General features: G+C 65.9%; 44 protein-coding genes and 1 pseudogene (2 of these 45 cut by a window edge). 20 read left to right on the forward strand and 25 right to left on the reverse strand.

Going from position 1 to position 57,671, the window contains the following annotated elements; genetic code table 11:
• The 11 genes in view from E5554_RS21205 to E5554_RS21255 are tightly spaced (at most 28 nt apart) and all read left to right on the forward strand, a layout consistent with a single transcriptional unit that may run on beyond the window.
• Positions 1-42, forward strand: the final stretch of a protein-coding gene (locus E5554_RS21205) for a phage baseplate assembly protein V (RefSeq protein ID WP_136187987.1). It extends 594 nt beyond the left edge of the window; the window shows 42 of its 636 coding nt (coding positions 595-636); the start codon falls outside the window, past its left edge; its stop codon occupies positions 40-42.
• A gap of 16 nt (positions 43-58) precedes the next feature.
• Positions 59-358, forward strand: a complete 300-nt coding sequence (locus E5554_RS21210) for a PAAR domain-containing protein (RefSeq protein WP_017498951.1) — start codon at positions 59-61, stop codon at positions 356-358.
• Positions 359-360: 2 nt separating this feature from the next.
• Positions 361-777, forward strand: a complete 417-nt coding sequence (locus tag E5554_RS21215; RefSeq protein WP_136187988.1) for a GPW/gp25 family protein — start codon at positions 361-363, stop codon at positions 775-777.
• On the forward strand, positions 774-5,732 hold the full coding sequence (locus E5554_RS21220; protein ID WP_136187989.1) for a baseplate J/gp47 family protein: 4,959 nt from the start codon (positions 774-776) through the stop codon (positions 5,730-5,732). The genes E5554_RS21215 and E5554_RS21220 overlap by 4 nt, the downstream gene beginning before the upstream one ends.
• Positions 5,729-7,570: a hypothetical protein gene (locus E5554_RS21225; RefSeq protein ID WP_136187990.1), complete on the forward strand. Its 1,842-nt coding sequence runs from the start codon at positions 5,729-5,731 to the stop codon at positions 7,568-7,570. The genes E5554_RS21220 and E5554_RS21225 overlap by 4 nt, the downstream gene beginning before the upstream one ends.
• Complete coding sequence (locus E5554_RS21230; RefSeq protein ID WP_136187991.1) at positions 7,567-9,549, forward strand: phage tail protein; 1,983 nt, start codon at positions 7,567-7,569, stop codon at positions 9,547-9,549. Before E5554_RS21225 ends, E5554_RS21230 begins: the two co-directional genes overlap by 4 nt.
• 19 nt (positions 9,550-9,568) lie before the next feature.
• Complete coding sequence (locus E5554_RS21235) at positions 9,569-11,155, forward strand: hypothetical protein (protein ID WP_136187992.1); 1,587 nt, start codon at positions 9,569-9,571, stop codon at positions 11,153-11,155.
• A 1-nt stretch (position 11,156) separates the two neighbouring features.
• Positions 11,157-11,978 carry a hypothetical protein gene (locus tag E5554_RS21240; protein ID WP_136187993.1) on the forward strand — a complete coding sequence of 274 codons (822 nt, stop codon included), beginning with the start codon at positions 11,157-11,159 and terminating at the stop codon, positions 11,976-11,978.
• Between the two features lie 28 nt (positions 11,979-12,006).
• Positions 12,007-15,861: a hypothetical protein gene (locus E5554_RS21245; RefSeq protein WP_136187994.1), complete on the forward strand. Its 3,855-nt coding sequence runs from the start codon at positions 12,007-12,009 to the stop codon at positions 15,859-15,861.
• Complete coding sequence (locus E5554_RS21250) at positions 15,858-16,442, forward strand: hypothetical protein (RefSeq protein ID WP_017498943.1); 585 nt, start codon at positions 15,858-15,860, stop codon at positions 16,440-16,442. The genes E5554_RS21245 and E5554_RS21250 overlap by 4 nt, the downstream gene beginning before the upstream one ends.
• A 25-nt stretch (positions 16,443-16,467) precedes the next feature.
• On the forward strand, positions 16,468-17,007 hold the full coding sequence (locus E5554_RS21255; protein ID WP_136187996.1) for a hypothetical protein: 540 nt from the start codon (positions 16,468-16,470) through the stop codon (positions 17,005-17,007).
• A 23-nt stretch (positions 17,008-17,030) separates the two neighbouring features.
• Here E5554_RS21255 and E5554_RS21260 read toward each other — a convergent pair whose 3' ends face one another.
• From E5554_RS21260 to E5554_RS21325, 14 genes and pseudogenes are all read right to left on the reverse strand, one after another.
• Complete coding sequence (locus E5554_RS21260) at positions 17,031-17,699, reverse strand: response regulator transcription factor (RefSeq protein ID WP_017498941.1); 669 nt, start codon at positions 17,697-17,699, stop codon at positions 17,031-17,033.
• Between the two features lie 889 nt (positions 17,700-18,588).
• On the reverse strand, positions 18,589-19,830 hold the full coding sequence (locus E5554_RS21265) for a TolC family protein (protein WP_136187997.1): 1,242 nt from the start codon (positions 19,828-19,830) through the stop codon (positions 18,589-18,591).
• Positions 19,827-20,126 (reverse strand): DUF3240 family protein, encoded by a 300-nt coding sequence (locus tag E5554_RS21270; RefSeq protein WP_136187998.1) that lies wholly within the window; start codon positions 20,124-20,126, stop codon positions 19,827-19,829. The genes E5554_RS21265 and E5554_RS21270 overlap by 4 nt, the downstream gene beginning before the upstream one ends.
• Entirely contained in the window at positions 20,123-23,194 is a 3,072-nt protein-coding gene (locus E5554_RS21275) for a CusA/CzcA family heavy metal efflux RND transporter (protein WP_136187999.1), read from the reverse strand. Before E5554_RS21275 ends, E5554_RS21270 begins: the two co-directional genes overlap by 4 nt.
• A 6-nt stretch (positions 23,195-23,200) precedes the next feature.
• On the reverse strand, positions 23,201-24,301 hold the full coding sequence (locus tag E5554_RS21280) for an efflux RND transporter periplasmic adaptor subunit (protein ID WP_136188000.1): 1,101 nt from the start codon (positions 24,299-24,301) through the stop codon (positions 23,201-23,203).
• Positions 24,302-24,357: 56 nt separating this feature from the next.
• Positions 24,358-25,377, reverse strand: coding sequence for a HAMP domain-containing sensor histidine kinase (locus tag E5554_RS21285; RefSeq protein WP_136188001.1), 1,020 nt, complete (start codon positions 25,375-25,377; stop codon positions 24,358-24,360).
• Positions 25,374-26,051 carry a response regulator transcription factor gene (locus E5554_RS21290; RefSeq protein WP_026108710.1) on the reverse strand — a complete coding sequence of 226 codons (678 nt, stop codon included), beginning with the start codon at positions 26,049-26,051 and terminating at the stop codon, positions 25,374-25,376. The genes E5554_RS21285 and E5554_RS21290 overlap by 4 nt, the downstream gene beginning before the upstream one ends.
• Before the next feature lie 75 nt (positions 26,052-26,126).
• Positions 26,127-26,452: pseudogene (locus tag E5554_RS21295) on the reverse strand (ArdC-like ssDNA-binding domain-containing protein); the annotation flags it as partial.
• Positions 26,453-26,996: 544 nt separating this feature from the next.
• Positions 26,997-28,490 carry an alpha-N-arabinofuranosidase gene (locus tag E5554_RS21300; protein WP_247594457.1) on the reverse strand — a complete coding sequence of 498 codons (1,494 nt, stop codon included), beginning with the start codon at positions 28,488-28,490 and terminating at the stop codon, positions 26,997-26,999.
• 112 nt (positions 28,491-28,602) lie between these two features.
• Positions 28,603-29,469: an NAD(P)-dependent oxidoreductase gene (locus E5554_RS21305; protein WP_247594324.1), complete on the reverse strand. Its 867-nt coding sequence runs from the start codon at positions 29,467-29,469 to the stop codon at positions 28,603-28,605.
• On the reverse strand, positions 29,466-30,644 hold the full coding sequence (locus E5554_RS21310; RefSeq protein ID WP_136188003.1) for an L-rhamnonate dehydratase: 1,179 nt from the start codon (positions 30,642-30,644) through the stop codon (positions 29,466-29,468). The genes E5554_RS21305 and E5554_RS21310 overlap by 4 nt, the downstream gene beginning before the upstream one ends.
• Entirely contained in the window at positions 30,641-31,909 is a 1,269-nt protein-coding gene (locus E5554_RS21315; protein ID WP_247594325.1) for an MFS transporter, read from the reverse strand. The genes E5554_RS21310 and E5554_RS21315 overlap by 4 nt, the downstream gene beginning before the upstream one ends.
• Position 31,910: 1 nt before the next feature.
• Positions 31,911-33,593 (reverse strand): beta-xylosidase, encoded by a 1,683-nt coding sequence (locus E5554_RS21320; protein ID WP_136188005.1) that lies wholly within the window; start codon positions 33,591-33,593, stop codon positions 31,911-31,913.
• A 26-nt stretch (positions 33,594-33,619) separates the two neighbouring features.
• Positions 33,620-36,292: a TonB-dependent receptor gene (locus E5554_RS21325; RefSeq protein ID WP_136188006.1), complete on the reverse strand. Its 2,673-nt coding sequence runs from the start codon at positions 36,290-36,292 to the stop codon at positions 33,620-33,622.
• Between the two features lie 195 nt (positions 36,293-36,487).
• Here E5554_RS21325 and E5554_RS21330 point away from each other — a divergent pair, with 195 nt between their 5' ends.
• Complete coding sequence (locus E5554_RS21330) at positions 36,488-37,216, forward strand: FadR/GntR family transcriptional regulator (protein WP_017498927.1); 729 nt, start codon at positions 36,488-36,490, stop codon at positions 37,214-37,216.
• Between the two features lie 72 nt (positions 37,217-37,288).
• Here E5554_RS21330 and E5554_RS21335 read toward each other — a convergent pair whose 3' ends face one another.
• The 8 genes from E5554_RS21335 to ectA all read right to left on the reverse strand — a co-directional run bounded on the left by E5554_RS21335 (position 37,289) and on the right by ectA (position 45,910).
• Positions 37,289-38,593 (reverse strand): mechanosensitive ion channel family protein, encoded by a 1,305-nt coding sequence (locus E5554_RS21335; RefSeq protein WP_136188007.1) that lies wholly within the window; start codon positions 38,591-38,593, stop codon positions 37,289-37,291.
• A complete protein-coding gene (locus tag E5554_RS21340; protein ID WP_136188008.1) occupies positions 38,590-39,924 on the reverse strand; it encodes an MFS transporter in 1,335 nt (444 codons plus the stop codon). Before E5554_RS21340 ends, E5554_RS21335 begins: the two co-directional genes overlap by 4 nt.
• Complete coding sequence (locus E5554_RS21345; protein WP_136188009.1) at positions 39,921-41,156, reverse strand: MFS transporter; 1,236 nt, start codon at positions 41,154-41,156, stop codon at positions 39,921-39,923. Before E5554_RS21345 ends, E5554_RS21340 begins: the two co-directional genes overlap by 4 nt.
• A gap of 20 nt (positions 41,157-41,176) precedes the next feature.
• Positions 41,177-42,619: an aspartate kinase gene (locus E5554_RS21350; RefSeq protein WP_136188010.1), complete on the reverse strand. Its 1,443-nt coding sequence runs from the start codon at positions 42,617-42,619 to the stop codon at positions 41,177-41,179.
• Positions 42,616-43,536, reverse strand: coding sequence for an ectoine hydroxylase (gene thpD / locus E5554_RS21355; protein WP_136188011.1), 921 nt, complete (start codon positions 43,534-43,536; stop codon positions 42,616-42,618). Before thpD ends, E5554_RS21350 begins: the two co-directional genes overlap by 4 nt.
• A 176-nt stretch (positions 43,537-43,712) precedes the next feature.
• Positions 43,713-44,126, reverse strand: a complete 414-nt coding sequence (locus E5554_RS21360; protein ID WP_069337340.1) for an ectoine synthase — start codon at positions 44,124-44,126, stop codon at positions 43,713-43,715.
• A 15-nt stretch (positions 44,127-44,141) separates the two neighbouring features.
• Positions 44,142-45,452 (reverse strand): diaminobutyrate--2-oxoglutarate transaminase, encoded by a 1,311-nt coding sequence (ectB, locus tag E5554_RS21365; protein ID WP_136188012.1) that lies wholly within the window; start codon positions 45,450-45,452, stop codon positions 44,142-44,144.
• A gap of 14 nt (positions 45,453-45,466) precedes the next feature.
• Complete coding sequence (gene ectA / locus E5554_RS21370) at positions 45,467-45,910, reverse strand: diaminobutyrate acetyltransferase (RefSeq protein ID WP_247594326.1); 444 nt, start codon at positions 45,908-45,910, stop codon at positions 45,467-45,469.
• A gap of 189 nt (positions 45,911-46,099) precedes the next feature.
• Here ectA and E5554_RS21375 point away from each other — a divergent pair, with 189 nt between their 5' ends.
• The 6 genes from E5554_RS21375 to E5554_RS21400 all read left to right on the forward strand — a co-directional run bounded on the left by E5554_RS21375 (position 46,100) and on the right by E5554_RS21400 (position 51,335).
• Positions 46,100-46,711, forward strand: a complete 612-nt coding sequence (locus E5554_RS21375; protein ID WP_136188438.1) for a MarR family transcriptional regulator — start codon at positions 46,100-46,102, stop codon at positions 46,709-46,711.
• A gap of 153 nt (positions 46,712-46,864) precedes the next feature.
• Positions 46,865-47,137, forward strand: a complete 273-nt coding sequence (locus E5554_RS21380) for a hypothetical protein (RefSeq protein WP_017498919.1) — start codon at positions 46,865-46,867, stop codon at positions 47,135-47,137.
• Positions 47,138-47,270: 133 nt separating this feature from the next.
• A complete protein-coding gene (locus E5554_RS21385) occupies positions 47,271-47,768 on the forward strand; it encodes a spore coat U domain-containing protein (RefSeq protein WP_004208307.1) in 498 nt (165 codons plus the stop codon).
• Positions 47,769-47,789: 21 nt separating this feature from the next.
• A complete protein-coding gene (locus E5554_RS21390; RefSeq protein ID WP_136188013.1) occupies positions 47,790-48,533 on the forward strand; it encodes a fimbria/pilus periplasmic chaperone in 744 nt (247 codons plus the stop codon).
• Positions 48,534-48,645: 112 nt separating this feature from the next.
• Entirely contained in the window at positions 48,646-50,829 is a 2,184-nt protein-coding gene (locus tag E5554_RS21395; protein WP_136188014.1) for a fimbria/pilus outer membrane usher protein, read from the forward strand.
• An 11-nt stretch (positions 50,830-50,840) separates the two neighbouring features.
• Positions 50,841-51,335 (forward strand): spore coat U domain-containing protein, encoded by a 495-nt coding sequence (locus E5554_RS21400; protein WP_136188015.1) that lies wholly within the window; start codon positions 50,841-50,843, stop codon positions 51,333-51,335.
• Between the two features lie 21 nt (positions 51,336-51,356).
• Here the strand turns inward: E5554_RS21400 and E5554_RS21405 are convergent, their stop codons facing one another.
• Genes E5554_RS21405 through E5554_RS21415 form a run of 3 tightly spaced genes read right to left on the reverse strand, consistent with a single transcriptional unit; the run spans position 51,357 to position 55,458 of the window.
• Complete coding sequence (locus E5554_RS21405) at positions 51,357-52,301, reverse strand: diguanylate cyclase (protein ID WP_004208311.1); 945 nt, start codon at positions 52,299-52,301, stop codon at positions 51,357-51,359.
• A complete protein-coding gene (locus E5554_RS21410; protein ID WP_136188016.1) occupies positions 52,298-55,141 on the reverse strand; it encodes a response regulator in 2,844 nt (947 codons plus the stop codon). Before E5554_RS21410 ends, E5554_RS21405 begins: the two co-directional genes overlap by 4 nt.
• The gene (locus E5554_RS21415) at positions 55,138-55,458 is read right to left on the reverse strand and encodes a hypothetical protein (protein ID WP_010338507.1); all 321 of its coding nucleotides are present in this window, start codon (positions 55,456-55,458) and stop codon (positions 55,138-55,140) included. The genes E5554_RS21410 and E5554_RS21415 overlap by 4 nt, the downstream gene beginning before the upstream one ends.
• 513 nt (positions 55,459-55,971) lie before the next feature.
• On the opposite strand from E5554_RS21415, the gene E5554_RS21420 reads away from it, so the two are divergent.
• Complete coding sequence (locus E5554_RS21420; RefSeq protein WP_037507621.1) at positions 55,972-57,501, forward strand: Wadjet anti-phage system protein JetA family protein; 1,530 nt, start codon at positions 55,972-55,974, stop codon at positions 57,499-57,501.
• Positions 57,491-57,671, forward strand: the 5' portion of a protein-coding gene (locus E5554_RS21425; RefSeq protein WP_136188017.1) for a DUF4194 domain-containing protein. It continues 488 nt past the right edge of the window; only the first 181 of its 669 coding nucleotides appear in the window; its start codon is at positions 57,491-57,493; the stop codon falls past the right edge of the window. The genes E5554_RS21420 and E5554_RS21425 overlap by 11 nt, the downstream gene beginning before the upstream one ends.

The following is a 57,671-nucleotide window of genomic DNA, read 5'->3' on the forward strand; positions in this document are numbered from 1 at the left end:
TCGAGCCTCAGCGCGTCCGCCGGCGTGGTGAGGATAAACTGATGGCGAGGATCAACTGATGGGCCAGCCCGCAGCCCGCGTCGGCGACACCACCGGCCATGGCACGCCGCTCGGCCCCGGCCCCGGCGCGCCCACGGTGCTGATCGCCGGCATGCCCGCCTGGCGCGCGGCGGCGGATGTGCATGTCTGCCCGCTGGTCGACGGGGTGAAGCCGCATGTCGGCGGCGTGGTGGCGAAGGGGAGCGCGACCGTACTGATCGCCGGGCTGCCGGCGGCGCGGCAGGGCGACATGATCGTGGAGGCTGGCGCGCCCAATCCCATCGCCATGGGCGCCCCAACCGTGCTGATCGGAGGATGAGGATGGACCGGCAGGGACAGCGCGACTTCCTCGGCGTCGGCTGGCGCTTCCCGGTGGCGACCGCCCCCGCCACGGGCGACATCGCGCTGTCCGCTTATGCGCGCGACATCAAGGAGGCGATCCGCATCATCCTCCTGACCGCGCCCGGCGAGCGCGTCATGCGGCCCCGCTTCGGCTGCGGGATACATGATCTGGTGTTCGAGGAGATGAGCTCCACCGTGCTGTTCGCGGTGGAGGCGGCCGTGCGCGACGCGCTCACTGTCTATGAACCGCGCATCGACCTCATCAGCGTCGCGGTGGACCCGATCGGCGCGCTCGACGGCGTGCTGCTGATCGTCCTCGACTATCGCGTCCGGCGCACCAACCAGACCGACAATCTCGTCTACCCCTTCTATTTCAAGGAGAGCGGAGCGCCATGACGCCGAAGCTCGACGGACGCTCGCAGGCGGACATCGCGCAGCGGCTGCTGCGCGACGCCGCCGCGCTTCTTGGCCACAATGGCGAGCCGGTGGAGCCGGGCCGCATCGGCGGCGCGATCATCGCCAGCGCCGCGCGCCTGTTCGAGGAGGTGACGCGCCGCCTCGACCGCGCGCCGGACAAGCAGGCGGACAATTTCTACACCGCCATGGGCCTCGGCCGCGACCCTGCGCAGCCGGCCGGCGTCCCCGTCGCCATCGCGCTTTCGGACAATGCGCCGGACGGTCTGGTCGCGGAGGCCGGCACGAAGCTGACCGCCGATGTCGGCGGCGATCCGGCGATCTTCGAGACGCAGGCCGGGATCGCCCTCGCGCGCGGCAAGGTGACGGCGCTGACCGCCGCCGATCTGACCGGGGACCGCATCTTCCTCGCGGCCGGCGCGGTCGTCACGCCCGTCCTGCCCCGCCCCGTCGCCGTCTCCCGCTTCGTGCGCAGCGCCGCCGGCGCGGGCGCGACGATGCTCCAGATCGACCCGGCGCAGGGTCTCGCTCCCGGCATGACCCTGCGTTTCGGTTCCGATCCGGCCTCGCCCGAATATGACGTCACAAAGGTCGAGAACGACGTCGTCACCATCACCCCCGCGCTGGAGGCTGCGGTGGCCGAACGCGCGCCCGTCACCGAAGTCGCCAGCTTCGCGCCCTTCGCGCCCGGCGCCCGCGATCGCCAGTCGCACAGCCTCTATCTCAGCCACCCGACCCTGCTCGACGTCCCCGCCGCGCTCACCATCAGCGTCGGCGGCGTCGCCAGCACGCAGACGATCGACTGGCGCTGGTTCGGCCGCAAGGCCACCGACCCCGAAGGATCCGCGCCCGACTGGCAGGATTTCGACAAATCCGAATTTGTGGCCGGCGCGTGGCGCCTCACCAAGGCGAAGGGCAAGCCGGAGAAGACCGACGTCAACGCGCGCAATGGCCTCTGGCTGCGCGGCCGCCTCACCTCCCTTCCCGCCCGGACCGAAAGCGTCGGCCAGATCACCCTGGCGGTCGCGAGCGAGGTCTGCAAAGTCGATCATCACGACCGCTGCGAGGCAGCGAAGGTCGACGCGATCGACTATGAGGCGGTCGCCGTCACCACGCCGGTCGTGCCCAACAAGCCTTATTATCCCTTCGGCCGCGAACCCCGGCTGTTCGACGCCTTCTACATCGGCTGCGCGGAGGCGTTCGGCAAGGCGGGGGCGGAGGCGCGCCTGTGCTTCACCATCGGCGGCGCCTCGCTCGGCGCGCTCACCGCGGTGTTCGCCGGCCGCAGCGCGCTCGTCTTCGGGGTGGGCACCGACCGCCAGCTCTACCTCGCCCGCTTCACGCCCTATCGTCCCAGCTTCGCACCGATGCCCGGGCCGAAGCTCGCCGGCCAACCCGTCTTCCTCGCCTCGCAGGCCCCGCTCTCCGCCAGCGCGACCTTCGACGGCATGGTCCGCCTCGCAGTCGCGGGCGACGGCGCGATCCATGTCGCCGAATTTCCCTTCGCCGGCCCCTTCACCGACGGCCTCATCCCATGGCGCAGCCTCGCGCTGGAGGAGGCCGACGCCGCCAAGCCGGTCCGCGCCCTGTTCGTCAGCACGGACGACGCGGGCAGCGTCCACGCCCTGGTCGGCGACCGCATCCTCATCTGGACGCGTGGGCCACGGGGCGAACTGACCGCGCGGCCGCCGATCCCGAACGCCGTCGACCTCCTCCCGCTTCAGGGACCGGGAGCAGACGCCGCCCTCCTCATCAGCGCGGCGAAGGACGGCTCCTTGACCGTGGAGGCCAAGATCGCCTCCGTCACGGCGCTCCACCCGCTCGGCTCGCTCGAAGCCAATGCGCTCCCCAGCCTCCAGCGCGCCGCCTGGGCCTCGCAGAGCGACCTGACGCGGGCGGAGATCGTCGTCGCCGGCTATGAGAAGCGCACCGACGCCAGCACGCATCTCGCCGTCCGCCGCATCGACGCCGAAGCGCCCGCATCGCGGCCGACCGTGGACGACAGCGACGCCCCGCCGCTGCCGATCTCCTTCGAGGCCGGCATAGGGACGCTGCCCACCATCCTCATCGCCGATGCGGAGCCGATCCGCTTCCTCGCGCGCGGAAGCCGATACACCCGCGCCGGCGGCGTCACCGGCATCGGCGCCAGCGCGAACGGCCAGCGCCGTTTTCTCGACGCGGGCTGGACGGTCGTGCAGGACGCCGATCAGGGCCTTCTCTACCGCAGTAGCCCGGCCGGCGGCCTGCTCGCCGTCGATCGCTTCCACGGGGTCAAGCGCACCGCCGTCGCCGCCGCGGACATCCCGACCGGCGCGACATGGTTCATCGCGGCCAATGGCGCCAATGGCGAAGGCTTCGTCCTCGCCGTCAGCGCCGGCGGAAACGCCCTGCTCCTGCCCCTCATCGGCGACATCAGCCCCCCCACTTCGCAGGGCCGCCTGCGCGGCCGCTTCCTTGCGCCCACGAACGTCACCGGCTCGATCAGGCAAGTCGCCGGAACCATCAGCCTCGCCGTCATGACGGGCCAGGCCTCCGATGTCGAACGGTCCGTCATCCTCGCGCTGGCGAACGCCAACCGCCAGCCGCTCGGCCTGTGGGCGCTCGATTACACCGCCGCCAATGGCTGGACGCTTCCGCCCGGCTCGCCCGCCCTGCCCGCCGCAGCCACGGCCTTCACCCTTCTGCGCTACGCCCCGGACGGCAGCCTCGCGACCATCCCCGCGCTCGACTATTTCGCGCCCGACAGCGCTGACCTTCTGCGTCTCGACGCCCGCCTCGCCGCCGGCCCGCTCAGCACCTATTATGGCGACCGGCCCGTCACCGCGATCGAACTGTTCAACGGCGTCTCCGCCATCGCCATCGACCATGACGAGGTCGCCGGCGCGCTCATCACCCTCGCCTTGCCGCAGACCGCCTGGTCCACGCTCGGCCCCGACGAGCCGGCCAATCCCGCCTTGTCGTGGGAATATTGGAACGGCTCCTCCTGGTGGGCGCTCGACAGCGCGGCGTCGAATTTTCTCGACCGCACCGGCAATCTGCTGGTCGACGGCGGCGTCTATTTCCGTGTCCCCGCCGACCTTCAGGAAACGGAGGTGGGCGGGCGCAAGAACCGCTGGATCCGCGCCCGGCTGGTCGGCGGCGATTATGGCGAGGCGCGCGTCAGCGTCCACACGGTCGGCCCGCCCGACGACCAGACGCAGACCATCATCCGCGATCTCAGCGTCATCCGCGCGCCTTATGTGGTCCGCCTGCGCATCGGCTATTGCGCCGGCACGCCCACCCCGCCGGACATCGTGCTGACCGCCGACAATCTGGATGCGCTGGACCAGAGCGAAGCGAACAAGCAGGGCCTTTCCGTCCGCATTTTCCAGACCGTGGCGGATGCGCTCGCCCCCGCGCCGCAACCGGTCGAAACGGATGCGGACATCGCGGACTGCTGCCGCCCGGCGCCCCCGCCCCCTCCCCCGCCGGAACCCGATCCCGAACCGCCCTGCTCCTGCGAGGCCGAAGGCGCAGCGGCCGCGCCCGCCGCCGCCCGCACCATCCTGATCGGCTTCGACCAGCCCGTTCGCGGCTCGCCCTTGTCGCTCTATGTCGACGCGGTCCCGGTCAGCGGCGACTGGACGGTGACGGCGGAGGTCTATCGCAAAGGCCGCTTCACCCCCGCGCGCGTCATTTCGGACAGCAGCAGCGGCCTCGGCGAAAGCGGCGTGATCGCCATCGAGATGCTGGAGCCGCCCGACCGCGCGCAGTTGCTCGGGGCCAGCGCCTGCTGGCTGCGCCTCTCGCCGGTCGCCGATGCGGAAAACTGGTCGCCCCGGCTGCGCGGCGTCTATCTGAACGGCGTCATGGCCGCCTCGGTCGAAACCCGGTCGATGGAGACGATCGGCACGTCGGACGGCTCGCCCGACCAGAGCTTCCGCCTGTTCGCCGATCCGGTGGACGGCGCCAGCCTCGACCTCTGGCTGTCCGAACAGGTCGGCGAAGACGAAGGCGCCGCCCTCGCCGCGGAAGCGGCCATTTCCGGCATGCCCGGCCCATGGGTTCGGTGGACGCAGGTCCGCGAATTTCCGTCCGAGGATCAGGATGCGCCCGCGCGCCTCTATGCCGTGGACGAACAAAGCGGCCTCGTCAGCTTCGGCAATGGCCGCAACGCGCTGGCGCCGCCGATGGGCAGCGGGATCCTCGCGCGCAGCTATCGCCATGTCACCGGAACGGCGGCCAACGCCGTGGCGCCGGGCGACAAGCTGCAACCCATCTCGCCCCTCGCCGGCGTGGATCAGGTGATGGCGCTCGACGGCGCGCAGGGCGGAACCGATGTCGAGGCGCCGGAACAGGCCCGCGCCCGCGCGCCGGTAAAGCTGCTGAACGGCGGCCGCATCGTCACGCTCGGCGATGTGGAGAATTATGTCCGCGCCCGCTTCCCCACCGTGGCGCAGGCCAGCGCCGCCCCGTGGCGCGGCGCCAGCCGCCTCGTCGTCGTCGGACGGGGCGACGCGCTCATCCCGCCGCCCGCCGCGCTGAAGGCGGTCGCCGCGCGGCTGCACGGCGTCGCCAGCTTCGGCCTCCTCGCCCCCGGCCGGCTCGTCCTCGCGCCGCCGCGCCTGCTCAACGCCAGCATCGACCTCAGCGTCGATGTCGACCCCGGCGTCGATTATTCGGGGGTGGAGCAGGCCGCCAAGCGCGCGCTCGCCGCCTTCTTCCATCCCGAAACCGGCGGCCATGCTGGGCAGGGCTGGCCGGTCGGCGCGGCGCCCACTGCCACGGACGTCGCCGCCGCGCTGGCGGATCTGGGCGACCGTGCTGTCATCAGCGCCATCGTCATCGTCCGCGCCGATACCGGCGCCCCGCTGCCCGATCCGCTGCCCGCCGACGTGCTCGTCCTCGTCGCCCGCGCCGCCGTCACCGTCCATCTGTTTGCGGAGGCCGGCGCATGATCCCGCTCGCCACCAATCTCGACGACGCCGATTTCGACCGGCTGATGGCGACAGCGCGCGGCCGTCTGCCCGCGCTCGCGCCGGAATGGACCGACTATAATTTCCACGATCCGGGCATCATGCTCATCGAGCTGCTGGCGTGGCTGGTCGACACCCAGATCTATTCGGTCGCGCGCGACCGTCTCGACGAGCGCCTCGCCATGACCCGGCTGCTCGGCGCGCCGCCACGCGCCGCCGTCCCCGCCAGCGGCGTCGTCTATCCCGTGGAGGCGCCCACCGCCGCGCAGGCCATAGACGCCGGCATGGTTCTCTTGCCCCGGACAGGCTCGGTCCAGCGCGTAGAGACGACGCAGGCCATCACCCTCCTGCCCCACGCCATCGCGCGCATCGCCACCGTCGCGACGGATGGCCGCGCAACCGACCAGACGCAGATCAACGATCGCGCCCGGGCCGGCTTCTCGCCCTTTGGCGACGCCAATGACGGCACGCTGCGCATCAGTCTGACCGGCCCCTTACTCCCGGCCGACACGACCATCCGCCTGTCGCTGGGCTTCGAGGTGGAGGGCGCGCCATCATTCCAGCCGACGCTTGACCTTGGAACGCTCAGCGTCACCGACGCGGCGGGCGCCCCGATCGCCGTCGCGCTGGACGGCACGGCCGGGTTTCAGCGCAGCGGCGCGCTGATCCTCAGCCTGCCCGCCGGCGCGGTCCCGTCCGCCATCATCCTACGCCCGTCCCAGCATTATGTGCTGACCCCGCGCCTCATCCGCGTGGCCCTCAACGCGCTGCCCGTCGAACAGCGCGCCACGATCGCGCTGCCCGTGCGTGACGGGAACAACCGCCCCGGCCAGACCATAGAGATCGATCCCTCCACGCTCTTTCCGGCGGAGGAGCATGGCGACGGCCCGATCTGGCGACTCATCGACGCGCCTGTGGTCGAAAGCCTTGATACGGTTCCCGGCGCGGCATGGAACAATGGCCCGCTCGATCCCGCCGGCCCCGCCGACCTCCGCTTCGCTTATGAGGAACGGACGGACGGCGCACTCATCCGCATCCGCTTCGGCAATGGCGTCAACGGGCGCAAACCGGCGCTCGGCGAACCGCTCGGCGTGACGCTCCGCCTCACCTGCGGCGATGGCGGCATGGCCCGCCAGCCGGTCGACTGGGTGCTGGACGGCGCGCGCACGCTCTGGCGCAACCGGGAGGCGATCGGCGGCGGCGCGGACGCGCAGACGGTCGAGGACGCGCTGGCCGGCATCCGCGCCATGCTGGATGACGGCCGCCTGCTCGCCACATCGGCTCAGCTCGCAGAGGCCGCCCTCACCCTCGGCCCCGCATTGGGCGTCGCCCGAGCGACCGTCGAGGAAGGCTGGCAGCGCGGCCGGACATCGCCCGCCATCGCCGCCACCCGCACGCTCATCGTCGGCCACCGGCTGCCGGGGCGGGAGACGCCGGACTGGCTCGCCCGCATCGCCGCCGCGCTGCGCCCCCGCATCGCCATCGGCGAACGGCTGCTCGTCGTCGCGCCGGTCTACCGCTCCTTCACCTTTACCATAGCCGCCGGCCTTGCGCCGGGGCAGGACGGGGCGGCCGTCAAGGCCGCCGTCGCGCAGATGATCGCGGATCGCTTCGCCCTCGATGACGCGCGCTGGCCGCTCGGCCACGATGTGGAGGCCGCCGCCATCGCCGGCTGGGTCCGCCGGATCGCCGGCGTGGCCGCGCCGGTCATGGTGCGGATCATCACCGATGACGGCCCTGTCGAGCGTCTCGCGATCGGTCGCGGCGAACTGCCGCAATTGGGCGCGCCCGCCGCCATCAGCATCGGGGGCGCGGCATGAGCAGCGACGGCCTCGCCTATCGCTTCGAAACCGCGGCGCAGCAGGCGCTCTGCCTGGTCATGGCCACGCCCGAACGCCATGATCTGGATCGCGCCGATGGGGAGGTCGTCACAAACTTGTCCGGCGCCGTCAGCGCCTTCCTGATGGCGCCCGGCGGCCGGCCTGTCTGGATCGACGCCGACGGCGCGCTGCGCGCCGACGCTTGCGCCGGAAGCCGGGTCGGCTTCGTGCGCCGCATGGCGGCGGGCAGGCGCGCCCTTTGGCTCCTCTCCGACGCCGGCCTATTTCATTTCGATAATGAAACATTGCAACGCATGGAGATGCTGGACGCCAACGACGCCGCCGACATCGCCATCGGCACCGACGGCGTCTGGCTGCTCCTGTCCGATGGTCTTCTGCGCATCGGCCGCAAGCCGGCCCGGCGTCCCCTACCCGCCGCCGCCGCGGCCATCGACCGCATCGCCATCCATGGCGACAGCCTCGCTTTGCTCGACCGCGCGGCGAACCGCCTCATCCTGCAACGGCCGGACAAGCCGGACCTTGCGCTCGATCTCGCCGATCCGCTGGGCGCCGGCCAACCCGCCTTCACCGCCCGCGACATCCAATCCGCCCCGGCCGGCTTCCTGCTCTCCGGCGACTGGGACGGCGCGGCCGGCTATCTCATGCTCGATCCCAATGGCGAGCCGGGCGCATGGGGCCGGTTCGATGTCGCGCCCATCGCCTTCGCCGCGCAGGACGACGCGCTCTATCTCCTCTATCAGGACGGCGCGGTCGCCAGCCTGCTCCGCTTCCCCGGCGCGGCGGTGCTCGGCGGCCAGCTCTGGCTGACGCCGGCGCTGGAGAGCGATACGCTGGCGGGCGACTGGCTGCAGGCCAGCATCGCCGCGACCCTGCCCGAGGGCGCGACGCTGTCGCTGCGCTGGGCCGCCAGCCGCGACGCCGCGCTGCGCCTCTCGGCCGACGCCCTGTTGGACGACGACAGCCTCCTCCTCGGCCAGCGCGCCCGCATCCTCGGCGCCCTGTTGGATTGGTCGCCCATCACCCGAACCTTCGCGGAGACCGCGCATAACGTGCTTAAGTCCAACCCCTATTGCTTCCCCCTGACCGGCGCGGACGGCAGTTTCCTCTGGCTGGAGGTCCGCCTCGACCGCAACAACGCGGCCAGCGCGCCCGTCCTCCACAGCCTCGTGGTCAGCCATGACCAGCCCGGCCTGATGCAATGGCTCCCCGCCGTCTACTCCACGCCGCAGGGCGATCTCGACGGAACCCTCGGCCGGCTGGTCGGCCTGTTCCAGGCGGTCGGCGGGGAACTGGACGACGCCATCGACGCGCTCGCCCTCCTGTTCGATCCCGCCGCCGCGCCCGCCGCCTGGCTCCCCCGTCTCGCCGGCCTCCTCGACCTGCCCTTTGACGAAACGCTGCTCGAAGCGGCGCAGCGCGCCATCATCGCCGCCGCCCCTCGCCTCCTCGCCCAGCGCGGCGCCCGCGCGGCGATCCTGACACTGCTCACCGCCACGTTCGGCGACCGCCCCTATCGCGTCATCGACCGCACCGGCGAATTCGCTCCCGTAACCCTCAGCGGCTCGGCGCTTCCCGGCTTCCTCGCCGGCCCCTCCGCCGCCAGCCCGCAATTGAACGCCCGCCTGATCCTCGGCCGCACTCCGCTTGGCTGCGCCGGCGCGCCGAGCGTCAGCCGCGCGCCGGAGCTGTTCGTGGAGATCCCCGCCACCCCCGCCGAAACCCGCCGCTACCGCAAGGCGATCGAGGCGATGCTCGCCAGCCTCGTCCCCGCCGGCGTCCATCTCCGGACCCGCTGGACCGCGCTGGCGGCGGCGACGGGCGCAGATGTCCTTACCGTCCTCGACGATGGCCGCCCCATCATCCTCGGCGACGCCCGTCCGCTCGGGATCGCGCCGCTCGGCGGCGACGACAGCCTGATCGGCGGCGCCGGCTCGTCCATCTCGGTGACATTGCCATGATCCAGCAGGAGACATCATCATGAGCTGCGACCCGCCAGCCCCAAAGGCCGCGACCACCTGCGGCCCGTGCAGCGCGTCCGAGCGCAACCGTTACTTTCCCGGCCGACGCCTGACCGTCGCCGACTATCAGCTCGAACAGCGCCATCTGATCGAACGGCGACGCCTCATCAACCGCGCCATGCTCGGCTGGGGCGTTGTCGAGGGGATGGCGGTCGAAACCATCACGCAGGACGCCGAGAAGAACCGCGGCGTCGTCGTCGGCCCCGGCTTCGCGCTCGACCCGCGCGGCCGCGAACTGGTCGCCTGCGACGCGGTGGAGCTTCGTTCGGCCTGCGACATCCTCTGGCTCGAACGCAGCAAGGGCTGCCCGGAGCCTGCCGAACCGCCGCAGCAGGAGGAAGGCGACGCCGCGCCGCGCCATTATCTCGTCAGCGCCCATTACGCCGAGCGGCCGGTGCACTCGGTCAGCATCGGCGACGACTGCACGCCCGCCCGCTGCGAAGCGACGCACATCTGCGAGACGGTGGTCTATTCGCTCATCCGCATTGATGCCTGCCCGTCCGGCCTCGCCCCCTGCCCCGACCCGTTCTGGCCGCGCGGCGACTGTCCCGCCGTCGACGAACGCTGGTGGAGCGTGCCGGAGCCGGACCCCGGCGCTGATCCCGCCATCGCCCGGATCAACGACCGCGGCACGCATCGCCAGCTCGCGAAATGGAGCCTCGACCGGCTCGACAAGGGGCTGTGCCGCATCGACTGCCTGGACCGCCTCGGTCCGCTCCTCGTCGCGCTCGACGACGGCGTGCCGCTCGCCTGCGTCACCGTCGGCTTTGATTGCGGCAAGCCCTATGTCATGAGCGTGGACGACAACTGGTATCCGCGCCGCCTCGCCAGCCCCAACCCGACCCTGTTCGACCTGATCCGCGGCTGCGACCTCACCCGCATCAAGGATGTCGGCTGGGCCGAATGGTTGCCGCACGACAGACGCGTCGTGCCGTTCAACGCCTTCGCGAAGAAGTTCTCGGCCCCGCCTCCAGTCAGCAACCCCAAGGCCAAGCGCTACAAAGGCGAGCCGGTCGCGACCGACTTCTGGCTCTGCTTCACCGGGCCGGTGCAGACCGCCTCGCTAACGGCGGACATTTTCGCCATCACCCTCATCCAGCGCGACGAGAATGAGGATGTGGGCGAGGTGCGCCGGATGCCGGTACGCGCCATCGACGTCGCGCCGCAGACCGCGGGCGATCCCGACGGCACCACCCGCGCCTGCCGTCCCCGGGTCAGCTTCCGCTTCTGGAACGGCGAGATCAATCCCGACAACAGCTCCGGCTTCGAGCAGGAGACGCTGGTCGAGATCGAGGTGCGCACCGCCTTCATCATCGACGCGCTCGGCCAGAAGGTCGCAGGCGGCGGCCGCTACGTCCCCAGCGACGACTGCGCGCCCGGCGGCCGTTTCCTCAGCAGCTTCGTCGTCGAACCGTCGCCGGAGGAGCCTGACGGCGGAGAGGCCGATGGCGGAGACAGGGACAATGTGCCGGCAGGTCCGCCGGACGTGAAGAAGCAGGACGACCCATCGCAGCGAGCGGCCACGCCGCCAGCGCAGGAGGCTTGAAATGACCCATGACTGCAACTGCCACGGCGGCGGCGACCACCGGCTGGCGACCATCGTTCCCGGCAGCCTCGAACGCCCGCTCTACGCGCCCGGCCTCATACTGCAGGACAGCGACCTGACGGCCGCGGTGGACTATACCCGCGAGTTGAACCGGCTGCTGTTCCGCACGCTGTTCGGCTGCGGCGTGCTGTGCGGCCTCACCGTTTCCGTCAAGGAGAATTGCGGCCTCATCGTCACCGTCGCCCCCGGCCTTGCGCTGGATGGCTGCGGCGACCCGCTCCACCTGCCCGGCTCGGCCGTGATCAAGCTGGAGGAACGCGACGGCGTCCTCTCGCCGGCCGGAACCAATGGCGCGCCGCGCTTCACCCAATTCTGGGTACTGGCCTGCGCGAAGGACGGCAAGTGCCGCCCGCGCCCCACCGTCTGCGACGACTCCCTCGACGACCGCACGCAGGCGACGCGGGCGCGCCTCAACACCGAAATCTCAGTGACCTTCGATCCGCCGACCTGCGCCTGCGGCTGCATGGATTTCAGCAATCAGCATGGCGATGAGGAAGGCGGGAGCGAAGGGGAGATCGGCAGCGGCGATATCGAAGTCGACAACTTGCCCGACCGCGTGACGGACTGTTACGACAAGCACAATTATGATCCCGCCTGTCCCGAGGATTGCGGCTGCGGTTCCGCCTGTTCCTGTGGCTGCTGCGTCCTGCTCGCCGAGGTGCGCTGGGTGGAGAATGACGGGCGGAATGGCTGGCAGGTGCGCCACAAGGGCGTGCGCCGCTTCGTCCGCCCGGCGCTGATCCCCGACCCCATCTCGTCCTGACGTCCACGGGCGCCAGGGGAGACGCGGCGTGGAGCCAGTCCGCAAGCCCGCCAAGACGCTGCCTCCGCCGACGCCGGCGAAGGCGCCGCCAAAGGCCGCGCAGGTTCCGCTCTCGCAGGCGGCCATGTTGCAAAGTCGGATCGGCGCGGCGGGCGTCAGCAAGCTGATCGCAGCGCGCTCGGGCGGCGGCAAGGCGCCGGCCGCCACGCCCGGCGCACCCTCTCGCCACGCATCCAATGATCAGGCTCCGCAACCCAAAGGGTCGCATGCCGCAAAGGCGAAGAAGGACGCCGACGGCGCCTCCGGCAAGGCGCGGGAGGCCGCCCCCGAGAGCGAAGCGCCCGTGGCGGCCGGCGCGGAAGGCAAGGATGCGGGCGGCGTCACGCTCCACATGCCGGAGCCGCCGACCAAGCCGTCCAAGGCCACCATGGACCGGATCGCAGGGGTGCAGAAGCGCGCGGGCGGGGCGGCCGCGGCGCAAGGCGCGCTCCCCGCCGCCGACAAGCAGGTCGCCGACGCGCAGAAGGCGGTCACCGAACCGGACGCGCAGCGCATCGCCGAAGCCCGCGCGCAACTCATCGCGGAGATGCACGCCGCGCCCAGTCCGGAAATCGAGAAGCTCTGCACCGACATTGCAGACGCCATCCGTCGTCGCCGCCCCCCGGACGAGGACGCGCTGGACAAGGCCGAACCCGCCAAGGAGGCGATGGCGGCGGGCGCGACGCTCAACTCCACGGTCGAGACGCAGAGCAAGAAGGTCACCGACAATTACGGGCCGCTGGACAAGCCGCCTGAGCCAGCGGCCGGCGCGCCCGCCCCGCCCCTCGCCCCGCAGCCCGCCGCTGCTCCCGCAGCCGCGCCCGGCGCAAAGGCGGCCGTTCCCGATGCGGTCGGCGCCGACAAGCTGTCGCTCGACAAGGACGCCGATGAGGCGCGCAAGAAGGCCGATGACGCCGGCATGAACAAGCCGGCGGCTGCGCTCGTCCCGTCCGGCCCGGTCGCAGAGGCGCGCGAGGCGCAGGGCGAGCTGGACCAGACCGCAAAGGAAGACCCCGCCAAGGTCATCGCGCAGCAGAAGGAAGCGCTCGCCAAGGCCAATGAAGACATGGGCGCGCTCCAGGTCCGGGCGCTGGCCGCCCTTACGGCCCATCGCGCCGGAACTGTCGGCAAGACGACGCAGCGCCAGACCGCGATGGTCGGCACCGAGGCGCAGATGCGCGAACAGGCGGGGACGCAGGCCCGCGCCGCCTTCACCAGCGCGAAGGAGGATGTGCAGGGCCTTCTCAAAGACCTTGTCCCCAACGCGATGAACAAGTGGGAGACGGCCAAAGCTGACCTCACCACGACCTTCAAGGCGGACCTCAAGGGCGTCGCCGATCAGGTCAAGAAGCGCCACGAAAGCACGCTCGCCGCGATCGCCGACTATTTCACCGGCCTGCCCGACTGGGCGACCGAGGGCTATGACCGCGCGGAAAAGAACTTCGCCGACGGCGTCATCAAGAAGCTGCGCGAAATCTCGACGGAGGTCGACGCGATCATCAAGGCGTGCGAGGCGCGCATCAAGCAGGCCCGCGACGAGATCGCGGTCATCTTCAACGCGCTGCCCGCTTCGCTCAAGGAGTGGGCGACCAAGGAACAGGCCGGCTTCGACACCCAGCTCGACAAGCTGGGGCAGGAAGTCCACCAGACCCGCGACGCATTCAACAAGGATCTGGGCCAGCGCGCGGCGCAGGCAGTGGACGAGGTGCGCGCCGAGATCGCTGAACTGCGCAAGAAGGCGGGCGGCCTCGTCGGGCGCATCGTGGACGCCGTCAAACGCTTCGTCGACGATCCCGTCAAGTTCATCATCGAGGGGCTGCTGGAACTGCTCGGCATTTCCCCGCCCGCCTTCTGGGCGGTGGTCGCGAAGATCAAGAAGGTGGTGCGCGACATCATCGACGACCCGGTGAACTTCGCCAACAACCTCCTGAAGGGCATCGGCCAGGGCTTCAGCCAGTTCTTCGACAATTTCCCCACCCACATGATCAAGGGCTTCCTCGGCTGGCTGCTGGGCGACCTCAAGGACGCGCAGGTTCCCAAGGACTTCTCGCTTAAGAGCGTCATCACCTTCTTCCTCCAGATCATGGGCATCACCTGGCCCAATATCCGCAAGATCATCGCCAAGAAGATCGGCGAGAAGAATGTCGCGCTGATCGAGCAGGTCTGGTCGCTCGTCTCAATACTCATCGACAAGGGGCCGGAAGGCATTTTCGAGATGATCCGGGAGAAACTCGACCCGCAGTCGATCCTCGACCAGGTGATCCAGATGGCGGTCGACTATATGGTGACGGCCATCGTGAAGGCGGTGGCCGCACGCCTGATCCTGCTGTTCAACCCGGCGGGCGCGATCCTTCAGGCGATCGAAGCGATCTACAAGGTGCTGAAATGGGTTTTCGAGAACGCCGCGCGCATCTTCACGCTTATCGAGACGATCGTGAACGGTCTGGCGGACATCATCGCGGGCAATGTCGCGGGCTTCGCCAATGCCGTGGAGAAGGGACTGGCGATGCTGATCGCGCCGGTGTTGGGCTTCATCGCGGACTATCTCGGCTTTGGCGACCTGCCCAAGGCGGTCGCCAAGCAGATCAAGAGCTTCCAGAAATGGATACTCGGCATCATCGAGAAGGCGTTCGACTGGCTGATCGAGAAGGGCAAGGCGCTGCTGGCGGCCCTCGGGATCGGGGGGAAGAAGGACAAGGATAAGAAGGACGACGACAAAAAAGACTTTGACGGCAAGATTGGCGAGGTCGCCCACTGGGCCGGCCCGCACGAAAGCCACGAAATGTGGATAGCCGAGACAACTGGCGGCGTCGAAGTGATGATGGCGAGCGGACAAAAGGGGCCGGTGCGCGCGAAGCTCACAAAATATGAGAACAAGGCGATCAACCTCTCGAAGGGGCCGGGATCGAAGGAGGATATCGAAGACCGCCAGAAGCGGGCGTCCGATGCGATCAAAAGCGCGCGCCAGAAGCTCGACGCGACCGAACAGGCCGCCAAGGCCACCAAGGCGGCGATCGCGAAGAACGACGCCAAGCCCGACGATGTGAAGGCCAAGGACCAGCAGACCGAGGACTGGCAGGAGAAGCTCTGGCCGGAACTCCAGATCATCGAGATCGCGATTGACGATATCCCAATGCCCAAAACCAAGATTCATGGCGGATCAGGGCAGGCCACCACCGTCACGGCGCGACCGCTCAGCAAAGACGGCAGCAGCGGCAGCAAACCGAGAGGCAAGCTACGTGGCTGGCCGCTCGTTGCGGGGAGAAACCCGCAATGGGTCGCCGCGCACCTCCTATCTGAAAAGCTGCACGGCCCGGGCGACCCATGGAACACCACACCCATGCGCACCGGGGACAATACACGGATGGAGATCGCCGTCGAAGACGACGCGAAAACGGCGGTCGCCCGGGGCGAGGTGCTCTATTACACCGCGTCAGTCACCTATCATGATGATAGCGAAGACCCCCGAATGAACGACTTTCCCGCGTCCATTTCAGTTCAATGGGGAGCCATGCGCTTCAGAGACAAGGCGTGGGCCGATGAAAAGGAGTACAAGCCCTATTACGCCAACCTGAAAAAACCTGATCTGGAGGACGGTGCCCGGCCGGACATCAACGAACTCCGCCGCACCGCGCTGTATAAGCGCAACGTGCCAATCCGGTTCGCAATGGCGATGGACGAGGAACGCGACCTACGCGGAGCCTTCACCGACCCCGGAACGTTCACCGCAAGGATGACCGCATTCTACAAAACGAAGGGCGGCAATCCGGATGACAAGCTGAGCGAAGGAGTCGCCGCCGTTCTGCTGCTGATCACGGAGAAAAAGGCGAAGTGGCCAAAATGACGAAAGCTGCTGACAAACGCCTGCATGAGGCGTTGACCGACATCCGGACGATGGCCGAAGAAATGGCGCAGCGTTCCTCCTTCCATGTCACATTCGAGGATTTCCGCGTGATGCCATCGGATGAGATACGCGACTGGCAGGACATCGTTCGGGAGGAAACTGACGACAGCGGCTACATGTTGCCGGCCGATCTGATCGAACTCTATACGGCCACAGGCGGGTTCGACTTTCGTTGGAGTTGCGACGCGGACGCGGGCGTTGTCGAGGGCGTGATCGCCCTCGCCTCCTTGCCGGAACTATTCCAGCGCGACGACGAACAGGACAGGAGCATGGGCCAGTGCCTGACCGAATGGCGCCGCTTGGACAGCGTCACGCCCGACAGCTACACCGCGATCCGACTGGATGACGGTGTAGCTGGCCTGAAATGCGTGCATTTCAAGAACCGCCAGCCGATCCGGATGAACCTCACGCCCCGTGACTATGTCATCGCAGCCGCCGATCATTTGGGCGTCATTGGCTGGCAGATTAGCGACACCGACAAACAGGAACAGATCGTCCGCAACCTCGCGGCGCGAGAGTGAAGGGAGATGCGCTGTGGCAGGAGAGATGAACGACATTCTCTGGCGCAACGAGGAGGACCAGCGTCACTTCATCATCCCCACCGATGCGCCCTTGCGTAATGGATGCTACCGCATCACGCGCTTTGACGGAGGCGAGGCGCACTGCAGCGAATCGTGCCTCGCCAGCTTCGAAGTCACCGAAGCCCAGGCCCATGAATGGGCGAAACAGGAATTCGGGGCCGCGCTCTCCGACATCCGTCAGCGCATCGACCGCAAGATCGGCCACACTCGCGCCGCGCTCAAGACGGCCCGCGATACGCCGATCGCCCCGGACAGTGCCGTCACGGCCGACGCCCTGCCGGCACTTCTGGCCCTCGCCAAAGCGCTGCCCGGCGCAATTCTCGGCTCGCTGTCCGGCGACCCGGAGAAGCTCCGGACCGCGCAAAGCAATCTGTCTGACGTTCAGAAGCGGCTGAACGCCGCTGGGGTCGACGTGGAAGACAAGCTCGCCGCCTTCCCCGATCGCCTGGCGGCACTGCGCGAGGATTTTCGGCGGCGGGCGAGCAAGACCGGCGAGAAAAGCTAAGTCAGTGGATTGCGAAGTCGGCCTCAGCTCGACGCACGGGTCGGCTCGGTCACCATGTCGAACATCCGTGTCCGCCGCATCAACTGCCGGCGGGTGGGCAGTTCCAGCTTGCTAAGGATAGAATGAACGTGATGCTTGACGGTGGACTCGCTCAGGTCGAGCAGCAGCGCGATCTCCTTGTTAGACAGCGCATCGGCGACATGCCTTGCGACCTCCTCCTCGCGGGTGGTCAGCGTCGCGTTCCTGCCATGGCCCGGGTCCGCGCTAGCCGATCCGGGAGCGCGAAACAGGGCGCGCATGATCGAGCCGGCAATTTCCGGCGAGCAGGTCATTCGTCCTGCAATCGCATCGCGCACCGTGGCGTACAGCCGCTCGATCCCGTCCTCCCGGCGCACGTAGCAGCCAAAGCCGGCACTGCCATGCGCCACTACGGCCTGCTCCTGCTCCTCCAGGCCGAGGGCGAGCAACGCCAGATCGGGATAGCGACGATGAAAGGCGCGCACGGCGTCGAGATCCACGCCCTGCGTCAGATCCAGAATGGCAACATCGAACCGCAGGCCGCGCGCCATGAGGTCGCTCAGATCCGCAATCGTACCCGTCAGCAAGACATCGAGCGCCGAATCGCGCGTCATCAAGGAATGAGCGACGCATTCGCCAAGCAGTCGAATTTCGCTGGCAATCACCACCCGCATATACACCCCACGCATAAGCAAACTCGAACTCACCCGTCAGTGGTCGTCGCATTTGCGCAGGGCTGTATGAATTTTGCGACCGATTGCCCTCGTCGCTTGCCATGAAGCTACACCTTCAGCGCCGGTTCCGCGATATCGACCGCTCTGTTCGGGCGCGAAATCAACTCAATCCGTCGCGAGAAGCGGAAATCGGGGAAAAATTCCGGGTCAATTCGCCGACGATCGGCAAAGTCCCCGAGCGTTTCTGAACACCGGCGATCAACAAGCCCGCTCGCCATGCAGATTGGGCCGTGAGCTCATAAATGGGTTGATTGGGCGTTAAGGGCTGTTGGCGCGAGTGGTTGCCATGGGAGCGATTGTCCGTCTGCTCCCGTTGGCAGCTATGGGAGTAGAGCCGTGGCGATGTGGTTCTTGCCGGTACCAGGCAGGTCGGTGAGACCCGCTCGGCATGCTCGACAAAGCCATCGAAGGCTCGTCCCAGCCGCATCAGGTTATCATGAACAGAAGGCAGCTAACAGGTGGCTCAATTCCGGCCCGCAATGTCTGGAATGTTGGCGGATGTGGCGAACACAGACATGCGATCCGAATGTCCGGTTTTCTATTTTTGCACTCAGAACCAGACCGAGCAGAATGTCCCATCGTTCGCCATTATTCGCTGGTCCAAAATCTATCAGATGCAGATAAAAGTAACCCCACCGGAAAGATCTCCACGGCGGGACCAGAATTCAGGGAGGGCCGCTCCACAGGGGAGGAGCGGCGGGCCGGCTACGGTGCACCGCGATGACATTATGATGACGATGCCCTCTGCCACTTGCCGAAATCCTAGACCGTCCAGAACATGGGATTGCGCAGCCAGTCGTCGATGGCAGATTCGCGCCCATTGTAGACTTTAATCCTCATGCCCTTCCTGCGACGTCCAGACCTCATGCGCGTCGATCTGGATGCGCAGGATGGCGCGCAGCAGGGTGGCGCGTGCATCGATTTCCTGGCGCCGGGTCTCGTTCGCCTGGCGGCGGGCGAGCAGCGTATCGGCGAGGTCGATCTGGCCCAGCTCATAGCCTCTCTTCGTCCGGGTCGCGGCGGCGGCGGCGCTGGCGGCAGCGCTTTCCATACTGCGCCAGACCGCTTCGCGGGCGCGGACATTGCTGAGATCGGCGGCGGCGGTCGCCTCTATCTCGCGCCGCACGCGAGCGAGTTCCAGTTCGGCAGCACTGGCGTCTGCGGTTGCCTGGTCATGCGCGGCGCGGCGATAGCCACCGCCCAGCGGAATCGAGCCGACCAGACCGACGCCCTTTTCCAGCCCGCCCCGTTCGCTGAAGACGCGCACGCCGAATGACGGATCGGCGATGCGATCGGCCGAGGCGCGGCGGGCGACCATAGCCAGCCGCTGCGCGTCTCGCTCCGACGCGCGAATTTCATGGCTGCGCTCGATCACCAGATTGCGCAGATCCTCCAGCGCCGTGGCGGGCATGGCCGGATCGGCAAGCAAGGGCGCCTCTTCAGGCAGAGCAAGGCCGGGGAAGCCGGCGGCGAGCTTCACCCGCGCCTCATCCCGCGCCGCGCGGGAGGTCGCGGCCTGCGCTTGCGCCTGAGCCAGCGCGGCTTCAGCCTGGTCGACGTCCAGTAGCGACGCGTCACGCAACTGGGCACGGCGGCGCACGGCCACCATGTCCTGCGTCAGGCTGGCAGCGGAATCGAGGTCGGTGCGATGCTGGGCACTGGCGACCAGCCAGTCATGCCAGAGATCGGAAAAGGCGAGCGCGGTCTGGTGCCGCACATCCTCCATCAGATTATGCGCCACCTCGACGCCCAGTTCGCCGGCCTTGCGGTCCAGCGACGCCTTGCCGGGCAGGCGGAACGGGCGGGTGAGGTTGACGTCATATTCGCCATAATCGCCCTCCCCCTCGGCCGAGCGACGGGAGACCGTGCCCTGGAAAGTAAATTCATGGGCACCCCGGCGGAGCATGGCGGCGCCGGCCTCGGCCGAGCGCACGCGCGCTTGTGCCGCAGCCACGGCGGGATGGCTATCAAGCGCTTCGACCACCAAGGGTTCGGGCGGCAGGTCGGTGCGCTGGGCCCAGGCGGGCGTGGTAATGAGGGCGGTGGCCGACAGGAGAAGCGCACGGATCATGCGATGCGCCCCCGTGCCGCGACCGGGCAGGCATGCCAGCGGACCGGATGGCCCCGCCGCGCATCGGTGACGGCGACGACCAGCGGGTCGATATCATCCGCCGGCACGATCAGGTCGATCGCCGCCCGGCGCAGCGCGCCGCGCACCTGCTCGCCCGCGCCGGCATCGGCGAAATCGCAGCCCAGCACCTGCTCGTCGCGCAGATGGAGCGGCGCCGGGGTGCGGCTGCGCAGGGCATCGGCCACGCCGTCGCGGTCGATCGCGGCGCAATAGAAGGTCAGCAACATGTCGGTCATGATCGGGCTTCCGTGGCGCCTTCACCGAAGCGCTCGAACAAAATGGGCAGGAGGATGAGGGTCAGCAGGGTCGAACTGACCAGCCCGCCGATCACCACGATGGCGAGCGGCTTCTGGATTTCCGACCCCGGCCCGGTCGCGAACATCAGCGGGACAAGGCCGAAGGCCGTGATGCTGGCGGTCATCAGCACCGGGCGCAGCCGACGTTCCGCGCCCAGTCGCACGGCCTGGGCCATGCTCTGCCCCTCCTCGCGCAACTGGCGGAAATAGGCGACGAGGACGAGGCCGTTCAGCACCGCGATGCCGAGCAGCGCGATGAAACCGACCGAGGCAGGCACGGAGAGATATTGGCCCGATACCCAGAGCGAGATGATGCCGCCGACCATGGCGAAGGGGATGTTGGCGAGGATCAGCAGCGACGCGCGCATCGAGCGCAGGGTCATGAGCAGCACCAGCAGGATCAGCAGCAGCGCGGCCGGGATGACCAGCATCAGCCGGGCGGAGGCGCGCTGCTGATTTTCGAACTGGCCGCCCCAGACCATGCGATAGCCAGCCGGCATCTTGATTTCGCGATCGACGGTGGCGCGCGCCTCATCGACATAGCCGACCAGATCGCGGCCGGAGACGAACGCCTGGACCAGCGCGTAGCGCGAGCCATTTTCATGGTCGAGCTTGACCGGCCCCTCGGTGCGCTCGACCCGCGCCATGTCGCTGACCCGCGCGACGGTGCCGTCGGGCGTGCGCAGCGGCAGGTCGGCAAAGCGGGTCGCGTCGCTGCGGATCGTCTCGTCGCCCTTGACCAGGATCGGCACGCGCTTCTGCCCGTCGGCGACGACGCCGGCATGCACGCCCTCGATCTGGGCACGCAGCGTGTCCTGCATCTGGTCGATCGGCATGCCGAAACGGCCGGCGGCGGCGCGATCGATATCGAGCTGGAGATAGTCGACATGGTCGTTGGCGAGCGTCATCACCTCCGAAGCGCCGCGCGTCTTCGACAATATCTTCTGCACCTGTCCGGCAAGGTCCGACAGGGTGGCGAGGTCCGGGCCGAAAATCTTGACGGCAAGGTCGCCGCGCGATCCAGTCAGCATTTCCGAGACGCGCATCTCGATCGGCTGGGTGAAGGTCGGCTCGATGCCGGGCAACCGATCAAGCGACTTGCGGATTTCATCGACGACGAATGCCTTGTCGCCGCGCCACTCCTTCTGGGGTTTGAGCACCACGAAACTGTCGGTCTCGTTCGGGCTCATCGGGTCGAGGCCGATCTCGTCGGTGCCGACGCGGGCGATGATCTGCGCGATTTCGGGCACATCCTTCATCAGCGACTGCTGCACCGCCGTGTCGCCCAGCACCGACTGGTCGAGATTGATGGTCGGCAGCTTGGCGGTCTGGACGATCACCGAGCCTTCATCCATCGACGGCATGAAGGTCTTGCCGACCGCGCCATAGGCCAGGCCCGCCAGCACCAGGCCGAGCCCAGCCAGGCCATAGACCAGCCGTTTGCGGCCAAAGGCACCGTCGAGCAGCGCCCGATAGCGCGGCGTCAGCTTGCGCATGATCCAGGGTTCGCCATGATGGCCGGCCTTGAGGCCGAGCGAAGCCAGCACCGGGACCAGGGTGAGCGCGATCAGCAGCGATCCCGCCAGCGCGAAGATGATGGTGAGCGCAACCGGGGCGAACAGCTTACCCTCCAGCCCTTCGAGCGAGAGCAGAGGCAGGAAGACGAGCGCGATGATGACGATGCCGGCCGACACCGGCACCACGACTTCGCCGGTGGCGCGGTAGACATGGTGCAGCCGGGGCGGGCCGTCATCCTTCGCATGATTGAGCCGTTCGACGATATTCTCGACCACGACGACCGCGCCGTCGACCAGCATGCCGATGGCGATGGCCAAGCCGCCCAGGCTCATGAGGTTGGCCGACAGGCCCATGCCGCGCATCATCAGGAAGGTGACGAGCGCCGACATCGGCAGGGTGGCGGCCACGATCGCCGCCGCGCGCCAGTCGCCCAGGAACAGGATCAGCAGGATGATGACCAATATGGTCGCCTCGATCAGCGCCTTTTCGACCGTGCCGACGGCGCGGCCGATCAAGTCGGAGCGATCATAGAAGACGGCGATCGTGGTGCCCTGTGGCAAGGTCTTTTCCAGTTCAGCGACGCGCGCCTTGACGCCATCGACCACGGCGCGGGCATCGGCACCGCGCAGCGCGATCACCAGCCCCTGCACCGCCTCGCCCTTACCATTGGCGGTGACCGCGCCATAGCGGGTCAGGCTGCCGGTGCCGACGGTGGCGACGTCGCCCATGCGGACAATGCGGCCATTGCGCGTGGCGATGACCATCGACTGGAGGTCCGCCTCCGACCGGATCGCGCCGACGGCCCGGACGATCAGCGATTCCTCGCCCTGGGACAGGCGGCCGGCGCCGTCATTGCGGTTGCCGCGCTCGATTGCTTCCTGAAGATCGGCGATGCCGAGGCCCGCGCTGGCGAGCGCGATCGGATCGGGGCGCACTTCGAAGGTGCGGACATAGCCGCCCAGCGCATTGACGTCGGCGACGCCCGGCACGGTGCGCAGTGCCGGCCGGATCGTCCAGTCGAGCAGGGTGCGCTTTTCCTCCAGGCTCAAAGGCCCTTCGATCGTGAACATGAAGATATCGGACAAGGGGGTCGAGATCGGCGCCATACCGCCCGATACCGCCGGCGGCAGATCACCCATCACGCCCGACAGTCGTTCGGCGACCTGTTGGCGCGCCCAGTAGATGTCGGTGCCGTCGACGAAATCGATGGTGATGTCGGCGATCGCATATTTGGCCGAGGAACGCAGGATCGCCTGCCCCGGAATGCCCAGCATCTCCATCTCGATCGGGGTGATGACGCGGCTTTCCACCTCCTCCGGCGTCATGCCGGGGGCCTTGAGGATCACCTTCACCTGGGTCTGGGCGATGTTGGGATAGGCATCGACCGGCAGGTTGACGAAGGCCCAGGCCCCCAGCACGGCGGTCAGCAGGGCAAGCGCGATGACGATCAGGCGATAGGAGAGCGCCCAGGCGGCGAGCGATTTGAGCATCCGGCCTTACTCGCCCATCGCCAGCGACTTGAGCGCGCTGGTGCCGGCGACGACGACCTGTTCGCCCGGTTTCACGCCGGAGAGGATCAGGACATGATTGCCATCCTTGCCGCCAGCCTTGACCGGGCGTGCCACGACGCCGGCGCGGGTGCGCACGAATAATGTGTCGCCGCCGGGCAGCGTCGTGACGGCGGCGGCGGGCACCATGGCGGCACCGGTCGGTGCCGGGCCGAAGATCGACAGGCTGGTGGCGCGGCCGGCCATGGCGCCGGGGCCGGCCGGCAGCCTGGCCTTCAATGTTACCGACCGGGTGGCGGGATCGATGGTCGATCCGACCGCCGTCACCGTGCCGCGCAGATCATCGCCCAGCGCCACGGTCATGCCGGGCTTCACCTGGCCCGCCAGCCGCTCGGGCAATTGCGCCTGCGCCTCATATTGGCCGGCCGCATCGATCACATAGGGGGCGGTGGTGCCGTCGACGACGCTGCCGGCGTGGATGGCGGCGCTGGTCACGCGACCGGCGATCGGCGCGGTCAGCGTGTAGGTGCCACTGGCGCCCGATCCGTTCACCATCGTCAGGATGCGGCTCTTTTCCGACACGTCGGCGCGGGCCTCGCCCAGCACGGCGCGGGCCTCGTCCGCGCGGGCGCCGGCGATGATGCCTTCGCGTTCCAGTTGCGACAGGCGGCTGGCGCTCGACTGCGCCACGCCCAGCCTTGCGCTCGCGCGATTGAGGTCCGCGCCCATGGACAGGACATCGCGGCTGGAGACGATCGCCAGCGGCTGGCCGCGCCGCACTTCCTCGCCCTCGACCACCAGAATGCGGGTGACGATGCCGGGGAAGGTGGCGGCGACAGCGACACGGGCGTTGGGCGGCGGCGCGATCAGCGCGGGCACGACGGCGATCGGCGCTTCGGTGGCAGCGATGGCCGCGCCGAATTTCAGACCGAGCCGGGCGATATTGTCCGCCGTCAGCGGGATCGATCCGTCCGCCGGCTGCGCCGCAGCGCTGTCATTGGCGGGCGCGGCCTGCTCCCCCGAACAGGCGGCAAGCGTCAGGAGGGCGAGAGCGCCGGGCAGGCGCACGAATCGGAATAGCGGGACCATGGCCCCAGCCCTATGGGATCAAACTGACGAGACCCTGACGAGCGGTTTTCGGACGATCAACGCGGTGGCGCGAAATCCAGCACCAGTTCCTGTGCATCGGCCGTGCTGGAAAGGGTGCCGCCATGCGCGGCCATGATGCGGGCGACGATCGCCAGCCCCAGCCCGGCGCCTTCGCTGCTGGCATGATCCGCGCGGCGATGGCGCTGGACCAGTTCGGCCAGCCGCTCGGGCGTGAGGCCGGTGCCGCCGTCCTTCACCCGCAAGCGCGGGCCGGGACCGGCGATCACGGTGACGGCGCCACCCGCCGGCGTCACCCGCAGCGCATTTTCGACAAGGTTGCGCAGCGCCGCCGCGACCGTCTCGCGCTGCCCCATGATCGGCGCGACATCGCCGACGCGGGTCAGCGACAGGCTCTTGTCGGCAGCAATCGCGCCGGGCGCCATCAGGCTGACGATGTCGGCGCCGACATCCTCCAGCCGGACGCCGTCGCGGATCGACTGGGCCACGCTCTGCGCCTCGACCCGCGCGAGCAGCATCAACTGGTCGATCAGCCGGCGCATCGCGATCACCTCGGCGCGCAGACGCGGCGCATCGGGATGGTCGAGCCCGTCCAGTTCCAGCGCCAGCACGGCGAGCGGCGTGCGCAGTTCATGCGCGACATCGGCGGCGAACGCCTCATGGTCACGCGCTGCCTGGTCGAGCTGGCCGAGCAGGCGATTGACCGCCTGGGCGAAGGGCACCGCCTCGGTCGGGAAGGCGGCATGATCGATCAGCACCCCGCGCTGATGACGTTCGGCCACCTGCAACTGGGCGACCGCCTCCCCCAATGGCGCCAGCGCCTTTCGGATCACGATCAGGCTGGCCATGCCCATCGGGATGATCAGCACCAGGATCGGCAGGATGACATGCTCGAACAATTCGCGGAAGGCATGGCGGGCGGCCGCCGGGTCGCCCAGCGCGGTGAAGCTTTGCCTATGTTCGTTGATGATGAAGACGAGCAGCAGCGTGGTGCCGATGAAGCCCACGATCGATAGGCCGATGAAGAGCCGACGGGCAATCGAGCGACGCTGGCTCATGCCGCCGGCTCCCGCAGCATATAGCCGACGCCGCGCACGGTATGGAGCATGCCACGCGCGCCCGCTTCCTCCAGCTTGCGGCGCAGGCGCGACACCGTGGCCTCGACAGCATTGGGGGTGACCGGCTCGGCAAAGGAATAGAGCGCGCTTTCGATGCTCTCGCGCCGGACCACGGCGCCGGCCTGGCGCAGCAGCAGTTCCAGCAGATCGGTCTCACGGCGCGACAGATCGATCGCCTGCCCTGCGCACAGTGTCATGCGCCGCGCCGAATCGACCAGCAGCGGCCCGAAGCGCAATTCGGTCTGGGCACGCGGCCCCGGACGGCGCATCAGCGCACGGATGCGGGCAGCGATCTCGTCCACCTCGGCGGGCTTTACCACATAATCGTCGGCGCCGGCGTCGAGGCCGGTGATCCGGTCCTCAAGGGCGTCACGCGCCGTCAGGATCAGGGCCGGCTGCATATGCCCCTGCCGCCTGATGTCGCGCAGCCAGGCAATGCCGTCGCCATCAGGCAGGCCGCGATCGACGATCAGTACATCATGAACTTCCGCTGCGACGGCCTCTGTCGCAATGATCAGCGTTTCGGCATGGTCGCAATGGAACCCCCGCCGCTCGAGGCCGGCAATCAGCAATCCGGCCAGTCGACTATTGTCCTCAATCAGCAAGAGACGCATGATGAGTCTCATCCCGTTTCATCCATGGTGGATCAACAGATTTCTCTGGAAGTCGCCAAGTTTCTTGGCCCTCGCCGCCTTCTCCTGCTCATCCTTCGGCGTGAAACGGTCGGCATAGCAGACGCTGGTCCCTACCTCGCCCTTGCGGACATTGCCGCCCAGCGCCTGCGCCTGCCGATAGGCGATCCAGCGCTGCGCGCCATAGCCCCGCTCGACAGACGGTCCAACAGGATCAGGATATTGATGCCTGAATAGCAGCGGCCCGTTGCCGCATTGCGGAGAAGCCCCGTGACAGTGAGGCTCGTGTCCCAGGGCTGCACCCATGGCAGCCGTCCCTCTTCCAGCTGTGCGATGATATGCTGCGTCACATCGTCATAGAGCGATCCATTACCCGTACCCATGTCCTTTCTCCTGCCTCTCCAGCACCGGCCGCCGGAATGGCGGGGATGGGCGGCAAGGAGCCGCACGGCAGGCCCGTGCCCATAAGGCGGGCTGCACCCGCAGGGCCGCAACGCAAGAGAAGGAGCCGGTGCAGCCGCGCTGGCAGCAGCCAGCAGCCCAAAAGGCTGCAATGCGTCAGCGACCGACCTATATGGGACGAGTTAGGCAAAGCCGTCTCGAAGGCGCCAGGGCGCCATAGGGCGTGGTCTGCCAGAGGCGGAGACGCCAAAAATAAAGATCCCATCGACAGAAAAATATGACAGGCTTCAAATATTTTTACGCACCTCACGAACATTACAGAAAGATAAATTCAGAACTTTAAAACATTTTAATTTTATGGCTGTCAGAGATGTACGTATAAATTGTCGTGGCTGCAGTTGAATATATCTGAAATATTATATTTGATTTTAACAGATTTTTTCTCGGCTATTAATTCCACCACTCCACCAATACAATCAGTGAATTTTTGATAAATAAGCAATAATCGCAAAGGACACGGCGACATCAATTGCGCGTGACCTGCCCCAGCGTGAGCATCACCACACTGTGCTCGGGCAATGTCACGGTCAGAGCGCCTTGCGAGAGGGTCGCGCCACTGAACGGGACAGGCCTCACCACATCGGGCGATCCGAAATCATTGTGCGACTGGACACTCGGCGCGGTCAGGATACGCCCCTCGACCATAGAGGCGGTTACCCCCTCCAGTTTCGCGGTCACTGTCATCGGTCGATTGGGGTCGGTGTTGGTAAGGGCGATATGCACAATGCCTGCGCTGTCGCGCACCGCCGCTGCGCTGAGCGCAGGCATCGCCCATTGATCCCTGCTGTACCAGGGGGATGCCAATTCCAAGGGCAGGAAGGTCGCATCCTGGAAGGGCTTGTACATGTCGAACACATGATAGGTGGGCGTCAGCACCATCTTGTCGTCGCGGGTCAGGATCATGGCCTGGAGCACATTCACCATCTGGGCGATGTTGGTCATGCGCACCCGGTCGGCATGGCGGGCGAACAGGTTGATGTTGAGCGCGGCGATGATCGCATCGCGCATACTATTCTGCTGATAGAGGAATCCGGGATTGGTGCCGGGTTCAACATCGGTCCAGATGCCCCATTCGTCCACCGCCAGGTTGACGCGCTTTTCGGGATCATATTTGTCCATGATCGCGCCATGCTTTTCCAGCAGTTCCTCCATGACCAGGGTGCTGGCAAGCGTGCGGGCATAGTCCGTTTCGGTGAATTGGGTCGCCGATCCCTTCACCTTGCCGCGCATGGGATGGGTGTAATAATGCAGGCCGATGCCATCGATCGACTTGCCTGCAACGCGCATCATCACATCGGTCCAATCATAGTCGCGGCTGTTTGCCCCGCTGGCGATCTTGAGGATTTTCACGCCATATGGCGCCTTCACGAAAGTTGCGTAACGGCGTGTGATGTCAGCCGCATATTCGGCGCGCATGTTGCCGCCGCACCCCCATAGCTCGTTCCCGATGCCGAACATGGGAAGTTTCCAAGGCTCCTTGCGGCCGTTCTTGGCGCGCTCCTGCGCCAGCGTACCGGCCGGTGCGGTCATATATTCCACCCACTCCGCCATTTCCGCCGGCGATCCATTACCGACATTGCCCGACACATAGGCTTCCGCACCGATCAGTTCGGCGAAATCCATGAACTCGTGCGTGCCAAAGCTGTTGGGTTCAGCAACGCCGCCCCAATGGGTGTTGATCTTGACCGGACGCTTGCCGCGCGGGCCGACCCCCTCGCGCCAATGATATTCGTCGGCAAAGCAGCCTCCCGGCCAGCGGACCAGGGGCACCGACAATGTCTTGAGCGCCGCGACGACATCATTGCGATAGCCGCGCGTGTTCGGGATTTTCGATTCCGGCCCGACCCAGATACCGCCATAAATGCCATAACCCAGATGTTCGGCAAATTGGCTGAAGATCCGACGATCGACCCTCGCTCCAGGCTTGTCTGCATGCAGCGTAACGGTCGCGGCGGGCATCGCGGTTTCCTGCGCCGTCACCTGTCCACCGGACGTCAGGATCGTCGCTGCAAGCAGCGCGATGGACACCAACAAACGCTTCTTCATTACCCCTCTCCCAATCCTGCGCGTCTCACGCCTTTCTGAGCGGCTCCACGATCGCGGCGATGTCGCGGTCACCTTCGCCAACCAGATCCGCGTCGATGAAGCGCTGCCGTGCGGCCTGCGCAATGGCGGAAACAATCCCTACATCAGCCAGCGCCTGCGCCGCATAGCCCAGATCCTTTGCCATCAACGGGACCACGAAATGCGGGGCATAATCGCGATCGAGCATTCGACGGCCCACGCCCTTCACCATCGGACTGGCGGGGGCACCGTCAAAGAGGATGGACATGGCCTGCTCGATGTCCAGTCCATGTTTCTCGAACAGGGCGATGACTTCGGCCAGGCTGGCCGCCTGCACGCCGCACAGGTAATTATTGGCAAGCTTGATCGTAGCGGCGCTGCCGACAGGTCCGAGATGGACAAGCGCCCCGCCCATGGCATCGAAGGCTGGGCGAGCGACTGCGATCGCCTCCGCGTCACCGCCGACGAGGAAGCGGAGCGTACCCTGTGCCGCCTGATCCCGGCTGCCGGTCACCGGCGCTTCCAGGAAGCGCACGCCTCGGGCGACCGCTTGGCGGGCAAGGTCGCATACCCAGTCGCCGGTCAGGGTGCTGGATTCGATCGCGATCGCGCCGGCCTTCATGGCGGCAAGTGCGCCATCCTCGCCGGTCCAAACGGTTTTCGACACATCGTCATTGGCCAGCATGGCGATGACGATGTCGGCATGTTGCACCGCATCCGCCGGCGTCGCAGCCAAGCGTCCGCCAGCCGCGCGCAACGCCTCGGCCTTGTCTGCGCTGCGGTTCCACATAGTCAGGTCGAAGTCGGCCGCCAGCAACTGGCGCGCCATGCCGCCCCCCATGATGCCCAGCCCCAATATTGCTATCTTCATCATCCGATCACCTTGAAACGCGAGAGTGCAGCTTCGTCGATTTCGAGCCCCAGACCCGGGAGATTATCGTCGAGATCGATATGACCATCGACCGCCTGGGGCTCGCCCTTGAAGATGTACCAGAAGAGCTCGTTGCCCACCTCCACATCGACCATCGGGAAATATTCGGCGATGGGGCTGTTGAGGCTCGCCATCACCACATGATAATTGTGCATCTGGCCGGCATGGGGGACGACGGGGATGGAATAGGCCTCGGCGAGCGCCTGTATCTTTCGCGCGGCGGTGATGCCGCCGACGCGGTTGGTGTCGAACTGGAAGTAGTCGAGCGATTTCGCCTCGATCATCTGGCGGAAGCCATAGCTGGTAAATTCATGCTCGCCCGCCGCGATCGGCGTCGTGCCGAACCGGCGCAGTTCATGATAGCCATTGATATCGTCGGGGATGATCGCCTCCTCCAGCCAGCGCAGGTTGAAGGGTTCGATGAGGCGCATCATGCGCTTCGCATAGTCGAGGCTCCAGCCCATATAGGCGTCCGCCATGATGTCGATTTCGTCACCCACCGTTTCGCGCACGGTGCGGATCAGTTCGACATTGCGTGCCATGCCCTCCGCCCCGTCGATCGGCCCCCAGCCGAAACGCAGCTTCATCGCCTTGTAGCCCTGCGCCTTGTAGGCGGCGGCTTCCTGCGCCAGTTCGTCGAGCGGGATCGAGTAGAGGCGGCTGGCATAGACCGGAATCTTTGCCTTGGTCCGGCCGCCCAGCAGGCGGAAGACGGGCTGTTGCGCCGCCTTACCCATCAGATCCCAGATCGCGATGTCGAGCGCGGAAATCGCAACCAGCGCCACGCCCTTGCGCCCGAACGCCATGGTCTTGCGATACATATGCTGCCACAGAAACTCGCTGTCCCACGGATCCTGGCGGATCAACAAGGGGGCAAGATACTGGTCGATCAGTTGCTTGGTCACGAACGGCGCGAGCGCGGCATTGCCGATCCCGACCAGCCCCTGGTCGGTGAAGATTTCGACAATCAGCCAGCCATGGAAGGTGAAGGTGCCCATGGTTTCGGGCGACAGCATTGGCGACACCATATCCATGGGATTGGTGCAGAAGTGCGGCGGCAGCGGCACGGTTTCGCCTTCCCACTGGACGACGCGGGTGCGGATTTCGGTGATTTTCAAGGGACGACCTTTCGAGTGAAGCTGAGAGGCGAAATGCGAGGAATCGAGCGGCAGATCAGCGCAAAGGCGATCAGGTGCAGGGTGGCAGCAACGGTCAGCACCGGCGCGTAGCCAAGCCCGGCGTCGAGTGCCCAGCCAGCCGCCTGACCCATGACGATGCCACCAAAGGCGCCACCAAGGCCGACCAGCCCGGCAAGACGTCCCAGGGCGCTGCGCGGCGCAAGGTCGGTCGGCAGGGTCATGACGAGGGTCGACCAGCTTTGCTGCCCGAAGAAGGCGAGGCTGAAGATGCCAATGACCGCTGCGACCGAGGCAGTCGCGGGCGCCAGCATGACCCTGGGCATGCAGGCGGCGCTCAGGCCCAGAGCGATCTTGCGGGCGGCATCGACCGAACGGCCGGCGGAAAGAAGGCGGCTGGAGAGCCAGCCACCGCACAGACTGCCGACACCCGATGCCGCATAGGGAATCCAGCCGATGGTCGCCGCCTGTTTCAGGTCGAAGCCATGCGCCTCGAACAGATATTTGGGCAGCCAGAAGAGGTAGAAATACCAGGCGCCGTCGCTCAGGAACTTGGCGCCGACAAGGCCACGCACTTCACGGCGGGCAAGGAGCATGGCCACGGTCGGCGCCAGTCCGGCGTCCTCGCCTGCGGAGACGACGTCCCCGGCGGGCGTGCGATAGGTCAGGAACCACCAGAGCGCCCAGGCGAGGCCGAACCCGCCGGTGATGAAGAAAACCCACCGCCAGCTCGCCAGATCGAACCAGTGCCCGTAGGCTAGAATGCCCGCGATCAAGGGCGGTGCGACGACGGCGCCCACTGCCGTCCCGGCATTGACGAGGCCCATGGCGGCCGCGCGGCGTTCAGGCGGAAACCATTCGGCAATGGCGCGGGTGGCGGCGGGGAAGCCCCCGCCCTCCCCTATGCCGAGCAGCAGCCGGCTGACCACCAGCGCGGCGATGCCGCCCGCCACGCCATGGCTGGCGCAGGCCAGCGACCAGAAGATCATGATCGCCAGAAAGCCGCGCCGCGTTCCCACTCGATCCAGCAGCCAGCCGCCACCCAGATACATGAGGCCGTAGGTGGCGAGGAAGGCGGAATCGAGAACGGCCTTGGTCTGGTTGCCGATGGGGATGTCGGCTTCGATATATTTGATCGCCCAGGGAAGCGTCTGGCGATCAAGGTAGGAGATGGCGATGGCGACGGTGATCATCGCCGCAATCGCCCAGCGTTCCCGGTACGGCTCCGATGCGGCCACAACGGCCATCCTATTGCGCGTCCAGGATCAGCAGGGCGACACCCTGGCGCGGAAGCGCAAGATCGATGCTGGCCGCGCCACGTGGGCCGGCGACAGCGACCGTCTCCGCCTTCATGACCGACGCGGCCTCCAACTGCGCATATTGATCCTGATCGGGCGACTGGGGCGAGCCCATCTTCTTCCAGGCGGCAAAGGCATTGGCATGATCGCCATCCACTCGCCACAGCGTCGCCGAGGACGGCGCAGCCTTCAGTCCCTTCAAGCCGATCTTCAGCTGCGCATCCGGCCCAGCGACATCATCGTCATGATAATGCCAGAGTAGCAAGGCGACCTTGCCGTCCGCTGCGCGGGTGGCGATCGACCCAATATCGGCATCACCCTGGATGCCCTTCGTCATCGCCTGATCGAGCGGGATCTGCGCGCTGTTGACGGTTGAGAGCTTCGTTTCGCCAAGCTGCGCAAACATGCGGAAGACATTGAGAACCGGCAAGTCGACGCCATTGGTCGAGAGCTGGCGATAACCTGCGAACCAGGGCTGATCCTCGAACTCGAACGACCAGGACAGGACACCTTCCAGATTGACCTTTCTCCGTTCCGCCAATTCCCAGATGCGCGCGAAGCTGGCGGCGGTGTAGCTCGAATACATGGTGCCATTGCGATAGTCGTTTTGCGGTCCCGGACAGGCCGCGCAGCCTTCGGGATCGCTTTCGCCGATCACCACCGGCTTCCCGGCCAGCGACGGGATCGACAGCACTTTGGTAAAGCCGCGATCCGCTTCCCGCAAATGGGTCGCGATCCCCATGCGGACATGGCCATCGACAAATTCCGGCCGGCCCTTGGCATGGAAGGACAGGAAGTCGGTGGGCGTCCCGGTCTGGCCGGTCACATAATTCTTGCCGGACGACACATGCTTCAGGAAGCCGTCCATGAAAGCGCCGCCAGCGCCCGCAACGTCCGGACCACCGACCCGCGCGGTTGGCAGCGCGCGGCGCACCGCGCTGATCGCATAGTCATGCAGCTTGTAGAATTCCTCTGGCGAAGCGGTCCAGTAGAAGGGCGAGTTCGGCTCGTTCCAGACCTCGAAATACCATTTCTCGACCTCGGCCTTGCCGTATTTCTCGATATTGTGGAGCGTCCATTGATAGACCAGTTCCGCCCATTTCTCGTAATCCTTGGGGGGATAGGTCCAGCCGGTCGCGATCAGCTTGTAATCGAACCCGGGCCGCCAGCTATGCTGATAGGGCGTGCCGGCCGGCGCGGCTGACATGGCTTCGGGCATGAAGCCGATCTGCAGATAGGGCCGAACGCCGCGTGCCAGATAGGTGTCGATGATGCCGTCCACGACTTTCCAGTCATAGACCGGCTTGCCGTCCCTGGTTTCGGTATAGGCGTTGCTGCTGCCCCATTTGAAGGCGGCGGTGCCATCGCCGCTGCTCAACAGGTTATGGGCACGGAAATAGATCTCACCCTTCTTCAGTTCGCCCAGTTCGACCAGCAATTTCCGGCCGTCCTTCATGGTCGCATAATTGGGCTCGTCCGCGCCGAAGAAGCGCCAGACGGGCGGCAGCTTGCCTGCTGGCTTGGCCGCGTCCACGCTGATCGCGACCTGCCGGGCCGGCGCTGTCTGGGCATGGGCCAGTTGCGGCAGCGCCAGCAGCACCGACAGGGACGCGATCACTCGGGAAATGGTCATGGAACATCCTCTCGATATGGGCTTGTTCAAAGCTTTGCCCGGAAACCAAGGGCGAAGGTGCGCGTGTAGAGAACGGTATCGCGCGGATAGAGATTGGGGTCGTTGAACGAGGTTTGATAGAGATTTTTCAGAATGTTGGTCGCGTCGAACACGACCGTAAACTGGGGATTGATCTCGTAGGACAAAGACAGGTCCAGATTGCTGATCGCGCCGTTCGTGATGAAACTGGGATTGACCCCGGTAAAATGCAGGCCGGCATTATATTTGTCGCGCCAGACATAGGAGGCCCGCCCGGAAAAGCCGCCCTTTTCATAGATGAAGGTGGCGGTGCCGGAATATTTGGACACATTCTGGAAGGGGATGTCCATATAGCCGGTGACGCCGGGCAGCGGCGAGAGCGCCTTGTTGTTGCCATCGATATAGGTGCCGTTGGCGCTGATGCCGATGCCGTCCAGCCACTGGGGCAGTCCCTTGGGGAAGAAGGTGAAGCCGCCCTCAATTCCCTGCAGGCGTCCCGAACCGGAATTTTCCGGGCGGGTGATCTGATAGACGCCATTGTCGGCGCCCAGATAATCGATGTCGAAATTGCTGGTAACCGACTGGATGAAGCCCTTGACGTCGCGACGGAAGATCGTGGCGGTGATCGAGCTGGAACGGTCGATATACCATTCGAGCGACAGGTCGTAATTGTCGGAGCGGATCGGTTTCAGATCGGCGTTGCCGCTCGTTCCCCGGCCGAACGGTTGCTGACCGGGTACCGGTGGCGTCAAAGTGAGCGCCGGATTGAGCTGTGTGAAGCTCGGGCGCGTGATCGTCTTGCTGGCAGCGAAGCGCAGGAAGAGATTGTCCTTTAGCTTGTAGCGCAGCGCCAGGCTGGGCAACACATCCGTGCTCTTGTTCCGGATCGTGACGGGTGAGGTGGCGCCGCGCAGAACCAGGAAGGCATTGGATTTGATGTCGGTGCGGATCACGCGCACGCCGACCTGCCCGTCCAGTTGTCCGACCTCGATATTGGCCTGGCCATAGCCGGCCTGGTTTTTCTCCTTGATGTCGAAATGCTGGGTATCCTGGAAAGCCGGATCGCCGGGCGCGAGACCGAATAATTGCCGCAGCGATCCGATATTGTTCAGCAGATAGTCGGTGCCCGGCGTTGCCCATTGCTCCACGAACTTGCCGGTTCCCGTATCGAATCCGCCAGGTGTCACCGTCATCAGCCCCGGCAGGCTGTCCGCCTTGACAGCATAGCATTTGACCGAAACCGCCGGACCGCAATTCACGGTCTGGGTGAAACTGTCCGACTGCGCATCGCGCTGGCTGATCCGAAGGCCCGTATCCAGCCCGGAAAAGATCAGGAAAGGCGCGCGGTAGGAGAGATCGCCCCGCCAGGCCCATTCCCTGCCGTCGCCGATCGTGCGCGTGGTGGACAGGCGAGACAGATAATAGCGGTCCGGATCGGCAATGTCGTCATTGGGTAGGGAGAAATAGGGGGTGCCCGATCCATCATTGAAGACGGCATCGGTGCGGGACGCGATGAAGTCGACGTCCAGATTATTGCCGACATCGGTGGCCTTAGACCTTGTGTAGGACAGTTCCGTCGCGGCCTTCCAGTCGTTGGCCTCCCAATCCGCACCGATCGCCCCTTGCCAGCGATCCGCCTTGTTTCGGTAGGCCGTGCCGAAATTGGCGACACGCCCGCCGCTGATGCTGAGCGATTCTACCAGCTTGGTATCGCCCACGAATGCGAGCGGCGAGCGCAATGTGCCGTTCATCGACGTGAAATTCTGATTGCCGTTGCCGCGTTCGCGATAGCCGTAGAAAAGGCCGTCGGCATGAATGGTCAGGCGATCATCCGGCGCCCATTGCAGCGTGGCATTGACGGCCGGGCGGGTCCGGGTGCCGATCCGATCGAAGGCACCGATAACGTCGGTCCGAAACACGGCAGGGTCATTTGCGCCGTTACCGCGCGGGTCGAGCGGGACGCCTGGGGTGTAGGGCGCGCGGCTATTGTCGAGATTATAGCCGAAATATCCGCCGCTATAGACCGTGAAGTCGCGATAGCGGGTCTTGTGGTAGGAGACGCTCACCAATGCGCCAATCTCGCCGATGCCGGTCGACCAGCGATTGCTGATGAGCGCGCTGGCATAGGGATCGATCGTATCGGGCTGCTCGCTATAGACTTCGCGTCCGGCCAGCGCGACTTCCAGCCCCTTGAAGTCGAAGGGCCGGCGGGTGCGCACGTTGATGAGCCCGGCAATGCCGCCTTCCAGTTGATCGGCGGAACGCGATTTGTAGACGTCGACGCCGGCAACCAGGTCTGCCGGCACATCGGCCAGCGACAGGGAACGGCCGGTGGTACTGAAGATGTTGCGGCCGTTGACCAATGTCACGACGTCGGGAAGGCCACGGATCAGCACGGTCGCGGATTCGCCGCGCGCGCGGGGCGAAACCTGGATGCCGGGCACGCGCTGAAGCGCCTCGACCACATTGTTGTCGGGTAGCTTGCCGATATCCTCGGCAACGACGGAATCCACCAACTGCTGCGCATTACGCTTGATGTTTTGTGCCGACGAAAGGCTGGCTCGCATGCCGGTGACGATGATGTCGACATCGCTCACGCCCGTCCCGCTCGCCTCCGCATCACCCTGTGCCACGGCCTCTTGCGCCGCCAGCAACGCGACCAATGAGATGGACAGCTTCATAGCGCCTTTCATCACAGCAATCCCTCCGAGTCATTTTTATTTCTCATACTAGATTATGCGAATTAAAGGTGGTTTCAAGCGATATTTTGACGGAGTAATAGGGACATGTCGAAAATTCTCCACTTTTCCTCATACCAGTTCTGGCAAATGTCGGATCTGGCTTGACGATCGCAGCCGCAAATCGGACGAGAACCTATGACGCAAGCAGATGAGCACCCACTGTCCCGCCCCGCCAGCCAGCCCCAGCGCGCCGTGCACGACAGGATCGCGCATGACCTGGGCATCGCCATCGTGGGCGGCCGCTATCAGCCGGGAGACATATTGCCAGGCGAGGAGCGCTATAGCGCCGAACAGGGCATCTCGCGGACCGCCTATCGTGAGGCGGTCCGCGTCCTGTCAGCCAAGGGGCTGGTCCATAGCCGGACGAAGAGCGGCACGCGCATCAACGACCGGCTTCGCTGGAACATGCTGGACCTGGACGTTCTTGCATGGATGTTCGAAGCCGGACCCACGCCCGAGTTTCTCCGCGACATCTTCGAATTGCGTATCGTGGTGGAGCCGGCCGCGGCCCAGTTTGCAGCGCTCCGCCGTGATACGCAGGACATTTCACGCATGGGTCATGCGCTCGAGGAAATGCGGCGCTGCGGACTCCAGACGATGGAGGGACGCGCAGCCGACCAGAATTTTCACCGCCAGATCCTGCTCGCAACCCGCAATGAATCCCTCATCACGCTCGCGACATCGGTCACGGCGGTAGTTGCCTGGACCACGCGCTTTGCGCGCGATGAGCGCCAGGAGTCGCGCGATCCGATGCCCGACCATGACGCCGTTTTCGACGCGATCATGCGAGGAGACGGTGAGGATGCACGTTCGAAAATGCTGCTGCTGATCGGCAATGCATCGAGCGATGCCGGCATGCTGTGAACGAGAAAAACTATTTCTCATACCAGATATTGCAGTATCCGGCAGCAGACCGAACGGAACAACCCGCGCCGTTCACCCCACCTGACACAGCGCTCGCGCTTCGAGCGCGCCCTGCCCGTTCCATATCCGGGTGCCCGACATGAGCTGCCCCAGATCGCTTCCCGCAGGCCGCTGGAACAGGCGCAGCCCGAATTCGGGCAGGATCGCGATCAGATGGTCGAAAATATCGGCCTGTATGCCTTCATATTCGGCCCAGACGATGCTGTTGGCGAAGGCGTAGATTTCCAGCGGCAGTCCATGTTCGCTGGGCGCCAGCTGGCGCACCAGCAGGGTCTGGTCGGCGCGAATATTCGGATGCGCGCGCAGATAGGCCAGCACATAGGCGCGAAAGGTGCCGATATTGGTCAGCCGCCGGCCATCCAACCTGTTGTCCGCCGCATGGTCCCCATTCCAGCGTGACAGGTCATGCTGCTTGTCATGCAGATAGGTTCGGAGCAGGCCGAAGCGTGCGACGGCATCAAACCCTGCCTCATCGAGAAAGCCGACACTGTTCTGGTCGATCACCAGCGCCCGCATGATCCGGCGGCCGCCCGATTCCTGCATCCCGCGCCAGTTGCGAAAACTCTCGCTGATCAGCCTGTGCGTCGGGATGGTGGTGATGGTGCGATCGAAATTCTGGACCTTCACCGTATGCAGCGCGATATCGATAACATCGCCATTGGCGTCGAGCTGCGGCATCTCGATCCAGTCGCCCACCCGGATCATGTCGTTGGAGCCGATCTGCACGGATGCGACCAGCGACAGGATCGTGTCCTTGAACACCAGCATCAGCACGGCCGCCATCGCCCCCAGCCCCGACAATAGCAGCAAGGGCGACTGGTCCATTAGCGCCGCGATCATCAGGATGCTCGCCGCGGCATAGACCAGCAGCTTAGCCACCTGCACATAGCCCTTGATCGGCCGGTTCGCAGCGTCAGGGCGGCGCTGATACAGGTCGTTGCCGAGCGTCAGCAGGCCGCTCAAGGCGATGGCCAGCGTCAGGATGATGAAGGCGGCGCACAGGCTGGCGATGAAGCCGGCGAGCCTGACCGGCAGATGCGGGACGGCGGCGACGCCCGACTGGATGATGAGCGCCGGCACGATGTTGGACAGGCGCGCGACGACGGCACCAATATGCGCGGTCTCGACCCGGAACGGCAGATGATCGATCAGTCGCAGCAACAGGGTCAGGACGATACGCTTGGCCACCCAGTTGGCCGCCCAGGCGAATGCGCCAAGCAGCAGCAATCCCGTCATGGCCTGCAACCAGACATTCTCGACATAGCCGCGGGTCAGGATCTGGAGGCTGTCCGACGCGATATAGAGATGGCTGATCATGCGGCACGCTCGCCTTCGAACGGATCGTCATGGAGCGACCGGCCTGCCGTTTCCGGCATGAAGCGGAGCGCAATCAGGCCGATGATGCAGGCCGCCATCATGTAGAAGGCAGGCATGAGTTCATTGCCGGTCGCGCCGATCAGCGCGCTGCCGATCGCCGGCGCCGTGCCGCCGAACAGCGATGTCGACAGATTATAGGCGATCGCGAAGCCAGCGAAGCGTGCGATGGTGGGGAACAGCGCCGGGAAGGTCGCCGAAATCGTCGCCAGTTGCGGCACATAGAGCAGGCCGAGCAGGACAAAGCCGATGATCGCACCGACCAGGCCCGTCGCCATCAGCGTGTAGAGCGGCACCACCGCGACCAGCAGGCCAATGAGCGACAGCCGCCACATCGGCCGCCGCCCGATCCGATCGGACATATGGCCGGCGATCGGCAGGAAGACCATCATGAAGAGCATGCCGATGATCGGCACCACCAGCGCCTCGTCCGGGGACAGGCCGATGCGGCGCTGCAAATAGGTCGGCATGTAGCTGAGCAGCGTATAATTGACGACGTTGAGCGCCACGACCAGCCCGCCCACGACCAGCATCGGCCGCTTATGATCGCGCAGCAGCCGGGAAAGGGACGGCGATCCGCGGCCTTCGGCCGCCTGATCGCGGAAGACCGGCGTGTCCTCCATCCTCGACCGCAGATACATGCCGATGAGGCCCATGGGCGCGGCCACCAGGAAGGGAATTCGCCAGCCCCAGGCGTGCATGACCGCATCCCCCAGCAGCAACGAAAAACCCAGCATCAGCGCCGCACCGAAGGAGAAGCCGGCGAGCGTACCGAACTCCAGAAAGCTGCCATAGAAGCCGCGTCGGGCGTCGGGCGCATATTCGGCCATGAAGGTCGCGGCCCCGCCATATTCGCCGCCAGTGGAAAAGCCCTGCACCATGCGCAGGATGATGAGCAGCGCGGGCGCAGCCCAGCCGATCTGCGCATAGGAAGGGATGAGGCCGACGGCCAGCGTCGCGCCCGACATCAGCAATATGGTCAACGCCAGCACCGACTTGCGCCCCAGCCGGTCACCCAGCGGTCCCCAGAACAGGCCACCAAGCGGCCGGACGAGGAAGGAAATGGCAAAGGTCGCCAGCGCGAACAGAATGGCATCGTCCACCTCGCCGGGAAAGAGCGCGGCAGAAATATAGGTCACGCCATAGGCATAGATGCCATAGTCGAACCATTCAGTGGCATTGCCCAGCGCCGACGCGGCGATGGCCCGGCGCAGGGTGGCCTTGTCGGCCTGCACCGGGGCAGCAGGGCTGGCAGGAACGGCGGAAGCGGTCATTCGGTCTGTCCGTCTACGGTATTGGGATCGAGCAGCGAAGCCACCGGCGTGGTCCGCGGCACGATCTGGAAGTCCTGCTGGTCGGGCACCGGCACGGGCGGGGTCGCCGTCTGGCGCCGGAGGCCGAAGGCCAGCGTCGCGCCGGCACACAGGGCAATGAAGAGAAAGAGGCCGCTCGTCGGCGCCAGGCTCATCAGCAGGGCAGCGCCGAGCGGACCGATCGCCGCGCCGACCGAATAGAGCAGCACCAGCCGACCGCTCGCCGCGACCCGCTCGGTCGCCAGCAGCCGGTCGTTGCAATGGGCGACGCAGAGCGGATAGAGGGCGAAACTGAGGCCGCCGAACAGGCCGCCAAGCGCCAGCAGCAGCGGGCCGCCCGACACCAGCATCGCCAGCACCGTACAGACCGCCAGCGTCGCGGCAAAGCAGCCGACGATCACCCGACGCCGGTCGAGCCGGTCCGACAGGCGCCCCAGCGGCCATTGCAGCGCGACGCCGCCCAGGATGACGATCATCATGAAACTGGCGGTCGCGCCAAGATCCAGCCCCAGCCGGCGCACATGCACCGCCGCCATGCCATAGAAGGCGCCCAGCATCAGCCCGGTCGCGACCGAGCCGACCGTGCCGAGCGGTGACGCGGCATAGAGGGCGCGGATGGTGAAGGCCTGCGCATCGACCGGCGCGGGGGCGCTGCTGCGCGTCAGGCAGAGCGGGATGATGGCCAGGGAAATGAGGATGGAGGCGATCTGGAATGGCACCGCCGGCAACGCACCGCTGGCGCCCAGCAGCAATTGCCCGACCGCCTGCCCCGAATAGAGGGCGACCATATAGGCGGCGAGCACGCTGCCGCGCGTTTCCGCCTCCGCCCGGTCGTTGAGCCAGCTTTCAAGGCAAATAAACACGCCCGCGACGCAGATGCCGTCGATCAGGCGCAAGCAAGCCCAGAAGAGCGGATACTGGACCAGCGCATAGGCCAATGTGCTGGCCGACAGCAGCGAGACGAAGGCGGCGAAGGCGCGGATATGCCCCACTTGTCGCACGATCGCCCCGGCCCGCAACGCGCCCACCACAAGTCCACCGAAATAGGCGGTGGCGACCGCACCGATCGCCATCGTGCCCGCCCCTGCCCGCTCCAGCCGCAGGCCGATCAGCGTGGACAGGAAGCCGCTGCCCGCCATCAGCATGAAGATGGCGAGCAGCAGGCTGCGGACGGGGTGGATCGCGGCGAACATGGAGGACAATCGGGTGCGGATCAGGCCGCGCGCCGATCCTCCGCCGGTTCCGCCCCGTCCTCCACCAGGGCGCGGTGCAGCGCGCCCACGGCGGTCTCATAATGATCGACATCGACGATGAACTGCACATCGACATTGCGGATCTGGTGCTGCATCGCGACGATCGGCACATGGGCATCGGCCAGCGCCTGCAGGGCATCGGGCACCAGCCCCGGCCGGGATATGTCGCTGCCGATGACCGACACAATCGCCACCGGCTGGGCCGATATGGCAGCGTCGGGATAGCGCGCCTGCAAATCCGCGATCACCCGCTTCACCGTCGCCGCATCGGCGGACAGATAATGGGTGATGGTGTTGGCGTTGGACGCCTTGCTGACGATCCAGGCGCCATGGCGGGCCAGCGCATCCAATATCGCCGCGTCATAGCCTTTCACGCCGACCATATCCTGCTCGAAGAACTGGAGCGCCTGCGCTTGGCGCACGCCGGTGACGATCTCGACGCGCGGCGTGTCGGAGACATAGGCGCCACAGATCAGCGTCCCGCCATCTTCCCGATCGAACGTGTTGCGCACCCGCAGCGGAATGTCGGTCTGGCGCAGCCCCCTGCCCGCGCCGGGATGGATCGCCTCCATCCCCAGATTGGCAAGCTGGTCCGCCACATCATAATTGGTCCGGCCGATCTTGCGCGCCTTGTCCGTGCCGACCAGGCGCGGGTCCGCACTCGACAGGTGGAACTCCTTGTGGATGATCGCCTCGTGCGCCTTCGTCAGCACGGCGATGCGCGAAAAGGTCATTTCCGAATAGCCACGGGCATAAAGGCGCACCATGCCCTCGCTGCATCCGGCATAGCCGGTGACGATCGGCAGGGTGGTCGCCAGATCGATCGGCGCGAACGCTTGGCCGATCCGGTCGTCCAGTTCGCGCATGTCCTGCTGGTCCCACAGGGTCAGGTCGACAAACTGCGCATTCACGCCCCGGTCGCGCAGCAGCAGCGCGGTCGAATGCGCGCTATGCGCTTCGCCCAGCCCCGCAAGCAGTTCGCGCACCGTCACCAGCTGTTCCTTGACGCAGAAGCGACCATGGCTGCGCAGCCGCGCCAGATCGTCAAGACAGGCGGCGACCGCATCGATCCGCATGTCGACAAAGGCATTGGCCTCCACCAGCCGGTCGGCGCGGACGAACATCGTCGCATTGCGCTCCTGCATGGCGCGGCGCACCGCCTCCATCGCCTGGCGCCAGCCATCCGCATCCTCGTCCGCCACGAAACGGGCATAGACACCCGGTTCGCCGCTTTTCTTGTGCTCCAGCAGCAGGTCGGTCATGCCGGCATAGGCCGACACGACGAAGATGCGGTTGTAAAGGTCCGCGCCCTTGCGGCCGGCGATCAGCACATTGTCGAACAATGTCGCGGTCGCGGCCATGGAGGTGCCGCCGATCTTCTCGACGCTATGCAGGCTACTCATGCCAGCGCCTCCTGCATCAGGGGGCCGCTGATCGGCGTGATAACCGGCGTTTCGCCGCGCGCGGCGATAAACGCAGGGCGCGGCCGGTCGACACCAAAGGGCGCCTCCAGCCGGTTGGACACCGCATTATAGACCAGAAAGGCATTGGCGCGCGGGAACGGCGTGATGTTGCCGTTCGACCCGTGCATGATGTTGCAGTCGAAGATCACCACCGATCCGGGCTTGCCGGTCGGCGCGACGATGCCATGATGATGCGCCAGCTCGGCCAGGCTGTCCTCGTCGGGGACGCCATATTCCTGGCGCTTGAGCGACTGGCGATAATGGTCTTCGGGCGTCTCGCCGACGCAGGTCAGATACTGGCGATGCGATCCGGGGATCAGCATCAACGGGCCGTTGTGCGGCGTGTTTTCCGCCAGCAGCACGGACATGGACAGCGCGCGCATGCGCGGCATGCCATCCTCCACATGCCAGGTCTCGAAATCACTGTGCCAGTAGAATTCCTTGCCCTGGAAACCGGGCTTATAATTGAGCCGTGACTGGTGGATATAGACATCGTCACCCAGCAGGAAGCGGGCCACGCCAGCCAGGCGGCTGTCCGCCGCCAGCCGCTCGATCACCCGGCTCTGGGCATGAATGCGGAAGATGGAACGGACTTCCTTGCCGCCCGGTTCGGTGATCACCGTTTCGGCTTCCAGCGCATCGGGATCAGCCAGCAGCTTGCGGGCCTCGTGCTGCAGGAAGGCGACTTCCGCGTCGGAGAAAATGTCTTCCAGCACCAGATAGCCGTCGCGCTCGAAGGCATCGGCTTGGTCGCGGCTGATCGGCGCGCCGGCGCTCCAGTCGGCATGGACGACCGGATCGTGGCGCGGCAGGAATTCCGCCATGTCGGCATGGCGGGACGGGTAGAGGTCTTTCATGGGACTCCCCCTTTTTCAAACTAAGGTAATAAGGGCGTGGCAGGCTCGGGCAGCGCCCAAGCCAGAGCTTGATCCGTTCATACTGAATCGGATCAAGCTCCAATTTTCGTTGTTGTCCGCATTTTCCGAGTCAGCAGATGTGGCCATCTGCTTTGAAAATGCCGGAGCGTCACGCATCAGTCGGCCAGCGCAGGCTCGCGCGCGGCGCTGCTATCGGCGGGATAGGCGCCATTCTCGTCATGCACTTCCTTGCCGGTGACCGGCGGATTGAAGGTGCAGGCGCACAGGATATCGGTTTCCGGCCGCACGATATGCTGGTCATGGGCATTGAGCGCATACATGACGCCGGGCGCCAGCTGATGGGTGATGCCGGTGCCCAGATCCTCGATCGTGCCGGTGCCCTTGAGCACCAGCACCGCCTCCAGATGGTTCTGGTAGTGCATGTGCAGTTCCTCGCCCGCGTACATGGTGGTGACGTGGAAGGAAAAGCCCATATTGTCGTCCTTCAGCAGAAGGCGGGCGCTTTCCCAGCCCTTGGACTTCACATTGCGGTCGGACTTGCGGATGTCCTGAAGCTTGCGAACGATCATGTCTGAAATCTCCTCTTATTCTGCGGCGACGCCATAGGTGACGGTCAGCGCGGACCGGATGCTCTCCTCGAGAATGTCGAGCCCGGCCGACAGCACGGCGTCCTCGATCACGAGGGGCGCCAGTATCTTGACGATCTCGTCATGCGCGCCGCTGGTTTCGATGATGAGCCCCTGCGCAAAGCAGGCGGCGGTGATGGTCTGAGCGACTTCGCCCGATCCGACGTCGATGCCGCGCATCATGCCGCGGCCGCGCGTCGACAGGCCATGTTCGGCCGCCATCGCGTCCAGCCGCCGTTCCAGCAGCGCGCCGCGACGGGCGATATCCTGTTCGAACTGCGCATCGCCCCAGAAATGGCGCAGCGCGGCGGTGGCGGTGACGAAGGCATGGTTATTGCCTCGGAAGGTGCCATTATGTTCACCCGGCGCCCATTGATCCAGTTCCGGACGGAACAGGGTGAGCGCGAAGGGCAGGCCCATGCCCGACAGCGACTTCGCCATGGTGACGATGTCGGGGGTGAAGCCCATGCCTTCGAAGCTGAAGAAATTGCCGGTGCGGCCACAGCCGGCCTGGATGTCGTCGACGATCATCAGCGCGCCATGGCGCCTGGCGATCTCGGCGATCCGGCGCAGCCATTGCGGCGAGGCGGCATTGAGGCCGCCTTCCCCCTGCACCGTTTCCACCAGGATGGCGGCCGGCGCGTCGAGGCCGCTCGACGGATCGGACAGGCGCCGTTCCAGTAGGTCGGCGGTATCGACATTGGGACCATGATAGCCGTCATAGGGTTCATGGGCGACATGGCTCAGCGGCACGCCCGCGCCGCCGCGCTTGGCGGCATTGCCGGTGCAGGCGAGCGCGCCCAGCGTCATGCCGTGAAAGCCGTTGGTGAAGGCGATCACCAGTTCGCGACCGGTGATCTTGCGCGCCAGCTTGATCGCGGCCTCGACCGCATTGGTGCCGGTCGGCCCGGTGAACATGGCGCGATAATCAAGCCCGCGGGGACGCAGGATCACATCCTCCAGCATGGCAAGGAAGTCGGCCTTGGCATCGGTGTGCAGGTCGAGGCCATGGGTGATGCCGTCGCCGGCGATATAGTCGACCAGCGCGGCCTTCAGGACCGGGTGATTGTGGCCATAATTGAGCGTGGAGCAACCCGACAGGAAATCGAGATAGCGGCCGCCCTGATTGTCGTGCATCCACACGCCTTCCGCACGGTTGAACTGACGCGGCATGGCGCGGGCATAGCTGCGCACGGCGGACTCGCGCCGCTCATAAATGGCCGTGTCGGGCATGGTGCTGGTGGGTTTGGGCTGGGTCGTGACGGTCATGGTTTCAATCTCTCTCAACTCTGTGCCGGGGTCGGCAGCGGGCCGATGCGCGCCTGCCATTCGGTGGCGTGGGCGCCGGCAAAATGGGCCTGTTCTTCAAAGCGGGCGGTCTTTTCGATCCGAACGCCCCACCGCCGCGCCAGCCCCTGGAACAGGGCCCAGGAGGCGCGATTATCGTCGGTGATGGTCGTCGTCAGATGGGTGACGCCGGCCTGCGCGGGCCGGGCCAGCAGCGCCTCGATCATGCGCCCGGCAAGGCGCTGGCCACGCGCGGCGGACGACACCGCGACCTGCCACACGAAAAGATTGTCGGGCGCTGCCGGCGGGCGATAGCCCGATACCCAGCCGACCACCGCACCGCCGCGCTCGGCGACGATGCAGTTGTCGGCAAAGTCCGTGCATTGCAGCAGGTTGCAATAGGCCGAATTGGGATCAAGCGGCGGACAGGCCGCGATCAATCCGCTGATGGCTGGCCCGTCCGTGGCGACGGGCTTGCGTAAGACGATGTCCTGCCCCTCGCCCGATCGAGAGCGCGCAGAAGCCCGTGGCGGCGAAGCAGCCGCTGTAGCTTGGGAATCGAAGATTGTTCATCTCCCGAATTATATTTTACTCGGAGAAGCAGATTCTCCGGCGAGACGGGCGGTTATATGCCGATCATCAGCGCCACCTTCAACCCCGAAGCCGAAATTATATTTCATATGATGAAGTATATGATGAGGAACTTTTGGCCCCGTTGGCGCTTTGCGGGACTTCGCGCTATGCGCCTTCCCATGGATTCCGAAATTGCCTCCCTGACCCTGCGCGCGCTGCGCCGCGTCCTGCGCGCGACCGAAATCGGCAGCCGTCAGCTGGCGACGACGACCGGGCTCACCCCCTCACAATTGCTGGTGCTGCGGGAAATCGACACGCGCCTGTCCGTCACCCCGTCCGCCGTGGCGCAGGCGCTGCAATTCAGCCAGGCGACGATCACCGCGATCGTCGACCGGCTGGTCGCGCTCGGCTTCGTCCAGCGCCAGCGCGGCGAACGCGACAAGCGCCAGATTCACCTGACCCTGCTGCCCGCCGGCCGCGACGCCCTGGCCGACGCCCCCGACCCGCTGCAGAAGCGCTTCACCGATCGCTTCGACGCCCTCCCCACCTGGGAACAGGCCATGATCCTCGCCGCGACGGAAAGGCTGGCGATGCTGATGGACGCAGATTCGATCGACGCCGCGCCCCTGCTCGACAGCGGCCGGATCGACCGGTCCGAGCCGCTTTGACGCCCCACTGCGCCCTGCCCCCGCACCGTCCCTTCATAGACTATGCATAGATTCCCTATTCGACGTATCGCCTGCCCTTCGGCCGCCGGTCAGGAATCGCTGTCAGTTGCCGCTTCGATCCGTTAGGAGGGCGCGATGAACGGGGTTATTTGCATGTTGCGCCATTCCGGCCGCACCCTCCTGATTGCAGGATCGATGGCCATCGGCACTGCTGCGCCTGCGCAGCAGGCCGCGCATGGCTCGCTGCTGGTCGGCGCGGTGGTCGTGCAGCCCTGCCGCATTTCCAGCGAACAGGCTGCTGGAAATTGCGGACAATATCATTATCGCATGGTGAAATCGTCCAGCGACAACGGAACAGTCGCATCCCTTCGCAGCGGCAATATGGATCACAGCCGGCAGGACGACATCCTGTCCTATGAGTTCTGAGGGACCGCTCCGTTATCTTGCGACGAACGCGATTTACGCAAAATATTGGTAAAGCCGCCTTTTGCCCAAAAGCGCGTTATTAACCGACATTGACGATACTCCCTCCATCAAAGCTTGAGGTGTTGGAGGACACATGTTTCGTTTCAAACTGGCCGCATCCCTCGCAGCCGCGGCCCTGCTGACGGGTCTTGCAGGCACGGCCCAGGCAGCCACCACCACCACGACCTTCCCGGTTACCGCAACCGTGATCAAGGCCTGCGTCGTGTCGGCGACGGCGCTGGCGTTCGGCAATTATGACCCGACCGCAACCGGGCCGACCGACGCCACCTCCACCCTGTCGGTTCTCTGCACGGTCGGCACCACCTACACGGTCGGCCTGACCGCGGGCACGGCATCGGGGGCGACCGTGACCACGCGCAAGATGTCGAGCGGAAGCAATCTGCTGAGCTATGCGCTGTATCAGGATTCGGCGCACACGACGAACTGGGGCAACACACCTGCGACCGACACCGCCGCCGCGACGGCGCCGGTCGGCACCAATGCCCTGACCGTCTATGGCCGGATCACGGCCGGCCAGAATGTCCCGATCGGTTCCTACAGCGACACCATCACCGTCAACGTCGTCTATTGATCGATCCGGAGCGAGGCGGCCATGCCCAAGATGTTCGCACGACGCGCGGCGGCGACCCTGCTCGCCCTGGCGCAGCCAACCACCGCCTGGGCCGCGACGCTGAAAATCTATCCGGTCCTGGTCGCGCTTGACGACAAGACCCCGGTCGAGACGATGACGATCGAAAATAGCGGCGATGCCCCCGCCCGCATGCAGGTGCGGGTCGTGTCATGGCGGCAGGATAATGGGCAGGATCTGTTCGAGGAAACACGCGACATCCTGGCCAATCCGCCGCTGTTCGAAATAGCCGCAGGCGGGCAGCAGATTGCGCGCTTCGGCCTGCGCGCGGCCGCCTCACCGACCGAGAAAAGCTATCGCGTCTTCCTGGAGGAAATCCCGACCGATCGCCCGACCGCCGCTGGCGAGATCCGCACATTGCTGCGTGTCAGTATTCCCATCTTCGTGACCGCGCCCGGTGCGCAGGCATCCCTGGCGTGGCAGCTGACCGCCACCAATGACAGGCAGCTCACGCTGACCGCACGCAATGAAGGCAGCGCGCACGTCCACCTCAATCGCCTTGACCTCAAGCGGGCCGACGGCACCGCATTGGCAACGAGGCAGGAATCGATCTACATCCTTCCCGGCGCGACACGCAGCTTCCTGTTCGACATGCAACGACCGGTGGGAGGCGGAGAGAAGCTGACGCTGGAGGCGGCCACCGGCCAGCGCAGCCTGACCGCAGAGCTCGTCCTCCAGTCGGCATCCCATGCCGGTGGGACGCGCTAGCACCCTTCTTGTCCTGCCCTGCGTCGTGGCCAGTTGCGGCATCGCCAGCGCGCAGGACAGCGCGCCGACGACAGGCGCGATTGCGACGACGGCAGACGCGACGGCGCCCACAATGATGCTGGCCTCGGTCACACTCAACGGCCGGCTGTTGCCAGGCGACTATCTGCTTGCGCGGCGCGCCGGCACATTCCTGGTGCGCGTGAAGGATCTGGCCGCCTGGCGGATGCGCCCGCCGACCGGCACGGCAATGATGATCGATGGCGACGCCTTTGTCGCGCTATCCTCGCTCGGCGGCGTCGCGGCCGCCTTCGACGAGCCCAACCAGGCCCTGTTGCTGACGGTGTCGCCCGAAGCCTTCGAAGCGACCAGCGTTGCGCCCGCCAGCACCGTCGCCGCCCCCAGCGACAATATGCTCGCCGCCTTCCTCAACTATGACATTTCTGCCGAATATGCCGGCAAGGCGCGCCTGGGCGCCTTTGTAGAGGCCGGGCTGTCCGATGACTGGGGCGTGGTGTCGAACAGCATGCTGCTGGGCAACGGCACGGTCTATGGCCGGGCGACCCGGCTGGACAGCTATTATCTGCGTGACGATCCGATCAACCTGACGCGCCTCGTCATCGGCGATGGCGTAACGGATGCGCGCGACTGGACGCGGCAGATCCGCTTTGGCGGCGTGCGCTTCGGCACCGAGTTCGCCCTGCAGCCAAGCCTCCTGACCTTTCCGACCTCGTCCCTTGCCGGCAGCGCCGCCGTGCCGTCGAACGTGGAGCTGCTGGTGAACGGAACCCAACGCTTCCAGACCGACGTCGGCCAGGGGCCCTTCTCCATCAATCAGGTGCCGCTGGTCACGGGTGCCGGCCAGGTGACGCTGGTGATCCGCGATCCGCTGGGTGTGGAGCGGCGCGTCACGTCCAGCTATTATGTGAGTTCCCGCCTGCTGCGCGCGGGCCTGGCGTCCTGGTCTATGGAGGCAGGAGCCGAACGGCGCGGCTATGGGCTGCGCAGCTTCGGCTATGACAATCCCTTCCTGGCCGGCACCTATCGCCGCGGCCTGACCGACCGGCTGACGATCGAGGGACGGGCCGAAGCCAGCGCCGACGTCACCATGGCCGGCGGCGGCGTCAACATGATCATCGTTCCGATCGGCGAGATCAGCCTGGCGGCAGCGGGATCGACGAGCCAGGCCGGTGAGGGCCTGTTGTATCGGGCGGCCTTTGCCCGCAACGCGCCGACCTGGAACGTCGCTCTCAGTTACCAGCGGGCGTCGAACCGCTATCGCGAAATCGGCGTGGAGCGCGACAGCGAACGGATCGTGGAACAGGTGCAGGGCTCTGCCGGATGGAGCCTGGGCACGATGGGCACGATCGGCGCATCCTATACCAGCCTGACCTATGCCGACAGCCAGTCCGCCCGCGTCCTGTCGGGCAATTACAGCCTGTCCCTGCGCGACAAGGCCTTTGTCAGCGCCTACGCGATCCGCAGCCATTTTTCGGAAAGCGGTCATGAAAACAGCATCGGCTTCAACCTGACCATCCCCTTCGGCCCGCGCAGCAGCGCCTATCTCCAGGCCGACCGGGGTGGCGTGCGGGCGGAAATGCGCAGCACCCCGCCGCAAAGCGGAGGCTGGGGCTATCGGGCGGCGATTTCGACCGGCAGCAATGCGCAGCAACAGGGCGAGATTCTGTGGCGCGGCAATGCGGCGGAGATGACCGCGCAGGTGGACCGTGCCGGCGGACAAACCGGTTGGCGTGTCACCGGCCAGGGCGGGCTGTTGCTGGCCGATGGCTGGCTGTTCCCGACCCGCCGGGTGGAAAGCGGCTTTGCCGTGGTGCGCGTGCCCGGCCAGGCCGATGTCCGCATCTATCAGGAAAACCGCCTGGTCGCGCGGACCGACGCCCGTGGCATGGCCGTCATTCCCGACCTGCGCCCCTATGAAGTCAATCGCCTCAGCATCGCGGCGGCGGACGTGCCGATCGACATCCGGATGCCCAATGACCAGATCAGGGTGGTGCCGCGCTACCGGGGCGCCGTCAGCGCACGTTTCGTCGCGGTCCGGGAGCATCCGGCGACATTGCGCATCGTCATGCCGGACGGCGCGCCGGCCGAAATCGGCGCCAGCGTCACCGCGGAAGATGAAAAATCCTTTGTCGGCAATGATGGTGCCGTCTTCATCCGCAGCCTTCACCCCGGCATGATGCTGACCGTCGATACGGGGGACGGCCCCTGCCATGTTCGGGTCGACGCCGTGCCGGACGAAATGCTACCAGTGATCGGGCCGCTGACATGCGTGCCATAAGGAGGATGAGGATGCGCACTGGCCATGCCCTCTACGCCGTTGCGGTCGCGCTGGCGGCCCTGATCATGGCGGCCCCCGCACAGGCGGCGTGTGATCCCCTGGCCCTATGCACCTGCACCGTATCGGCAAGCGGCCTGAGCTTCGGCAATTACAACCCGGTCGCCAGCGGGGATAATGATTCATCGGGAACGGTGCGCGTGCGCTGCTCGCTGGTGGTCGCGCTGGGCGGCAGCTACACGATCCAGCTGAGCAAGGGGACATCGTCCACCTATGCGCCGCGCGTCCTGACCAATGGCGGCTCGACGCTCGCCTATAATCTCTACACCAGCAATGCGCGCAACCAGGTCTGGGGCGATGGGACCGGCGGATCGCAGACGGTGACCAGCAATTTCATTGCGCTATTGAGTCTGGATCAAACCACGACCGTCTATGGCCGTATCCCGGCCGGGCAGAATGTCCCGCCGGGCAGCTATTCGGACACGGTGCTGGTCACGGTCATCTTCTGATCTGGCGTCTCTGAACAGCGCCTATTCATTGGCTGCCAGGGAATAGCCATGGCAGGTCTGCGCGTCGAACTGGATGGTCGTGATGCAATCGCGGCCGCGCTGCTTGCTGGCGTAAAGCTGGCGATCGGCTTCCGCCATCCACAGCTCGGCGGGCAGGTCGGCATGGCAACGGGCACTGGCGACGCCGATGCTGACGGTGATGAAGGGACTGACCTGCGACTGGGCATGGGGAATGTTGAGCGACTGGATCTGCAGCCGGATTTCCTGCGCAACCAGTTCTGCCCCCTGGGGGTCCGCGCCGGGCAGGATGCAGGCGAACTCCTCGCCGCCATAGCGCGCCGGCAGGTCGGTCGCGCGCTTGACCGCGCGGGTCAGCGCGGCGCCGACCATCGCGATGCAGCGATCCCCGGCGGGATGGCCATAGGTGTCGTTGAACTGCTTGAAGAAATCGATGTCAAGCATGATGACCGACATCCATTCCCCGGTCCGGGTCAGCCGCGCGCTTTCCGCCTGCAGCGACCGTTCCATGTGGCGACGATTGCTCAGGCCCGTCAGCGCATCGGTGACGGCCAGCGTCGCGAGCTGATCGCGCAGGCGCTTGAGTTCGACATGGTTGCCGACCCGCGCGCGCAATATCGCCGGCTGGATCGGCTTGGTCACATAGTCGATCGCGCCCAGCGACAGGCCGCGCATCTCATCCTCCGTATCGCCAAGCCCGGTGGTGAAGATGATCGGTATGTCGACCAGCATGATGTCCGCCTTGATCTGGCGACAGACTTCGAACCCGTCGATGCCCGGCATCAGCACATCCAACAGGATCAGGTCGGGCTGCACCGTGCGCGCAATGTCCAGCGCCTGCTGGCCCGACGTGGCGAAGCAGATCTCATAATCATCCTCCAGCACGGCGTTCATGATTTCGATATTCGAAATCTCGTCATCGACGATCAGGATGGTGGCCTTGCTCATGATGTCGCTCCTGCCGGATCGATCGACCGGCCTGCTGTGCCCGCGCCCGGCGCATCGGCATCGATCAGCGCGAGGGCGGTTTCATAATCCAGTTGCTCCAGCGCCCGCTGAACCGGATGGCCGGCGCGCTGATCGGGCGTCAGCCCCATCGCCTGGGCCAGCCGCTCGAACCCGGCGCGGGCGCTGAGGCTCCGGCGCGCGAGCAGCCCGCGCAACTCGGTGCGCGCCTGTTCGACCGCGTCATCATCCTGGACGGTGACGATCGCGACGTCCGATGCCTCTGCCCCACCCGTCAGGCTGCGCGCGGCAGCAATGGCCGGTGCGATCGCCACCTCCAGATCGACGATCGCGGCCAGCGCCGGCCCGGTTTCATCCGCCGCCAGCATCCGTTCGATATCCGACGCGATCTGCTGGACGCCGGGCAGTTCCAGCGATCCGGCCACGCCCTTCAGGCTATGGGCCAGGCGCCGCGCATCGGGCAGCAACCCTGCCGCCAAATGCGCCCGCAAATCCCGGCCGACATGGTCATAGCTGTCACCGAAGGTGACGATCAGCTTGCGCAGCAGTCCGGTCTTGCCATTGACCCGCGCCAGTGCGGCGGGCAGGTCGAAGGGCGGCAGCCGATCGGGCAGCGACGAACCGGCAACCGTCGGCACGACCGGCGACGGCAGCGGCGTGGTCACTCGCCCCGCCTTCAACCAGCGATCCAGCACCCGGACCAGCACCGGCGGCTCCACCGGCTTGGCGATATGATCGTTCATGCCCGCGGCCTTGCAGCGCTGCTTTTCCTCCTCATAGGCATGGGCCGTCATGGCGATGATCGGCAGATCCTCGGCGTTCCATTGCTCGCGGATGATGCGGGTGGCGCTGATGCCGTCCATTTCGGGCATCTGCACGTCCATCAGCACGGCGGCATAACCCGCCCCCTTCTCGCGCACCATGTCGCAGGCGATGCGGCCATTTTCCGCGAAATCCACCTTCAACCCGGCATCGTCCAGCAGTTCGGCCGCAATCTCGCGGTTGATCTCATTATCCTCGACCAGCAGCACGCGCAGCCCGCGCAGCGCTTCGGCCACCATCGGCAAAGCGGGCGTGGCCGGCGCGGCGACATGGACGACGGGCGCATGTTCTTCGGCAAAAATCTCGGTGATCGTATCCAGCAATATCTTGGGCACGACCGGCTTGGTCAGGAAGGCGGCAACCTTGTCGGTATCGACACCCTGCAACAGATCGTCGGCGCCATAGGCGGTGATGATGAGCGCCTTGGGCTGGGGATGGCGCAGCGCCGTGGCGCGCAGCGTATCGACCGTCTCCATCCCGTCCAGGCCGGGCATCTTCCAGTCGAGCAAGGCCAAGTCATAGGGCTCGCTCCGTTCGTCGGCATGTTCGATCGCGGCGATCGCCTCGCCACCCGACGCCACCAGATCCACCGCCATGCCCCAGCCGGCAAAGACGTCATGGATGATCTGGCGCGACGCCGGATTGTCGTCGGCGGCCAGCACGCGCAGCCGGCGGACATGCGCCGACATGGGCATTTCCAGTCCTATCGCCCGGTCGTCCGCATCCATCAGCATGTGGCAGATGAAGCTGCTGCCCTGGCCGGGTGCGCTCTCGACCGCAATGTCGCCGCCCATCTGCTCCACGATCTGGCGACAGATGGCGAGGCCAAGGCCGGTGCCGCCGAAGCGGCGCGTGGTGGAACTGTCCGCCTGGGTGAAGGAATGGAACAGCGATTTCTGCTGCTCGGGCGTCATACCGATGCCGGTGTCGCGCACCGTCAGCTTCAGCCGCACCCGGCCATTCTGCTCGGACGCCGACAGGCCGATGGTGACGGTGCCTTCCTCGGAAAATTTGACGGCATTGCTCATCAGGTTGAGCACGACCTGACAGAAGCGCATTTCGTCGCCGATCAGCCGCTCGGGCACATCGGCGTCGACCCGCGAGACGACCCTGACCTGCTTCGCCTCGGCATTGGCCGCGACCAGCTGGATCTGGTTCTCGATCGCGCTGCGCAGGGTGAAGGGATGCGCCTCCAGCGTCAGCTTGCCCGCTTCATTTTTCGAAAAATCGAGGATGTCGTTGATCAGCCGCAGCAGCGACACGCCAGCCTGGTTGATCTTGCCGATATAATCCTGCTGCTTGGGGTCGAGGTCGGTCCGGGCGACCAGATGGCAGAAGCCCAATATGGCATTCATCGGCGTGCGGATTTCATGGCTCATATTGGCCAGGAACAGGCTCTTCGCGCGATTGGCCTCCTCCGCCTCGCGGGTCCGCGCCTCCAGCGCCTGATTCTTGGCCAATATCTCCTCGCCCATCTTCTGGTTGCGCTGGAAACTCTCGACCAGCTTGTCGCTCAGCCAGACCAGCACCGCCGTCTGGAAGGCGACGATGCCGGCATGCAGCAGCACCCGTTCCAGATTGCCCTGCCCCGGAAACACCGCATAGGGCAGCAGATAGAGCAGCAGCAGATGATGGAGCGCCGTCGCCGTCGCGGCAGCCAGGATGGCGCGCTTGTCGCACCAGGCGATGGTCAGCGCCAGCATGGCGAAGAAATACATGTGCATGTCCATCTGCCAGGCATGGCCGCGCAGCAGGAACAGCAGGATCGCCGGCTCGCCCATCAGGGCGACGGCCGACAGATAGCGGGTCGCAGGGGCGATCCCCTGCCGCCACCAGGTCAGATGATAGGCCCCCGCCAGCAATGTGCCGCCCAGCGCCGCCGCGATCGGCGAATGGCCCGTGAGCAGGGCCACCGTCGCCAGCAACGGCACATGCGCCCAGAAGAGCGGCACGAGGAAGCGACCGAAATGGAAACGCAGCTTGTCCAGCTCGATAATCATGATGTCTGCCCCCCCGGCAATGGTTCGCCGCATTCGATCCGCGACGGCGTCGCGATCACGCCCCAGGCCCCCGCCCTGCGCAACGCCGCCGCGAAATCCGGCCGGTTCGACCCGGCAATGATGATGTTGGACAGGCGCCCCATGCCGACCAGCCCCCCGTCGGCCGCCCGCACCAGGTTGATCGCCTCGGCCCGCGACGCGCCCCAGGGCGCGATCACCAGATAGCGTCCCGAGCCGCTGCCGCTCATGATCCAGGCGGCCGCCAGCCCGACCAGCCCCGCCAGCAACAGCAAAGCCGCAGGCAAATAGGCGGACATGGCGCAGGACGCGTCCATGCTGCCCGCGCGCGCGGGACGGTTCAAACCCTTGAGCAACCCTGCCCCATCCATCGCATTATTAGACCATGGAAGCATTTTACAATGGTTAAGAGGCCTTTGCCCGTTCTGTTCGCAAAATGATCGCCTGCCTTTCTCGACATGGCCAATATTTACATATGAAATTACAGAAAACGAGCTTGGATTGGCGGCCTAATTTACAAGTTATACGTCAACCTCACTCCCTTTTCTGCAATTCCGGCATCGGCTTGCCCGGCTCGTCCGAACATGGCATCTGCGCCGACCGAACCCATATTTTTGCCGGACGAGCCCCTGTCTATGGTCGTGTGCAACGCTGCGCCCGGCCCTTGGAGGCGCTTCTCCGGCATCGCCGAGGACAATGCGCCAGCCTGCCCATCATCCGTCCCTGTCCGACCATCAGCGCACCGGCGATGACTCCATCGCCGCGACCGCGCCAGATCGCGCGTCCCGCCCGGCCGTTCATGGTGCCACCTGATGCTGTTCGGCCAACTCCATTCCGATATCTTCGCGCTGTTCGCCGGGTCGAACCGCTTTCTCTACGAGCGCGTGCTGATCGGCCTCTATGAAGGCTTCTACCGTTCCGACCTGCATTTCCCGACCCAGGGTGAGGTCGTCCAGCTGATCTATACGCTGCTGGGCGACAATGCGGAGCTGTGGCGCGAGGATGAAAGCCCGGTGGTGCTGGACAAGCTGGCCGCGCGACCGGGCCGCCGCGTGCGCCGGCGCAAGCTGGAAGCCGCCGACGCGCAGGCCACCAGCGCGGCGATGATGCGCGCCCGGCATATCTACAACCGGCTTCAGGCGACCGGCTGGATCGAGGAAAGCCGCTATGGCCTGAAGGTCACGGTCGACATGCCGGCCGGCGCCATGCGCCTGGCCGAATTTCTCTGCAGCCTGCGCGAAGGCCTGTCCGACCAGCTTGGCGGCCTTGTCATCCAGGTGAAGAACGAGCTGGAAGCGCTTCAGCGCAATGCACGGGAAAATGCGCCCGGCCTGCACAAGGCGGCGCGCGATGCCGCCAGCTTCGGCCGCTATCTGCGCAGCGTGCTGAGCGCGCTGCGCGACATCGACAAGCGGGTGGTGGAAAGCGACAGCGTCGGCCGCCGGCTGCGCCATTATTTCGAGGATTTCGTCGAAAAGCTGCTGCTGCAGGATTATGCGGCCATCTCGACCACCTCCCACCCCTATCGCTTCCGTCATCGCATCTTCACCGCGCTCGACGCGATCGAGGATTCGATCGCCGACGTCGCCGCCATCGCCGAAGCCTATCATGAGGCCCGGCTGGCGCCCGATCCATCCGCCGCCCGCGATCTGGTCTATGACGACCTGCACAAGGTGCGGCGCGTGTTCGACCAGATCGAGGAGGCTTTCGAGCGCATCCAGCAGCATCGCAGCCGGCTGGAGACGCGGCTGCGCAACACCGTCCGCTATGCCGGACGGCGCGGCAACAGCTTCCTCCAGCGCAGCGAACCGATGCTGCTGCAACTCGATCGGCTGCTCGCCCGCACGGATGGGCAGGATATGGCGCCGTCCATGTCCGGTCTGCTGGAACCGCGCCGGTCCTACTGGTCCCCCGCCCTGCTCGCCCGGCCGCGCACCTATCGTTCGACGGTTTCGGGCGGCCTGCTGGTCCTGCCGCCGCCCGATCCCCTGCGCGAATGGCGCAAGCGGCTGGACCGGGACTATCTGGCGCGCCTTGCCGTCACGCCCGAACAGGTGAGCCGCTTCCTCGAACGGCGCGTGGCGCCCTTCGGATCGGGCGAGGCCAGCCGCTTCGCGATCGAAACGGTCGATGATTTCCTGACGCTCGAAGCCCTGCGCCTGTCGGTGCTGGCCGCCGATGCCGACGGCCGGGGCAATGCCATCGCCAATCATCTGGCGCCCCATTTCCGCTTCTCGGTCGATACCGGATCGACCATCGACAATGACTGGCTGCACTGCGCGGGCTTCACCGTCTCGCGCATTGGCGACGCCGTGACCCCAGAGATACAAGATGCTCAGTGAATTTCAGACCCTGGAGGCGCGCGATCCGCGCCGGATGCGCCGCGTGACCCAGGCGATCAGCCAGTTGCTGCGCCATCAGTTCCTGCATGTGCAGGATCGCGGCTCATCGGCCCTGCTCGAAGTCCTGCTCCGCCCCGATGTCGAGCGGCTGGTGGCGGATTATTTCGAAG

The organism is Sphingobium sp. PAMC28499 (assembly GCF_004795815.1).
GTDB lineage: Bacteria > Pseudomonadota > Alphaproteobacteria > Sphingomonadales > Sphingomonadaceae > Sphingobium > Sphingobium yanoikuyae.

What these genes read in the sequence shown, in the direction of transcription:
- E5554_RS21305 (WP_247594324.1), bottom strand. Translation starts at nt 29,469, where the DNA reads ATGATGAAGATAGCAATATTGGGGCTGGGCATCATGGGGGGCGGCATG.
- E5554_RS21265 (WP_136187997.1), bottom strand. Translation starts at nt 19,830, where the DNA reads ATGATCCGTGCGCTTCTCCTGTCGGCCACCGCCCTCATTACCACGCCC.
- E5554_RS21375 (WP_136188438.1), top strand. Translation starts at nt 46,100, where the DNA reads ATGCCGATCATCAGCGCCACCTTCAACCCCGAAGCCGAAATTATATTT.
- E5554_RS21250 (WP_017498943.1), top strand. Translation starts at nt 15,858, where the DNA reads ATGACGAAAGCTGCTGACAAACGCCTGCATGAGGCGTTGACCGACATC.
- E5554_RS21210 (WP_017498951.1), top strand. Translation starts at nt 59, where the DNA reads ATGGGCCAGCCCGCAGCCCGCGTCGGCGACACCACCGGCCATGGCACG.
- E5554_RS21220 (WP_136187989.1), top strand. Translation starts at nt 774, where the DNA reads ATGACGCCGAAGCTCGACGGACGCTCGCAGGCGGACATCGCGCAGCGG.
- E5554_RS21330 (WP_017498927.1), top strand. Translation starts at nt 36,488, where the DNA reads ATGACGCAAGCAGATGAGCACCCACTGTCCCGCCCCGCCAGCCAGCCC.
- E5554_RS21225 (WP_136187990.1), top strand. Translation starts at nt 5,729, where the DNA reads ATGATCCCGCTCGCCACCAATCTCGACGACGCCGATTTCGACCGGCTG.
- thpD (WP_136188011.1), bottom strand. Translation starts at nt 43,536, where the DNA reads ATGAAAGACCTCTACCCGTCCCGCCATGCCGACATGGCGGAATTCCTG.
- E5554_RS21420 (WP_037507621.1), top strand. Translation starts at nt 55,972, where the DNA reads ATGCTGTTCGGCCAACTCCATTCCGATATCTTCGCGCTGTTCGCCGGG.
- E5554_RS21380 (WP_017498919.1), top strand. Translation starts at nt 46,865, where the DNA reads ATGTTGCGCCATTCCGGCCGCACCCTCCTGATTGCAGGATCGATGGCC.
- E5554_RS21270 (WP_136187998.1), bottom strand. Translation starts at nt 20,126, where the DNA reads ATGACCGACATGTTGCTGACCTTCTATTGCGCCGCGATCGACCGCGAC.
- E5554_RS21280 (WP_136188000.1), bottom strand. Translation starts at nt 24,301, where the DNA reads ATGGTCCCGCTATTCCGATTCGTGCGCCTGCCCGGCGCTCTCGCCCTC.
- E5554_RS21415 (WP_010338507.1), bottom strand. Translation starts at nt 55,458, where the DNA reads ATGTCCGCCTATTTGCCTGCGGCTTTGCTGTTGCTGGCGGGGCTGGTC.
- E5554_RS21335 (WP_136188007.1), bottom strand. Translation starts at nt 38,593, where the DNA reads ATGATCAGCCATCTCTATATCGCGTCGGACAGCCTCCAGATCCTGACC.
- E5554_RS21410 (WP_136188016.1), bottom strand. Translation starts at nt 55,141, where the DNA reads ATGATTATCGAGCTGGACAAGCTGCGTTTCCATTTCGGTCGCTTCCTC.
- E5554_RS21300 (WP_247594457.1), bottom strand. Translation starts at nt 28,490, where the DNA reads ATGCCCGCCGCGACCGTTACGCTGCATGCAGACAAGCCTGGAGCGAGG.
- E5554_RS21315 (WP_247594325.1), bottom strand. Translation starts at nt 31,909, where the DNA reads ATGGCCGTTGTGGCCGCATCGGAGCCGTACCGGGAACGCTGGGCGATT.
- E5554_RS21325 (WP_136188006.1), bottom strand. Translation starts at nt 36,292, where the DNA reads ATGAAGCTGTCCATCTCATTGGTCGCGTTGCTGGCGGCGCAAGAGGCC.
- E5554_RS21230 (WP_136187991.1), top strand. Translation starts at nt 7,567, where the DNA reads ATGAGCAGCGACGGCCTCGCCTATCGCTTCGAAACCGCGGCGCAGCAG.
- E5554_RS21275 (WP_136187999.1), bottom strand. Translation starts at nt 23,194, where the DNA reads ATGCTCAAATCGCTCGCCGCCTGGGCGCTCTCCTATCGCCTGATCGTC.
- E5554_RS21235 (WP_136187992.1), top strand. Translation starts at nt 9,569, where the DNA reads ATGAGCTGCGACCCGCCAGCCCCAAAGGCCGCGACCACCTGCGGCCCG.
- E5554_RS21285 (WP_136188001.1), bottom strand. Translation starts at nt 25,377, where the DNA reads ATGAGCCAGCGTCGCTCGATTGCCCGTCGGCTCTTCATCGGCCTATCG.
- E5554_RS21345 (WP_136188009.1), bottom strand. Translation starts at nt 41,156, where the DNA reads ATGTTCGCCGCGATCCACCCCGTCCGCAGCCTGCTGCTCGCCATCTTC.
- E5554_RS21350 (WP_136188010.1), bottom strand. Translation starts at nt 42,619, where the DNA reads ATGAGTAGCCTGCATAGCGTCGAGAAGATCGGCGGCACCTCCATGGCC.
- ectB (WP_136188012.1), bottom strand. Translation starts at nt 45,452, where the DNA reads ATGACCGTCACGACCCAGCCCAAACCCACCAGCACCATGCCCGACACG.
- E5554_RS21340 (WP_136188008.1), bottom strand. Translation starts at nt 39,924, where the DNA reads ATGACCGCTTCCGCCGTTCCTGCCAGCCCTGCTGCCCCGGTGCAGGCC.
- E5554_RS21390 (WP_136188013.1), top strand. Translation starts at nt 47,790, where the DNA reads ATGCCCAAGATGTTCGCACGACGCGCGGCGGCGACCCTGCTCGCCCTG.
- E5554_RS21360 (WP_069337340.1), bottom strand. Translation starts at nt 44,126, where the DNA reads ATGATCGTTCGCAAGCTTCAGGACATCCGCAAGTCCGACCGCAATGTG.
- E5554_RS21400 (WP_136188015.1), top strand. Translation starts at nt 50,841, where the DNA reads ATGCGCACTGGCCATGCCCTCTACGCCGTTGCGGTCGCGCTGGCGGCC.
- E5554_RS21395 (WP_136188014.1), top strand. Translation starts at nt 48,646, where the DNA reads ATGATGCTGGCCTCGGTCACACTCAACGGCCGGCTGTTGCCAGGCGAC.
- E5554_RS21260 (WP_017498941.1), bottom strand. Translation starts at nt 17,699, where the DNA reads ATGCGGGTGGTGATTGCCAGCGAAATTCGACTGCTTGGCGAATGCGTC.
- E5554_RS21240 (WP_136187993.1), top strand. Translation starts at nt 11,157, where the DNA reads ATGACCCATGACTGCAACTGCCACGGCGGCGGCGACCACCGGCTGGCG.
- E5554_RS21405 (WP_004208311.1), bottom strand. Translation starts at nt 52,301, where the DNA reads ATGAGCAAGGCCACCATCCTGATCGTCGATGACGAGATTTCGAATATC.
- E5554_RS21290 (WP_026108710.1), bottom strand. Translation starts at nt 26,051, where the DNA reads ATGCGTCTCTTGCTGATTGAGGACAATAGTCGACTGGCCGGATTGCTG.
- E5554_RS21215 (WP_136187988.1), top strand. Translation starts at nt 361, where the DNA reads ATGGACCGGCAGGGACAGCGCGACTTCCTCGGCGTCGGCTGGCGCTTC.
- E5554_RS21255 (WP_136187996.1), top strand. Translation starts at nt 16,468, where the DNA reads ATGAACGACATTCTCTGGCGCAACGAGGAGGACCAGCGTCACTTCATC.
- E5554_RS21320 (WP_136188005.1), bottom strand. Translation starts at nt 33,593, where the DNA reads ATGACCATTTCCCGAGTGATCGCGTCCCTGTCGGTGCTGCTGGCGCTG.
- E5554_RS21385 (WP_004208307.1), top strand. Translation starts at nt 47,271, where the DNA reads ATGTTTCGTTTCAAACTGGCCGCATCCCTCGCAGCCGCGGCCCTGCTG.